The sequence below is a fragment of the Comamonas sp. SCN 65-56 genome (assembly GCF_001724135.1).
Classification (GTDB): domain Bacteria; phylum Pseudomonadota; class Gammaproteobacteria; order Burkholderiales; family Burkholderiaceae_C; genus Comamonas_C.
Window position 1 is genome coordinate 1 of the sequence record NZ_MEDS01000008.1, and the last position, 55501, is coordinate 55501.

The following is a 55501-nucleotide window of genomic DNA, read 5'->3' on the forward strand; positions in this document are numbered from 1 at the left end:
GTTCGCGCGCATCGGCAAGGAGTCGGTGACGGTGCAGATCAGCAGCGTGACCCGCGCCAGCGACACGTCGTTCAACGTGCGCTGGACGGAGACGCGCTTTGTCAACGGCGCGCTGGATCGCACCGAACGCTGGAACGCGGTGATTTCCACGGTGCTGCAAACCCCGCGCACCGAGCAGCGCCTGCGCAAGAACCCCCTGGGCATCTACGTCAATGGGCTGTCATGGAGCCGCGAACTGGAAGGAAACGAAGGAGCAAAACCATGAATGATCTTTTCCGTAAATCCGCCTTGCCGGTGATGCTTCTGGCTTCGACCGTGCTGTTCTCTGGTTGCGCCACGCAGGGCAAGCCGCCGCCGTCCATTTCGCTCGATGAGCCGGTGCAGGCCCAGCCACTGCCGGAGCCGCCTGCGCCTGTGGAGGTGGTGGCCGTGCCGCAGGTGCTGCCGATGCCGGCGCAGATGAAACCTGTGCCGGATGCCAAGCCCGCCGCAGAACCCGCCGATGAAACCTTGCGGGTGTCCCGCGCCAACGCCGAGGCGCGCATTGCGCCCACGCGCGAAGGCTACGTCAATGCGATTCAGGTGTGGCCCTTCACGGATGGCGCGCTGTACCAGGTCTATGCGGCCGTGGGCCGCGTGACCGTGATCGCGCTCCAGCCCGGTGAGGAACTGGTGACGGTGGCCGCAGGCGATACCGTGCGCTGGATCGTGGGCGACACATCGAGCGGCAGCGGTGATGCGCTGCGCGTCAATGTGATGGTCAAACCGATCCGCTCGGGCCTCAAGACCAATCTGGTCATCACGACCAGCCGTAGGACGTACCTGCTGGAGCTGACCTCGACCGAGAAGACGTGGATGGCGTCGGTGTCCTGGGAGTATCCGAAGGACAAGATGCTGGCCTTGCAGCGCCAGTCGCAGGTGGCCAATGCCGCCGCGCCAGTCGATGCCGGGCTGTCGCTGGAGAAGATCCGTTTCCGCTACGCCGTCAGCGGCAGCAATCCGCCCTGGAAGCCGCTGCGCGCTTTCGACGACGGCGAGAAGGTCTACATCCAGTTTCCGCCGGGCATTGCCCAAGGCGAGTTGCCGCCGCTGTTCGTGATCGGCGCGCAGGGCGACGGGCAACTGGTGAACTACCGCTTCCGCGCGCCGTACTACATCGTGGATCGGCTGTTTGGCGCGGCCGAGCTGCGCCTGGGCGGAGACAAGGGCGATGTGGTGCGGATCGAGCGCACGGACGGCACGCGGAGGAACTGACCATGAGCCAGGACGACACTCCAGACCTTGCCGCGCCACAGGCGGGCAAGGTCGCGCCCGAAGCGGTGGCGCTGCGCGCTCAGCCGCGCCCGGTCACACGTTTGAACCGGCGCACGCTGGCCATTCTCGTCGGCGGCCTGTCGGTCGCAGTGCTCGGGGCCACGATTTGGTCGTTGCAGCCGCATCGGCGCGGGGCGGGCGAGCAGACCGAGCTTTACAACGTCGATCGCGTCTCGAAGTCCGAAGGGCTGGACGGCCTGCCTTCGGACTATTCCAAGCTGCCGGCCAAGGTGCCGGAGTTGGGGCCACCACTGCCGGGTGATCTTGGCCCGGCCATCGTGCATTCTCAACAGCCGGTGACGCCAGCCTACGCACCGCCGGGACATGATCCGGCGGACGCCCGGCGCAAGGAGGCCGATGCAGCGGCGGGTTCGTCGGTGTTCTTCCGTTCGGGCAATCAGGGCAAGGCCGCCGCGCCGGGCACGGCGCAAGTCGCTGCGGCTGCGCCCGGCAGCGCCTTGGCCGGCTTCGACCCGCTGGCCGCTGGCCCGGCCTCTACGGCGGCCCAGTCATCCGACCCGACCGCCGTGCAGAACCGGCAAGACCAGAAAGAGGCTTTCCTGAAAGGCGGCTCTACGGAAACCCGCAATTCCGGCAATCTGCAAATGCCGTCCTCGCCGTATCAGGTAATGGCCGGGACGGTGATGGCTGGGGCGCTGGTCACGGGCATCAAGTCCGATTTGCCGGGCGACGTGATCGCCACGGTGACGGAGCCGGTCTATGACTCGGCTACGGGCAAGTTCCTGCTGATCCCACAGGGATCGCGCATCCTGGGCAAGTACAACAGCCAGGTGAGCTACGGGCAGAGCCGCGTGCAGGTGGTGTGGAACCGCGTCATCCTGCCGGACACGTCATCGCTGAAGCTCGACAACCTGGCGGGCACCGACCCTGCCGGCTACGCCGGCCTGGAGGATGGCGTCGATTGGCATTGGGATCGCGTCTTTGCCGGTGCGGCGCTGACCACGTTGCTGGGCGTGGGCGCCGAACTGGCCGCGCCGGAGAACCGGCAGAACGGCAATCGCATCGTGATCGCTGGGCGCGACAGCGCACAGGACAGCATCAATCAGGTCGGACAGGAGATGACCCGGCGCAACATGAACATCCAGTCGACGCTGACCGAGCGGCCGGGCCTGCCGGTGCGCATCATCGTCAACCGCGATCTGGTGTTGCGGCCGTACCAGCCGATGTTCTTCCAGCGGGGGGCCATGCAATGAGCACGACCAAGAAGCTGCGGCTCGGGCCGCTGCCCAAGACCGAGAGCACGAAGCTCACGTTCTCCTGCCCGGCCAGCCTCAAGGCCGACCTCGACCGCTACGCCGCGCTGCACGCGCAGGCGTATGGCGAGGCGGTCGATGCCACGACGTTGATTCCCCACATGCTGGAGGCATTCATGGCCGGCGACCGGGGATTCAGGAAGGGAAGCGGGAGCAAGGCCGCACCGCCGAAGTCGGGTTGACGATACGAGCGTATCCGCCATCCGCTCACCAAGAAAGCGCAGCCCACTGGCTGCGCTTTCGCTTTTGAGGAGCCTTCTGGAAGTGCAGGACTATGATGACCGATGCGACCTTGCCTGCTGCGGTGCCCTTGCGCTTACCACCGCGAAGCGCCTATGCGGCACCTAGCTCGAAAAGCAGCAAGAGCACACAACGGCTGAAATCTAGCCTAACCTATTACCCCATAAGACCTTTTGCCCCGTTGCATGTCTGCATGAAAGACTTGACAGCGGACATTTTTCATGCCCTGCTCTGCTACGCTCAGGGGCGCATGACACACGCCTTGCCGGATTCTTCACACGCACCGCCGACCGTCCTGGCCATCATCGGCCCCACGGCCAGCGGCAAGACGGCGGCGGCGCTGGCGCTGGCCAGGCAGCTGCCGGTCGAGATCATCAGCATGGACTCGGCCCTCGTCTATCGCGGCATGGACATAGGCACCGCCAAGCCCACGACCGAGGAACAGCGCGCCGCGGCGCACCATCTGATCGATATCCGCGACCCGCGCGACGCCTACTCGGCGGCGGAGTTCGCGCGCGATGCGCTGCACCTCATAGAGGCCATCCGGGCGCGCGGCGCATTGCCGCTGATCGTCGGCGGCACGCTGCTGTACTTCAAGGCGTTGACCGAGGGCATTGCCCAGCTGCCACCGGCCGATGCCACCGTGCGCGCGCAGCTTGAAGCGCAGGCCGCTGCCATCGGCTGGCCAGCCCTGCACGCGCAACTGGCACGGATCGATCCGGCCACGGCGGCGCGCCTGGCACCCAACGACAGCCAGCGCATCCAACGCGCGCTGGAGATCTGGCAACTCACAGGTCAGCCAATGTCTGTGCTGATTACTACGAATAAAAGAGCTGTCAGCGCTTTACCCATAAGGGCTGAAGCCGTATTTTCCTTGGAACCTGCCGACAGGCGCTGGCTGCACGAACGCATCGCCAGCCGCTTTGCGCAGATGCTGCAGCAGGGCTTGATCGACGAGGTGCGTGGCCTGCGTGCCCGCGGCGACCTGCGCGCGGACCTGCCCAGCATGCGCTGCGTCGGCTACCGCCAATGCTGGCAGGCGCTGAACGGCGAGTTCCCGCTGGCGGAAATCGCCGAGCGCGGCGTGGCCGCCACACGTCAGCTGGCGCGGCGCCAGCTCACCTGGCTGCGCTCCATCCCCGCGCGCCACGCCATCGCTGCCGACGCACCCGATGCCAGCGATAGCCTCGTGCGCGCCGCGCTGGAGCTACTGCGCCGATGAGCACTGAAACGCCGCTGCTCACCGTGCGGCAACTCGTGCGCCGCTACGGCTCGCAAACCGTCTTTGAAAACGTCAACCTGCAGGTCGCCCGCGGCGAGTTCGTCGCCATCGTCGGTGACTCGGGCGTTGGCAAATCCACACTGCTCAATTGCCTGGCCGGGCTCGATACCTGGGATGGCGGCCAAATCCTGGTCGGGGGCGAGGACTTGACGACGATGGACGACACCGCCCGCACGCTCTGGCGCCGCGCGCATGTGGGCTTCGTGTTTCAGGCCTTCCACGTCCTGCCGCACCTGAGCGTGGCACAGAACGTGGCACTGCCGCTGATGCTGCTCGGGCAAGCCGACGACCGCCGCGTCGGACAGATGCTGACTGCCGTTGGATTGCACGGTCTGGAAGCACGCCTGCCACAGCAACTCAGCGGCGGCCAATTGCAGCGCGTGGCAATCGCCCGCGCGCTGGTGCATCGCCCGCCCTTGCTGCTGGCCGATGAACCCACGGGCAACCTCGACCCCACCACCGCAGCGCGGATCATGGATTTGCTTGTGCAGCAGACGCGCGAGCATGGCGCGGCGCTGGTGCTGGTGACGCATGCCAGCGCCGCAGCCGCGCGCGCCGGCCGACTGCTGCGCCTCAGCGCTCAGGGCATCACGCGCCTTGAGCGCTGAGGCAGGCCGGCCTTACTCGACCGCCAGGCGCTGCACCTTGCCTTCGAGTTTCTTGGGCAAGGTGAGCATCAGCACGCCGTTGTCGTACCTGGCCTTGGCGCTCGCCGCATCGACCTCCATCGGCAGCTGAAAGCTGCGCGCCACCGAGCCAAAGTAGCGCTCGCTGCGCAGCAATTTTTCGCTATCGCGCTTTTCGTCGTGCTGCTGCACCTCGGCGCGCAAGGTGACGACGGCGCCGTCTATGGACACCTGGATGTCCTCCTTGGGCACGCCGGGCAGCTCGGCCTGCACCTTGTAGGCTGCGTCATCTTCCTTCACGTCGATGCGGATCTGCGACGGCTGCACCAACGCGTCGCCATGCAGCGGTCGCACGTAAAAGCCCGGCGCGACATCGCGGAAAAATTCATCGAACAGGCTGGGACGAGACATCAATGCGTTCATGGTTCAACTCCTGGTGTGGTTGCGCCGCTTGCTGCGGCATGCACCCTACATGCGTACGCCGCCGCCGGTTTCAAGAGCCCGGCGGCGCACCGGGCCAGCGAAGCACAATCACCACCATGCATGGCCTGTTTTCCGTGTTCTCCTGGCAAGACCTGCGCCAGCACCCGTGGCGCAGCCTGGCAGCCGTCACGGCGGTGATGCTGGGCGTGGCGCTTGCGCTCGCGGTGCATCTCATCAACGCCAGCGCGCTGGCGGAGTTCGCCCAGGCGGCACGCGCCGCCAGCGGGCAGAGCGATCTGCAGCTGCGCCCGCGCCAGGGCCTGCTGCCGCAGGCGCTGTACGCCGAGATCGCGCGCAGCCCGCAAGTGGCGCATGCCAACCCTATCCTCGAAGCCGATCTGAAAGCCTCCACCGCGAACGGCCACGAAACCACGCTGCACCTGGTGGCTGCCGATGCACTGCAACTGCCCATCACCGCGCCGGCGCTGATGCCGCGGCTGTGGCAGGCGCACGACCGCCTGGCGCTGTTCGGGCCGCGCACGGTGTTCCTCAACGCCAGCGCACGCCACGCGCTCGGCCTTCCCGACGGGCCGGCCAGCGTGGTTCTGCAAGTCGGCCTCGGCCAGGTGCCGGTGCAAGTCGCCGGCAGCATCGCCGCCGCGGGGCCGGCACTGATGGTGATGGATATCGGCGCCGCACAGGATTTGCTCGGGCAAGACGGCTGGCTCAACCGCATCGACCTGCAACTGCGCCCGGGCGCGGACCGGCAGGCGCTGCAGCAACAGTTGGCGGGCAGCAGCACGGTCGTCCCCTTCCTGCTCAGCGAGCCGACAGACAGCAGCACCCGGCTCGGCCAGCTCTCGCGCGCCTACCGCGTGAATCTGGCGGCACTGGCGCTAGTCGCACTCTTCACCAGTGCCTACCTGGTCTATTCGGTGCTGGCCCTCTCCGTAGCACGGCGCCAGCCGCAGCTGGCACTGCTGGCAGTACTGGGCGCAACGCCGCGCCAACGCCTGCGGCTGGTGCTCAAAGAAGCCGGCCTGCTCGGGTGCGCGGGCAGCCTGCTGGGCGTCCTGCTGGGCACGCTGCTGGCCAGCGTGGCGCTGCGCCTTGCCGGGGGTGATCTGGGCGGAGGCTACTTTGCCGGTGCCACGAAGCTGCATTGGAATCCGGCGGCCGCATGGGCTTATGCACTGCTGGGCCTGGCTTGCGCCCTGCTCGGTGGCTGGTGGCCGGCACGCGCCGCGCAGCGCCTGCCGCCAGCACAAACGCTCAAAGGCCTTGGGTTTGCCACTGCCACAGGCCATGCCGCACTGGCCGCTACAGGCGCCGTGCTGCTGGTCGCCGGTGCGCTGCTGGCCTTTGCGCCGCCCATCGCCGGCATGCCGCTGGCCGCCTACCTGTCCGTCGCGCTGCTGTTGATCGGCGGCATCACGCTGCTGCCCTGGCTGATCGCGTGGCTGCTGCGCGCAGGGCTGCCGCTCGCGCGCCATCGCGCGCTGCCGCTGCTGGCACTGGAGCGCGCCCGCCGCACGCGCGGCGCCGCGGCGGCCACCGTCGGCGGCGTGGTCGCGGCGCTGAGCCTGGCCGTCGCACTCACCATCATGGTCGCGAGCTTTCGCACCTCGGTGCAGCAATGGCTCGACGCCATGCTGCCCGCGCCGCTGTACCTGCGCGCCGGCGGCCAGCCACGCGGCGATGCCGCCGCCGTCTTCAGCGATGCCCTGGTGCAGCAAGTGCGGCAGGTGCCTGGCGTAGCGCGGCTGGTGGCCTTGCGCAGCAGCAGCGTCCAGTTGAATGCCGCCATGCCTGCCGTCGCGGTCCTCGCCCGCCCCATGGGGCCTGAGCCTGAACGCAGCCTGCCGCTGGTGGGCAACGCCTTGCCGGTGCCGACGGGGCGCATGCCGATCTACGTCAGCGAAGCCGTGGCCGACCTGTACGGCGTTCGTCCCGGCGATGATTGGCCGGCTTTATCCAAGGCATTCAGGCCCGCAGCGCAGACTGACAAATCGCCATTAGCACCTTTTTTCATAGCAGGCGTATGGCGCGACTACGTCCGCCAATCGGGCGCCGTGGCGATGGAGCGCACCGATTTCATCCGCCTGACGGGCGACACCCGCTCCAGCGACCTGGCGCTGTGGCCCGCCGCGGACGCCGACCCGGCGGCGCTGCGCCAGGCCATCATGGCCACGGTGGCCCGCCAGGGCGTCGCGCCCGACGCCCTGGAGTTCAGCAGCACGCAAGCCATCCGCCAGCGCTCGCTGGCGCTGTTTGACCGCAGCTTTGCCGTCACCTACTGGTTGCAGGCGGTGGTCATAGCCATCGGGTTGTTTGGCGTGGCCGCCAGCCTGTCCGCGCAAGTGCTGGCGCGGCGCAAGGAATTCGGTTTGCTGGCGCACCTGGGCCTCACGCGCCGCCAGATCCTTGGCGTGGTGGCCGGCGAAGGCGCGGCGTGGATGGCCGTGGGCGCGGCAGCCGGCACGCTGCTGGGCCTGGCCGTGTCGCTGGTGCTGGTGCGCGTGGTCAATCCGCAGAGCTTTCACTGGAGCATGGACCTGGAGCTGCCCTGGCTGCGGCTGGGCGCGCTCGCATTGGCCGTGGTGGCGGCCGGCACCCTCACCGCATTGCTGACAGGCCGGGCTGCGGCCGGGCGCGACGCGGTACTCGCCGTGAAGGAGGACTGGTGATGCACGCGCTCCCCACCCGCCGCCGCTGGCTGCTGGCTGCCGGTCTGGGCGCCTGCCTCCCCAGTGCCTACGCCCTGCCGCCGCGCGCCCTGAGCTTCCCGCGCGACCACGGCAGCCACCCGTTGCGGCGCACCGAATGGTGGTACATCACCGGCCAGTTGCGCGCCGCAGGCACGCTGTGGGGCTTTCAGATCACGTTTTTCCGCTCGCGTGTGGACGTGGCGCAAGGCCTGCATTCAGCCTTCGCCGCCAGGCAGTTGCTGTTCGCGCATGCCGCACTCACTGATGTCGCCGGAAAACGCCTTCGCCATGACCAGCGCATCGCGCGCGCAGGCTTTGGCATTGCAGAGGCCAGCGAAGCCGATACCGATGTCCGGCTGGCGGACTGGCTGCTGCGGCGCCAGCCCATTGCTGCGCCCGGAAGCAGCCGCTACACGATCCGCGCGCAGGCACAGGATTTCGCGCTGGCGCTCACCGCCACCAGCACCCAACCCCTCCTGCTGCAGGGCGAGCAAGGCCTGTCCCGCAAAGGGCCGCTGCCAGAGAACACCAGCTGCTACGTCAGCCAGCCGCAGCTCGCGCTCTCGGGCCACATCCAGGTGGCTGGCCAGCCACTTCCCGTGCAGGCGGGCACGGCGCACGACAACCGCGCCTGGATGGACCATGAATGGAGCGATGCCTTGATGCATCCCGACGCCGTCGGCTGGGACTGGATAGGCATCAACCTCACGGGCGGTGGCGCGCTGACGGCCTTCATCCTGCGCCGCGCCGATGGCGGCACGCTCTGGGCCGGCGGCTCACTGCGCGCCAGCGCCGATGCACCGGTTCAGGGGTTCGGTCACGACAGCGTGCGCTTCACGCCGCTGCGTCACTGGACCAGCCCCGCGACTGGTACCCGCTACCCCATCGAACAGCAGATCGACTGCCCCGCCGGGCGCTTCACCCTCCACGCCCTGGTCGACGACCAGGAGCTCGACAGCCGCGCCTCCACCGGCGCCATCTACTGGGAGGGACTGGGCAGCTTGCGCAACACCCTTGGGCGAGAGGTGGGGCGCGGTTACCTCGAACTCACGGGCTACGCCGGCGCTCTGCGGCTCGGCTGACGCTGCCAAGCCGGTGTCAGCGCACTTGCGAGAAGAAGGCAACCATCCGCGCGTTCGCGTCCTTGGTGATCGCCGAATCGTAGACATAGCCTGCAGCCGCCATGCCCTGCTTGTCCCAGCCATGCGTCGTTTCGGGATAGACATGCCATTGCACGGGTTTGCCCGCCGCCTTCATTTCGTCGAGCAACGGAAAGCATGGCGCCGACGGCGCCTCATCGTCTCGCCCGCCCATCAGCAGCAAGACCGGCCTGTCCGTGTCGTCGAGCAGCATCCGCTTGTCCTTGATTCCGCAACTGCCGTAATTCGCAACCGTCGCAGCAAAGCGCCGCTCGGAACCCGCCAGCCGCGCACTTTGCGGCGATGCGAGCAAGGCGGCAATGAAGGCACCCCAGCTGTACCCTGCCTGGTAAATGCGTGCGCCATCGACAAACGGCTTGCTGGCCAGCAAGGCCAGCGCCGCATACGCATCCGCAATGCCGCCGGTGCCACTGGGGGGATGGGCTCGGCAGTTGTCATAGCCGCGCGGCCCGTAGCTGTCGATCACCAATACTACGTGGCCCGTCTCCAGCAACTCGCGCGCATGCTCCTTCATGTGCGCGCCTGGCGCCCCATTGAGGCCGCCGCAGGTGTGCATCAAGACGACTGCCGGGAACGGCCCGTCACCGGCCGGTTTGAAGATCGTGTTCGCGATGCTGGTGAAAGCACCGATCGAGTCCTTGACCTCCTGGTTGAACGCGACCGGCTTGAACTCATGCGGCGGGCGCACCTGCGCCAGCAAATCCTGCGCACGACCGCTTGAAGCCATTGCCAGGCCCAGCACCAGAAAAAGCATGAGAGTACGCATCAGACCTCCTCTCCAACCCGTCAAGAGCTGCTGGTTTTCACGCAAGCGCTTGCTACGTCTTTTGGCCACTTCGGCGGCCCAGCCATGCAATCAGCTCGCCCATGATGCCGCGGCGGAACAACAGCACGCAAACGACGAAGATCAGACCAGTGACCATGGTGACCGAGTCGCCGATCGTGCTGAACCACTCGATGGACGTCAAATCCGCCAGCCAGGCGCCGAAATCGCCGATCTTGTTTTCCAGCAACTCGATGACGGTGGCCCCCATCAGCGGGCCGCTCATGGTGCCCATGCCTCCTACCAGTGCCATCAGCACCACGTTGCCAGACATCGTCCAGTGCACGTCGGAAAGCGAGGCAAAGCCCATCACCAGCGTCTTGAGCGAGCCGGCCAGGCCGGACAACGCCGCGGAAATGATGAAGGCGACCAGCTTGAAGCGGTCGGTGTCGTAGCCCAGCGAGATCGCGCGCGGCTCGTTCTCCTTGATGCCCTTGAGCACCTGCCCGAAGGGTGAATGGATGGTGCGCATGATGAGCCCAAAGCCCGCCACCGACACGATCAACACAAAGAAATACATCGTGAGATCGTTGCGCAGATTGATCAGACCGAACAGATGGCCGCGCGGCACGCCCTGCAACCCGTCTTCGCCACCGGTGAACTTGAGCTGCAGCGCCGCGAAATAGACCATTTGCGCCAGCGCCAGCGTGATCATGGTCGCGTAAATGCCCTGGCGGCGAATGGTGAGCGCGCCCATGACCCAGCCAAGGAACGCACCGGTCAGGGTGCCCGCGATCAGCGACAGCTCCGGGGTGAGGCCCCAGACCTTGGCCGCATGACCGCAGATATAGGCCGACCCGCCGAGGAAGGCGGCATGGCCGAACGAAAGCAGGCCGGTATAGCCCAGCAGCAGGTTGAATGCCGCGGCGAACAGCGCGAAGCACAGCAGCTTCATCACGAAGACCGGATAGGCACCGACGAACGGCGCGGCAATCAGGCCCAGCAGCAACAGGCCGTAGCCCCAGGGAGCAAATTTCTGGATATTCATTGGTAACAGCCCCAGGGTCTCACTTTTCCTTGCCGAACAGCCCGGCCGGGCGGATCAGCAGCACGATGGCCATGATGACGAACACCACGGTGGACGAGGCTTCCGGATAGAACACCTTGGTGAAACCCTCGATCACGCCCAGCCCCAGGCCGGTGACGATGGAACCCATGATGGACCCCATGCCGCCGATCACCACCACCGCGAACACCAGAATGATGAGGTGCTGCCCCATGAGCGGCGTGACCTGGTAGACCGGTGCGGCAAGCACCCCGGCAAAGGCCGCGAGCGCCGAACCAAAGGCGAAGGTGAGCGTGACCATCACCGGCACATTGATGCCGAAGGCTTCCACCAGGCGCGGGTTTTCCGTCCCCGCGCGCAGATAGGCGCCGAGCTTGGTTTTCTCAATCACGTACCAGGTGGCAAGGCACACCACGATGGAAGCCACCACCACCCAGGCGCGATAGTTGGGCAGCACCATGAAGCCCAGATCGGTCGCGCCCTGCAGCAATTCCGGCGCGTCGTAGCCCAGCCCGGAGACACCGTAGATGGAGCGGAACACGCCCTCGATCAGCAGCGTGATGCCGAGCGTGAGCAGCAGACCGTAAATATGGTCAAGCTTGTAGATCCAGCGCAGGAACAGGCGCTCGATCAACACGCCAAACGCGCCCACGATCAGTGGCGCACCCACCAGCATGACCCAGTAGTCCACGTCGAGATAGTTCATGGCCATCCAGGTGACCATCGCGCCCAGCATGAACAACGCGCCGTGGGCGAAATTGATCACATTGAGCAGGCCGAAGATCACGGCCAGACCAAGACTGAGGATGGCGTAAAACGAACCATTGACCAGCCCGACAAGGAGCTGACTCAACATGGCCGCCATCGAAATGCCGAAAATTTCCATGGGCAACAGTGCGGGTGGTGAATGAAACCGGGGGGCGCAGCCCGCCCCCCGTCAGAACATCAGCGATGCATCACTTCCAGAGCGGGCACTTGCCTTCGGCCTTGGTGGTGAAGACCTCAGCGCCCGGCAACTGCTTGATCACCTTGTAGTAATCCCACTTGCCTTTGGACTCCTTGGGAGTCTTCACCTGCACCAGATACATGTCATGCTGGTACAGCCCATCGGGGCGGATCTGGCCGGAAGCGAAGAAGTCGCTCATCTTCATGCCGCGCCAGGTTTCCATCACCTTGGCGGCGTCCGTCGTGCCCGCGGCCTGCACGGCCTTGAGGTAGTTCATCGTCGCCGAGTAGTCTGCCGCCTGGATCTCGGTCGGGCGCTTCTTGGTCTTCTTCATGAACTTGTCGGCGAACGCGCGGGTTTGCGGGTTCATGTCCCAGTACCAGGAGGTAACGAACTGCATGCCCTGCGTGGTCTTCAGGCCCAGGCTGTGGATGTCGCTGTAGAACACCAGCAACGGCACCACCTTCATCTTCTTGGAAATGCCGAATTCGTTGGCCGCCTTGATGGCATTGATGGTGTCGCCACCAGCGTTGGCCAGTGCCAATACCTGCGCCTTGGAATTCTGCGCCTGCAGCAGGAAGGAGGAGAAATCGGTTGCGTTGAGTGGGTGACGGACCGCACCCACCACGGTACCGCCCTTTTCCTTGACCACCGCGGCGGCGTCAGACTCCATCGCGTGACCGAAGGCGTAGTCGGCCGTCAGGAAGAACCAGCTCTTGCCGCCATTGGCCACCACCGCGCCGGCAGAGCCACGCGACAGTGCCACGGTGTCGTAGGCGTAGTGCACGGTGTAGGGAGCGCACTGTTCATTCGTCAGCGCCGCGCTGCCGGCGCCGTTGTTGATCATCACGCGCTGCTTCTCGGTAGCCACCTTGGAAAGCGCCAGCGCCGTACCGGAATTGGTACCGCTGAAGATCATCGTCAGCCCCGCGGTATCAATCCACTCCAAAGCCTTGGATGCGGCCAGGTCCGGCTTGTTCTGGTGATCAAAACTCATCAGCTCTATCGGCTTGTTCAGCACCTTGCCACCAAAGTCGTCGATCGCCATCTGAATGGCGGTAGCGCCATCCTTGCCTTCCAGGTCGGCATAAAGGCTGGAAAGGTCGGAGATGTAGCCGATCTTGACCTTGTCTTGTGCCTGCGCCTGCATGGCGCCCGCCATGAGGCCAACCGCGCCCAGCGCCACGGCCAATTTCGTGAGTTTGGATTTCATTGCATATCTCCTGTTACCTTCGGTTCACACGCTTGCACTTCAACGACCTTGGCGCGGGCGGCCGTTCTTGCACCGCCCGGCGCCAGGTTCACTTCCACAAGGGGCACTTGGTCTCGGACTTCTTGGTCCAGATTTCAGCCGCCGGCAGACGCGCGACCACCTTGTAGTAATCCCAGGGCACGGTCGACTCCTTGGGCGACTTGACCTGCATCAGGTACATGTCGTGGGCAAAGCGGCCGTCCGGACGGATCACGCCCTTGGCATAGAAATCGTCGATCGGCGTGGACTTGAGCTTGGCCATCACGGCATCCGCATCCATGGTCCCGGCAGCCTTCACGGCCTTGAGATAGGTCATCGTGGCCGAATAGTCCGCCGCCTGGATGTCGGTGGGCATGCGCTTGGTTTTCTCGAAGAAGCGCTTGCCGAAAGCGCGCGACTTGTCATTGAGGTTCCAGTCCCAGCTCGCCGTGAGCAGCAAGCCTTCGGTGTTCTTGAGACCCAAGCTGTGAATGTCGGTGACGAAGACCAGCAGACCGGCCAGCTTCATGGTCTTGGTGATGCCGAATTCCTTGGCGGCCTTGATCGCATTGATGGTGTCGCCACCCGCATTCGCCAGACCGAGAATCTGCGCCTTGGATTTCTGCGCCTGCAGCAGGAAGGAGGAGAAATCCGAGGCGCCCAACGGGTGCTTGACGCTGCCGACCACGGTGCCGCCTTTTTCTTTCACCACCTTGGTGGTATCGGCCTCCAGCGCCGTGCCGAAGGCGTAATCGGCCGTCAGGAAGAACCAGCTCTTGCCACCGTTGTCCACCACGGCGCCGCCCGTGCCGCGCGCAAGCGCGACGGTATCGTAGGCATAGTGCACCGTATAGGGCGTGCACTGCTCGTTCGTCAGCGCCGACGTCCCTGCGCCATTGACCATGAAGACGCGCTTCTTCTCGGCCGCCACCTTGGCCATCGCCAGGCCGGTACTCGATGTCGTACCGCCAAAGAGCATGGTCAGATCTTGCGTATCGATCCACTCCAGTGCCTTGGTGGCGGCGATGTCGGGTTTGTTCTGGTGGTCGGCCGTGACCAGCTCGATCGGCTTGTCGAGCACCTTGCCGCCAAAATCATCGATGGCCATCTGGATCGCCGTCGCGCCGCCCTTGCCCTCCACGTCTGCATACGGACCGGACATGTCGGTGATGAAACCGATCTTGAGCTTGTCCTGCGCCTGCGCCTGCAGCGTGCCGAGCGCCATGCAGGCCATGCCGAGGGCAGCCACGAGCGTTTTGAGTTTGTATTGCATGCTGGTTGTCTCCTTAATGAGTGATGTGATTGCCCCGCGGAACCGCCCGCCAAGGCAGCGGGGGATTCAGACGCCGAGCAATTGGTTGAGCACCGGCATTTTTTCCTGCAGCTCGGCAGCGCCGAACTGCTCGACGATCTTGCCGTGCTCCATGACGTAGAAGCGATCGGCCAGTGGCGCGGCAAAACGGAAGTTCTGCTCGACCATGACGACGGTAAAGCCCTTCTCGCGCAGCATCGTGATCATGCGCGCGAGCGCCTGCACGATCACGGGCGCCAGGCCTTCGGAAATTTCATCGAGCAGCAACAGCCTGGCACCGGTGCGCAGGATGCGCGCCACCGCCAGCATCTGCTGTTCGCCGCCCGAAAGCCGCGTACCCTGGCTGTGCTTGCGTTCGGCCAGATTGGGAAACATGGCGTAGATCTCCTCCACGCTCATGCCTTTGGTGCCAGTCTTGAGTTCAGGCGGCAGCAGCAGGTTCTCTTCGCACGAGAGGCTGGAGAAAATGCCGCGCTCCTCGGGGCAATAACCAACGCCGAAATGCGCAATCTTGTGCGACGGCAGGTCTATGGTCTCGTGGCCGTTGATCTTGATCGAGCCCTTGCGCGCGCCGGTCAGTCCAACGATGGCGCGCAGCGTCGAGGTGCGGCCCGCGCCATTGCGCCCGAGCAACGTCACCACCTCGCCAGGCTGCACCACCATGTCGACGCCATGCAGCACGTGCGATTCGCCATACCAGGCTTGCAGCCCCTTGATTTCAAGTGCAGGTGTGCCGGCCATCTCAGTGCGCTCCCTCAAGCTGGCCTTCGGTGGTGCCCATGTAGGCTTCCATCACCTGCGGATTGGCCGACACCTCCTCGTAAGGCCCCTCGGCCAGCACCTCACCGCGCTGCAGCACGGTGATCCGATCGGCGATCGTGGAGACGACCTTCATGTTGTGTTCGACCATCAGGATGGTGCGCCCGGCAGAGACCTTCTTGATGAGCTGGGTGACCCGGTCCACATCCTCATGGCCCATGCCCTGCGTCGGCTCATCCAGCAGCATCAGCTCGGGCTCCATCGCCAGCGTGGTGGCGATTTCAAGCGCACGCTTGCTGCCGTAGGGCAGGTTCACCGTCATCTCGTCGGCCATGTGCTCCAGGCCGACTTCGGCCAGCAGTCGTTTCGCACGCTCGTTGAGCTTGTACAGGCTACGCTCGCTGCGCCAGAACTGGTAGCTGGTGCCCAGCTTGCGCTGCAGGCCCAGGCGCACGTTCTCCAGCAAGGTCAGATTGGGGAACACCGCGGAAATCTGGAACGAGCGGATGATGCCGCGGCGTGCGATCTCTGCCGGCTTTTCCCCCGTAATGTCCTGTCCGTTGAAGCGGATCGTGCCCGATGTGGGTACCAGGAACTTGGTCAGCAGATTGAAGCAGGTCGTCTTGCCCGCGCCATTGGGCCCGATCAGCGCGTGGATGGAGCCACGACGCACCGAGAGATTGACGTCACTGACCGCGGTGAAGCCTTTGAATTCTTTGGTGAGATGGGAGGTTTCGAGTATGAAATCACTCATTGCATATCAGCGCGCCGCGCAAAAAATAACGGCAGCGCCGTGTGTAACTTGTTGTCGTGCGATGAATCGTAAACCCTGCCGGACCCCGTCCGCCTAGGGAATAACGCGTAGTCGCAGCGAAAAATGAATCGTCGCCACCGCATGCACAGCCACTGGCTCACATGGGTGATCGCCATCCATCGCACCCCGGGCCGGGACGCAAGCTCTGGTCTCCTTTTCGTTCGATCGACAACATGGAGCACAGGCCGTGCCAAGTCGCATCGCCGGGCAACGACCACGCATTCTCACAAAATTGTCCATAAATCATTCGCTTAATGTCTATTTTTTGAACATTTGATTGATTTCAATGCATTTGCCATTTCTGCACCGATGGCGTCGGGCGACATGCCCCGCTAGACTGCGCCCATGAAGCTGATCGAACCCATCCTGGCGCAAGCCGCAGCCTTGACCCAATTGCGGCGGGATATCCATGCCCACCCCGAGCTGTGCTTCAAGGAGGAGCGCACCGCGGACCTGGTCGCAGCCAAGCTGACCGAATGGGGCATACCGGTGCACCGCGGCATGGGCACGACGGGTGTGGTCGGCATCGTGCACGGCCGGGATGGTGGCCAGAGCGGTCGCGCAATAGGCATGCGCGCCGACATGGATGCGCTGCCGATGACGGAATTCAACACCTTCGCCCACGCCAGCACCCACCCCGGCAAGATGCACGCCTGCGGGCACGACGGCCATACCGCCATGCTGCTGGCGGCAGCGCAGCACCTGGCCCGGCACCACGACTACGACGGTACCGTCTATCTCATCTTCCAGCCGGCGGAGGAAGGCGGTGGCGGCGCACGCGAGATGATCAGGGACGGCCTGTTCGAGCGCTTTGCCATGGAAGCCGTTTTCGGCATGCACAACTGGCCGGGGATGCCCGTCGGCACGCTGGCGGTCAGCACCGGACCCGTCATGGCGTCAAGCAACGAATTCAAGATCACCATCACCGGCAAGGGCGGACACGCCGCGCTGCCCCACCTGGGCATCGATCCGGTGCCTATCGCCTGCCAGATGGTGCAGGCTTTCCAGACCATCATTTCACGCAACCGCAAACCCATAGACGCAGGCGTGATTTCCGTCACCATGATCCACGCGGGAGAAGCCACCAACGTGATCCCCGATGCCTGCGAGCTGCAGGGCACGGTGCGCACCTTCACCTTCGAGACGCTGGACCTGATCGAGGCGCGCATGCGGGAAACGGCCGAAGGTATCGCCGCTGCCATGGGCGCGCGCTGCAGTTTCGAATTCCAGCGCAACTACCCGCCCACCATCAACACCGCCTACGAAGCGGACTTCTGTCGCCAGGTCATGGCCGACATCGTCGGCGAAGCCAATGCCCTGGCGCAGGAGCCCACCATGGGAGCAGAAGATTTCGCCTACATGCTGCAGGCCAAGCCCGGCGCCTATTGCTTCATCGGCAACGGCGAGGGCTCGCACCGCGAGCGCTACGAAGGCGGCGGGCATGATGCCGGGCCATGCACGCTGCACAACCCGCATTACGATTTCAACGACGAGCTGATACCGCTGGGCGCGACCTATTGGGTGAACCTGGCACATGCCTGGCTGGCACACCAGCCACCTGCACGCCAGGCGGCAGGCCGTCAGTGATCCGGCACCAGGAGTGCCAACGCACTCGGCTCGGCCCATGCGCGCGCCGCTGCGCGCGCGCAGGCCTGATTGCGGCGGCGCAAACCCCACCAGTTGCAACCCGCCTTCGAGCTGCAGCACGACCTCATCGCCCAAGGCACCGCGCGCCACCCGCTGCACACGGCCAAGCCAGCAGTTGGGCTGCGCCGCATCCGGCGCCTGCGCCTGCGGCAGCACGCGTACCGCCGTGGCTTTGCACAACACCTGCACCTGCATGCCGGGGACGAGGCCGAGCAGCTGCGCGCTCTCTCGCGTGATGCGCGCCAAGGCGGGCAGCGTACCCTGGTTGCGCGCCGCCAACGACACCTCCACCAGCGGGCCATCGCGGCGCAGACCGGTCACCACGCTGGGCCATTGGTTGCGCATGCTGGTGCGTATTGCCAGTTGTGCGGCAGCCGCATGCGCCGCGCCACCGCTCGCCACATCCGCGGCCACCTGCGCTCGCACGCGCACCAGCGCATCAGCCGCCTGCAGCAGTTCGCGTCCCGCATCGGTCAGCCGCGTACCGCCGCCACCCACGCCACCGACGGCGCGCCCCACCAGCGCCACGCCGGCAAGGTTGGTCAGGGTATCCAGCGCCTGCCAGGCCGCCTTGTAGCTCACGCCGACGCTGCGCGCCGCCTGCGAGATCGAGCCGCCCTTGTCGATCTCGCGCAGGATGGCGATGCGTCGGTCGGCCTTGTCCTGCCCCAGGGCATCCATCACGGAAAGTCTTTTCTTGCGCATGACCGCCATCATGCCGCACTCGATGGGCGCCCGATGGTGCACCCCGGTATACTTTCGCCTTATTCATTTTCGGAATAGCGAAAAATGCCCAGACCATTTTCTCCCCTTGCGCTCGCCGGCGTGCTCGCCCTGTCTCTTGCGACTTTCACCCATGCGAACGCCGACAGCGTGAGCGTCGCGGTGGCGGCCAATTTCACCGCCCCCATGCAGAAGATCGCCGCGCAGTTCGAACAGGACACGGGGCACAAGGCGGAGCTCTCGTTCGGCGCCACCGGCAAGTTCTACGCCCAGATCAAGAACGGCGCACCGTTCGGCATCCTGCTCGCGGCCGACCACACCACCCCAGAGAAGATCGCCAAGGAGGGGCTGGGCAGCGACGCCTCGCGGTTCACCTATGCGATCGGTCAGTTGGTGCTGTGGAGCAAGCAGGCGGGCTACGTCAATGCCGAAGGCAAGGTGTTGCACAAGACCGACTGGCAGCACATCGCCATCGCCAACCCCAGGCTGGCGCCCTATGGCGCCGCGGCAATGCAGACACTGGAAAAGCTCGGCCTCGCCAGCCAGGTGCAAGCACGCATCGTGCAAGGCGAAAACATCGGCCAGACCTACCAGTTCGCCGCTTCGGGCAATGCCGAGCTGGGGTTCGTCGCGCTCTCGCAGGTGACCGAGAACGGCCAGCTGCGTGAGGGCTCGGGCTGGGTGGTACCGGCTACGTTGCACGACACCATCCGCCAGGACGCGATCGTGCTCAAACCCGGCGAGGGCAACGCAGCCGCCGCGGCACTGATGGGCTACCTCAAGGGCGACAAGGCACGGGCCATCATCACGTCTTACGGCTATTCTTTCTGAAGCTGTTTGCGCTCGTCACGACTCAGTTCCATGCATGTTTGATGGACAAGTCAATGTACGATAAGCGCTTGCAGCTTCACTCTCCATAGCAGTGCACTTTCTCTCGCCCGATGACTGGTCGGCCATACGGCTCACGCTGGAGCTGGCCGCTCTGACCACCATCGTGCTGCTGGTGCTGTGCACGCCCATCGCCTGGTGGCTGGCGCACACGCCATCGCGCTGGCGTGCACCGGTGGGCGCGGTGGTCGCGCTGCCACTGGTGCTGCCACCCACGGTGATCGGTTTTTACCTGCTGATGTTGATGGGCCCGAGCGGCCCGGTGGGTCAGTTCACCCAGGCCATGGGCTGGGGTCGTCTGCCCTTCACCTTCGGCGGGCTGCTGGTGGGCTCCATCGTGTATTCACTGCCGTTCGCGGTGCAGCCCTTGCAACGCGCATTCGAGTCCGTGGGCACAAGGCCTCTGGAGGTCGCCGCCTCGCTCGGCGCCGGGCCGCTCGACCGCTTCTTCAGCGTCGCGCTGCCACTGGCACGCCCCGGATTCATCACCGCCGCCGTGCTTTCGTTCGCCCATACCGTGGGCGAGTTCGGCGTGGTGCTGATGCTGGGCGGCAACATCCCGGGCAAGACGCGCGTGGTTTCGGTCCAGATTTACGACCACGTCGAAGCCATGGAGTACACCCAGGCTCACTGGCTGGCGGGCGGCATGGTGGTGTTTGCCTTCGTCGTGCTGGTGCTGCTGCACTGGCTTCAGCCCAAGGGACGGCTGGCATGAGCACGATGGCGGCGCGCCTGCGGCTGCAGCGTCCAGACTTCGTTCTGGACGTCGATCTGGCGCTTCCAGGCCACGGCGTCACCGCGCTGTTCGGTCCCTCGGGGTGCGGCAAGACCAGCCTTCTGCGCGCCATCGCGGGGCTGGATCGCGCGGCCGGGCGGGTCGAGGTCAATGGCCAGCTCTGGCAGGACGACGGCGCGCGCGCGTGGCTGCCCACGCACCGGCGCCAGCTTGGCTACGTGTTCCAGGAGGCCAGCCTGTTTGACCACCTCAATGTCCGGCGCAACATGGAATACGGCCTGCGTCGCCTGCCGCCCGCACGTCGGCGCGTACCGCTGGAGCGGGCGGTGGAGCTGCTGGGCCTGTCGGCGCTGACAGAGCGCATGCCGCACACCCTCTCCGGCGGCGAGCGCCAGCGGGTGGCGATCGCGCGCGCGCTTGCGACCAGCCCGCAACTGCTGCTGATGGATGAGCCACTCGCGGCGCTGGACAGCGCCCGCAAAGCGGAAGTGCTGCCCTATCTGGAGCGCCTGCAGCGCACGCTGGATATTCCCGTGCTCTATGTGAGCCACAGCCCCGAAGAAGTCGCACGACTGGCCTCCCACCTGGTGCTGCTGCAGCAAGGCCGCGTGCTGGCCCAAGGCGCCACCGCGCAGGTGCTGGCCCGCCTCGATCTGCCACCGGCGCACGGCGACGATGCCGCGGCGCTGGTGACCGCCACCGTGCTGCGCCACGACGCGCGCGACCAGTTGCTCAGCGTCGCCTTCGGCGGCGGCGAATTGCACCTCGTGAGCCCGCATTCGCATGCCCCGGGCAGCAGCGTGCGCTTGCGCGTTGCCGCGCGCGACGTGAGCCTGTCGCGCACCGCACCGGGCGACAGCACCATCCTCAACATCCTGCCGGCGCACATCACGGAGCTCGCGTCGCAAGGCCCGGGGCTGGTCGCCGTTGCCCTCGATTGCGCCGGCACGCCGCTGCTGGCGCGCATCACCCGACGCTCTTGCGACCATCTGGGCCTCGGGCCGGGGCAGAGCGTGTTCGCGCAGGTCAAGGGGGTGGCGCTGGTCGATTGACCGACGGCTTGGGCACCGTTGCCAGTTCGTCCAGCACGGCCAGAGCATCGCCGCGGACCACGCCCGCCAGCCCTGTGGCCAGCGCCAGACGGCGCAACAGCCAGGGGCTGGAATCCGCCACGCGCGGGTCAGGCAGAGCTTCCGGCACGCCGAAGAGCGTGGCGTCCGCGTCTTCGCTCGCGGGGCCTGGAGCCGCCGCGGCGCATGGGGTGTCAAGATCGAGCTGCGCCTGAATCTCGCGGGCGGCGTCGGCCAGCGGCGCGGCCAGCCTGTCCAGTTGCAGGCGCTCACGGCGCAACAACAGCGTGGACTGCACCGCGCTCAACTGGCCCAGCAACTGGTAGCCATGCGCCTGCAATTGTTCGAGCAGCGCAATCGGCGGCTGCACGGCGCGCGGCTCCACCAGCGCGCGGCGGGTGGCCTGCACCAAGGTCGAGAGCGCATCGTAGGCCTCGCGCCGCGCCAGCCGCCACGCCAGCTCCGGCTGCCCGGTGACCTCGGCCAAGGTGGCCAAGGCCAGCGACTGGCGTGCGTGCGCCGCCATCGCACGGCACACACGGCGCACCGTGGTGGCGATGCGCGTGCGCTCCCAGGAAGGCAGCACATAGGAGAACCCCCAGGCCAGCGCCGTTCCCAGCAGGGTATCGCCCACGCGCTCGGCGAAATCGAACGCCGAGCTGCTCCCGGCATAGAGAAGATGCGCCAGCACCAGGCCAAGCACCGAGCCCGCGACCGCGGTAATCACGTACTTGCGCACCACGAAAGCATGCGCCAACCCCTGCGCCAGCACCACCACCGCCAACAGCACCACTTCCGGCGGATGCAATGCCAGCAGCCCCACCGCCAGGGCGCTGCCGGCGAGCGTGCCGAGCACGCGCTCGGTACGCCGCTCCAGCGTCTGCGCGAGCGAGCCACGCAGCACGACGACGATGGTGATCAGAATCCAGTAATCGCGCGAACCCCAAGGCTGCAACAGCGCCAGCCCATAGCCGGCACCAACGGCCAGAGCGGCACGCAAGGCATGGCGAAACGCCGGCTGGCGCCAGCGCAACAGCCCTCGCAAGGGCTGGCTGGACCAGTAGGCCGGGCTGACAAACAATTGCCAGCCGCTGCGCACCGCAGACAGGTCGGGCGCCTGCTCGCCGCGTGCCAGCGCCGCCAGCTGGCGCACCGCTCCGTTCTGGTCCGCCAGGCGAACACTGGCGCTGTGCAGCAAGGCGGCCTGGTGCATCACCTCGCCGGCGTCCGCCTGATCCCCTGCCTCCTCCAGCGCCTGCTGGTGCAAGGCGCGCAAGATGGCACCGTGATCGCGCGCGGCAGGCGGGCGCCGGCCCAGCAGCAGCGCATCCGCCACCTGCTCGACATCGTCGGCCATGGCGCGCGACACCGCCGCCAGCTGCTGCAGGCCCGCCGCCTGGGACGCCTGGATGCGCTCGATATCCAGCTCGCTGGCGATCAGGCGGTCACGCATCTCCAGCACCACCACCAGCATGCCGGCAAGCTGCTGGCGCCGCGCGCTGCCGGGCGCTTCCAGAATCAGATCGCGCGCTGCCTGCAACTGCTCGGCCAATGCCGCCTGACGCAGCAGCACTTCACCCAACGCATCCGGCCGCTGGCGGGTGCCCGGCTCCTGCGGCAGGCGCGTGACACGCTTGGCATGCGTGCGCAGCAGCGCCGCCACTGTCAGCAGCAGCTCTGCCAAGGTCTGCGCGCGGTAGCGCCCGTTGAGCACGGCATTGGCGCCAGTGGCCCACAGCACGTACAGGCCGGCGCCCAGGCCGCACCAGCCGGTGCGCAACCACGCCTCATGCGCGTTGGCGGCAGGCTGGGGCGCCATCGCCAGCAGCATGGCAAACATGAGGCCGGCCGCCACCGGCATGCCCGGGCGCCCCCAGGCCGTGGACAAAAACGCCAGAAAGGTGGCGGGTACCAGCAGCAGCCCCAACTCCAGCGGATGGCCGCGCAGCAACTGCACCGCAAGGAACAGCGGCAGGCCGAGCAGCGGCGCCACGATCAGATGCAGCCACTTGCCGCGCCGCGCACGCGGCATGTCGGGAATCAGCGCCACGATGACGCCAACACTGGCGCTGGAGGCCGCGCTCATGCCCAGCACCGCATGCACCAGCAACACGATCAGCAGCATGCCGAGCGCCACCGAAGTCCCGTTCAGCACAGCGGCGCTCAACACCGTGCGGCGCAACTGCCGCAGCCGAAGATGCACGAAGTGAGGGTCTGCCGCGTCGTTCATGCCTGTCGTGCGTCCCGCACTCGTGTGGTGCGTGCGATTATGTCCGAGGGCCTGGCACGCACCAGCACCCACACCTGCCCCCGTGGCGGACCCTTAGAATCTTCGCGTTGTCGCAAGGCTGCGCCGTACCACGAGCCACGCGGCAACCGCCCAAACCCCGCCGCACGCGCCAGGGGCCAAGCGCCCATCCGGCCGTTTTCTGGAGACACCATGCAGGCCCTGCTCTCGCTATCGCGAGCCATAGACAAGCTCAACAGCTTCGTCGGCAAATACGCCATCTGGCTGATCTTTGGCGCCACGGTCATCAGCGCCATCAACGCCACCATCCGCAAGCTGTTTGACTACAGCTCCAACGCCTACCTTGAAGTGCAGTGGTACCTGTTTGCCTGGTCCTTCCTGATCGCCGCGGGCTACACGCTGCTCAAGCGTGATCACGTGCGCATCGACGTGCTCAACAGCCACTTCCCCAAGAAGCTGCAGCTGGCCGTTGAAATCCTGGGCCTGATCTTCTTTCTCACGCCGCTGTGCGTGATGGTGATCTATTTCACCGTGCCGCTCACGATCCAGATGTTCAACACCGGCGAAATGTCGAACAACCCCGGCGGCCTGATCCGCTGGCCGGTGTGGGCGGCGCTGCCCATAGGCTTCACGCTGCTGCTGCTGCAGGGCTGGTCCGAGCTCATCAAATGCATAGCGTTCCTGGCAGGCAAGGCGCCCGACCCGACGGAGAAAACCACGGACAAGACCGACGAAGAAAAGCTGATCGAGGCGCTGCGCAGCGAATCGGCCAAACCCGCCGCCCCCGCGCAGGCCCACTGACACGACGCGAAAGATTCGACACCATGGCATTCATCGCGTCCAACTTCGCCCCCATCATGTTCGTGGGGCTGATCTGTTTTCTGATTCTGGGTTTCCCCGTCGCCTTCAGCCTGGGCGCGGCCGGCATGTTCTTCGGCCTGCTCGGGGTGTATCTGGACATCTTCCCCTCGGCCATCCTCTCGGTGCTGCCGCTGCGCCTGATCGGCATCATGGCCAACGAGACACTGCTGGCGGTGCCCTTCTTCACCTTGATGGGGCTGATTCTCGAGCGCAGCGGCATGGCCGAGGACCTGCTGGAAACGGTGGGCCAGGTATTCGGCCCGCTGCGCGGGGGGCTGGCGCTCGCCGTGGTGCTGGTGGGCGCGATGCTGGCGGCCACCACCGGCGTCGTCGCCGCCTCGGTCATCTCCATGGGCCTCATCTCCATGCCCATCATGCTGCGCTACGGCTACAGCCGCAGCCTTGCCAGCGGCGTGATCGCTGCGTCGGGCACGCTGGCGCAGATCATTCCACCATCGCTCGTATTGATCGTGCTCGCCGACCAGATGGGCAAAAGCGTGGGCGACATGTACAAGGGTGCGTTCATCCCCGGCTTTGCGCTGATGGGGCTGTACATCCTGTGGGTGTTCTTCCTCGCGATGACCAAGCCCAAGATGGTGCCGGCGCTGCCGCCCGAGGCCCGCACCTTCCGCGAGCCCAATGGCCATACCGGTTATCTCTCGCTCTCCATGCTCGCGCTGCTCTCGACCGCCGTCGCGATCGCGCTCGGCATGAACATGGCGGCGGTGCACACCTGGTGGCAGGGCGAGCTGGTCGAGTTCGTGCCGACCGACGAGAAAATCGTCGTTGCGATGTGCGGCGGCAGCTTTTTCGCCTGGCTGATCGCCACCATCAACCGCATCACGCATCTGGGGCTGCTCTCCAAACTGGCCGAGCGCGTGACCTTCGTGCTGATCCCGCCGCTGCTGCTGATCTTCCTGGTGCTCGGCACCATCTTCCTCGGCGTCGCCACGCCGACCGAAGGCGGCGCCATGGGCGCCATGGGCGCGCTCATCATGGCCACGATGCGCAAACGTATCTCGTGGGCGCTGCTGCGCCAGGCGCTGGATACGACCACCAAGCTCGCGTCCTTCGTGATGTTCATCCTGATCGGCGCCACGGTGTTCAGCATGGTGTTCCAGGCCGCGGACGGCCCGGTCTGGGTCGAACACCTGCTCTCCAAGCTGCCGGGCGGGCACCTGGGCTTTTTGATTTTCGTGAACGTGCTGGTGTTCTTCCTCGCGTTCTTCCTGGACTTCTTCGAGCTCTCGTTCATCGTCGTGCCGGTGCTCGCACCCATTGCCGACAAGATGGGTATCGATCTGATCTGGTTTGGCGTGCTGCTGGCGGTGAACATGCAGACCTCGTTCCTGCACCCGCCGTTCGGCTTTGCGCTGTTTTACCTGCGCTCGGTCGCACCTGAAAAGCCCTATGTGGACAGCCACACCGGCAAGCTGATGGAGCCGGTGACGACGATGCAGATCTACAAGGGCGCGATTCCCTTCCTGCTGGTGCAGCTGTCGATGGTCGCGATCCTGATCGCCTTCCCGGGGCTGGTCACGGGCGGTCTGGACAAGAAAGTGCAGGTGGACATGAACGCTGTGCAGCAGCAAATGCTGCAAGACCTCAACGCCAACGACAACAGCTCCGATTTCAATACCGTGCCCGCCGCGCCGGATGCACCAGCCTCCCCAGGCGGTGCGGACACCGGGTCCGGTACGCCAGCGCCCTCCGATGGCACTGGGCTGCCCGGAGCGAGTGGCGACGATGGTGCTCAGGGAGGGGTTGGTGGCGAACCCGAGGACCCGATGAAGGCGATTCAGGAATCCATAGGCAAATAGCCGCAGGTACGCGCCCCGTGGGCGCGCATCCCCCAAACGAAAAACCGCAGTCGATGACTGCGGCTTTTGTGTCTGCCCCGCCCCGACAGGCGGGTGGGCAGTGTGTTGCCTCAGATCTTGAGCGAGGCCATGTCCTGCGTGAACACCAGCTCGGAGATGCGATTCCAGAGGATCTGGTCGCGCTGGAAGGAGCGCAGATCGTCGAGGATCTTCTTGAACTGCGGGTCCTTGGCGCTGTGCTCGGCATACACCTCTTGCGCCGCCTTGAAGCCGGCCTGCACGATCTCCTTGTTGAAACGCTTGAGCTGCGTGCCGCTGGCCACCAGTTGCTTGAGCGCAATCGGGTTCAGATACAGGTACTTGGACGTGCCGTCGTTGTAGGCCACGTCCATCGCGGCGTTGACCATCGCCTGGTAGTCGGGCGAGAGCTTGGCGTAGGCCTTCTTGTTGATGAAGAACTCCAGATCCGCGCCGCCTTCCCACCAGCCGCCGTAGTAGTAGTACTTGGCCACCTTGTTCCAGCCCATCTTGGCGTCGTCGTACGGGCCGACGAACTCGGCTGCGTCCAGCGTGCCCTTTTCCAGCGCCTGGTACACGTCACCGCCGGGCATGTTTTGCGAGACCACGCCCAGTTTGGCCATGGATTCGCCGAACACACCGCCGCCAAGGCGCATCTTCAGGCCCTTGAAATCCGAGGGTTTGTTCATTTCCTTGCGGTACCAGCCGCCCATCTGCGTGCCGGTATTGAGCGCGCTGCGGGCAAAGAAGTTGTAGGGCTCGAACAGCGCGTCCAGCAACTTGTGGCCGTTGCCGTGCAGCTTCCAGGCCTGGTTCTGCTGCGCGGTAAAGCCAAACGGAATGGCGCAACTGAAGGCAAACGACGGATCCTTGCCGGTGTAGTAGTAGGCCGCCGTTTCGCCCATCTCGATGGAATCGTCCTTGAGTGCATCAACGATGCCGAAGGCCGGGATCAGCTCGCCCGCCGCATGCACCGAGACCTCGAACTTGCCGCCCGACATCGCCTTCATCGTCTCGGAAAACTTGACGGCGCAGCCGTGCAGGGTTTCCAGCGCCTTGGGAAAGCTCGTGGCCAGACGCCAGCGTATGGTTTCTTGCGCATGCACCGCCGGGGCGATGCCGGTGGCCAGCACGCCGGCAATGCCGGCATTCTTGATAAGGGAACGACGATCCATGGCCTGAAACTCCTTGATGAAAAAATCGAAGCGCTCAGTGTAGTCGCGTCGCCGTCCCATTCACCTTAGGGGTATCCATGATCCTGCCACGGGGAGAACCGTCGCCTTACGCTCTTGCCGCCACGGCCCTCAGTGCCTTGCTGCCATCGAGCAGTGCATCAAAGCACCGCCGGACAGCATGTTCGATGCCCGCCGCATCCAGCCCTTGCAGCGCCAGCAGCTTGGCCGGGTCGCCGTGCTCGATGAACTGGTCGGGCAGACCGAGCTGCAGCAGTGGCAGCTGCACGCCTGCCTGGGCCAGCCACTCGCCGACTGCGCTGCCCGCGCCGCCCATCACCACGCCTTCTTCCACGGTCACCAGCGCCTCGTGGCTGCGGGCGACCTGCGCCAGCAGTTCGGTATCCAGCGGCTTGGCCCAGCGCATGTTGACCACCGTCGCGTTCAACCGCTCGGCGGCCTCCAGCGCCGGGTACAGCACGGTGCCAAACGCCAGGATGGCGATGCGCGCGCCTTCGCGCCGCACCTGCGCCTTGCCGAACGGCAGGCCGGTGAGTTCGGCCAGGGGCTGCGCACCCACGCCGCTGCCCCTCGGGTAACGCACCGCCACCGGATGGTCCTGCTCGAACGCGCTGGTGAGCAGCTGGCGGCATTCGCGCTCATCGGCCGGGCAGGCCATGGACAGGTTGGGAATGCAGCGCACGAAGGCAATGTCAAACGCGCCGCAGTGCGTTGCGCCATCGGCGCCGACGATGCCCGCGCGGTCCAGCGCGAACACCACCGGCAAGTTCTGCAGCGCGACATCGTGGATGAGCTGGTCGTAGCCGCGTTGCAAAAACGTGGAGTAGATCGCCACCACGGGTTTCAAGCCCTCGCACGCCATGCCGGCAGCGCAGGTCACCGCATGCTGCTCGGCAATGCCCACGTCGTGGTAGCGCCCGGGAAAGCGCCGGTGAAACTCCACCATGCCCGAGCCCTCGCGCATCGCGGGTGTGATGGCCACCAAGCGCGCGTCCTGCTCGGCCATGTCGCACAGCCACTGACCGAACACCTGGGTGAAGGTCTGCTTGGGCGGTGTCGCCGGCTTGACCAGGCCGATCTGCGGATCGAATTTGCCCGGGCCGTGGTAGGCCACCGGGTCGGCCTCGGCGAGTTTGTAACCCTGGCCCTTCTTGGTGACCACGTGCAGAAACTGAGGGCCCTTGAGCTCCCGGATGTTTTCCAGCGTCGGGATCAGCGAATCGAGATCGTGCCCGTCGATCGGACCGATGTAGTTGAAGCCGAAGTTCTCGAACAGATTGGCCGGCACCACCATGCCCTTGGCCTGCTGCTCGATGCGCTTGGCCAGCTCCAGCAGCGGCGGCACGTTCTTGAGCACGTTCTTGCCCACGTCGCGCGCCTTGGCGTAAAAGCGCCCGCTCATCAGTTGCGCCAGATAGCGATTGAGCGCGCCCACCGGCGGGCTGATGCTCATGTCGTTGTCATTCAGGATGACGAGCAGATTGCAATCGGCCACACCCGCGTTGTTCAGCGCCTCGAACGCCATGCCGGCCGTAAGCGCACCGTCGCCGATCACCGCGATGCAATGGCGGCTCTCGCCCTTTTGCCGCGCCGCCAGCGCCATGCCGAGCGCTGCCGAGATGCTGGTGCTGGAGTGCGCGGTGCCGAAGGTGTCGTAGGGGCTCTCCGAGCGCATCGGAAAGCCCGAGATGCCGCCCAGCTGGCGCAGGCTGTCCATGCGCCCACGCCGGCCGGTGAGGATTTTGTGCGGGTAGGACTGGTGGCCCACGTCCCAGACCAGGCGGTCCTCGGGCGTGTTGAACACCTTGTGCAGCGCAATCGTGAGCTCGACGGTGCCCAGATTGGACGAAAGATGGCCACCGGTGCGCGAGACGCTTTCGAGCACGAAGGCACGCAACTCATCAGCAAGCTGCTTGAGCTCGGCGCGCGAGAACTGGCGCAGGTCGGCCGGGTCGTTCACTCGTTCCAGCAGCGGAAAATTCGTCGTCGTCATATCCTGTTTCGATAGCTGTCAGCGCACTAATGGCGCGCGCCAGAGCCATTTTTCATTCAAATTTTTCTACAGATTCAATGCGTACGGTGTACCACCATTTGCGCCAGCGCCGCCAGCGCCCGGGTATCGGCCAGCCCGCTGGCAGCCAATGCGCGCCGGGCTTCCTCCAGCAATTGCCCGGCATGCTCGCGCGCGCCGTCCAGGCCCATCAGCGTGACATAGGTAGGCTTGTCGTTGGCCACATCCTTGCCGGCGGTCTTGCCCAGTGTGGCGGAATCCTGCGTCACGTCCAGAATGTCGTCGACCACCTGAAACGCCAGCCCAAGCGCAGCGCCGTAGCCCGCCAGGGCCTCACGGCCGTGCACGGTCACCGTGCCGCAGGCCGCGCCCATCAGCACGCTGGCCTGCAGCAAGGCACCGGTCTTGAGCCGGTGCATCTGGCGCAATTGCTCCTCGGTCAGCCGGCTGCCGACGCTGGCCAGATCGATCGCCTGCCCGCCGGCCATGCCGTGCGCCCCCGCGGCGCGCGCCAGCAGGCGGCACAGCTCGGCCTGCGTGGCGGCGGGCACGCCCTGCTCGGGCGTGAGCAGCTCAAACGCCAATGCCTGCAGCGCGTCGCCCGCCAGCAAGGCCCGCGCCTCGCCGTAGGCCACATGCGCCGTCGGCTTGCCGCGGCGCAGCACGTCGTCGTCCATGCACGGCAGATCGTCGTGCACCAGGGAATACGCGTGGATCAATTCCACCGCGCAGGCAGCGCGCAGGGCGGCGTTGGAATCGCCCTGCACCGCCTCGCAGGCCGCCAGCACCAGCAGCGGCCGCAAGCGCTTGCCGCCACCCGTCACCGCATAGCGCATCGGCTCGCCCAGGTCGGCAGGCGTGCGCTCGGGTACCCAGCACAGCAAGGCCTGCTCCACCCGCTCCTGCTGGCTGCTTGCCCAGTCGGCCATGTCCAGACTCTGCACGCCCGCCTCGCTCACTCGACGGTCCATGGCTTGAGTGCGCCCTCATCGAGCAATTGAATTTGACCCTGCACCGCTTCCAGCCGGGAGCGACAGAACTGCAGCAGCTGCGCCCCTCGCTGGTAGCCCGCGAGCATTTCCTCGAGCGGCAACTGCCCTGCTTCGATCCGGCCCACCAGGGCCTCGAGCTCCTGAAGCGCGGCTTCGTAGCTGGCGGGACCATCGGGAGAAAGGGGCGGAGACGGAGCAGCAGCCTTGGGCATGAAAAACAATACGACGGATCAATGGCGGCGGATGCGCGATCCGGTGATTTTAAAGGGCAGGCCGCGGCGGGTCCTCCGGAAGCGGCGCGGCACCTCTATAATTGCCCCTCTCGCGCCAACCGGCTCCGGCAGCCCATGCCCGGCCGGTTTCTTTTTTTCGCCCGTGCATGTCACGCGCAACCTCCCTGTGGGGGGCTTTAGGTCAGGACGTCAATGTCTGATTTAAGTCTTCAACTGCAGCAGGCCGCAAGCCAACTCCCGGTATCCAGCTATTTTGACGAGGCGCTGTTCCAGCAGGAGCGCACGCGCCTGTTCGCGCCCGGCCCGCGCTACGTCGGGCACCAGCTGCACGTGCCTGAACGCGGCGACTACCGCGTGCTGCCCCAGGAAAAGGACGGTCGCGCGCTGATCCGCGGTCCGCAAGGCGACGCGCGGCTCGTCTCCAACTGCTGCCGCCACCGCCAGGCGCTCATGCTCAGCGGCCAGGGCAATCTGCAGCGCGAAGGCAAGGGCCACGCGGGCGGCGCCATCGTCTGCCCCATCCACCGCTGGACCTACGCCAGCGACGGTCAGCTCCTTGGCGCACCGCATTTCCCCAGCAACCCGGGGCTGAACCTCGACACCTGGGCGCTGCGCGAATGGAACGGCCTGCTGTTCGAAGACAACGGGCGCGACATCGCGGCAGACCTTGCGGGCATGGGCGTGGCCGCTGATCTTTCGTTTGATGGCTATGTGTTTGACCGCGCCGAGCTGCACGAATGCAACTACAACTGGAAGACCTTCATCGAGGTCTATCTGGAGGACTACCACGTAGGTCCCTTTCACCCTGGCCTGGGCAATTTCGTCACCGTGGACGATCTGAGCTGGCAGTTCGGCAGTGAATATTCGGTGCAGACCGTGGGCGTGGCGCCAAGTTTTGGCAAGCCCGGCACCGATGCCTACAAGCTCTGGCACGAGGTGCTGCTGCGCTACCGCGAAGGCAAAATCCCCGAGCGCGGCGCGATCTGGCTCACCTACTACCCGCACATCATGGTGGAGTGGTACCCGCATGTGCTCACCGTCTCGACGCTGCATCCAGTGGGGCCGCACAAGACATTGAACCTGGTGGAGTTCTACTACCCCGAGGAAATCGCCGCCTTCGAGCGCGAATTCATCGAGGCGCAGCAAGCCGCCTACATGGAAACCGCCATCGAAGACGACGAGATCGGCGAGCGCCAGGATGCCGGCCGGCGCGCGCTGATGGAGCGCGGCGCGAACGAGATCGGCCCCTACCAAAGCCCGATGGAAGACGGCATGCAGCACTTTCACTGCTGGTACCGCGCCAGGATGGGCGAGGCGCTGCAGACCCCCTGAAACCATAGCTTCCAGCGCTTGCCACACAAGCGCTGCAGCCCGTTTTATCTACTGAACCCATGCAAGCGCTGTGGATGGTCCTGGCGGCCTTCTTCTTTGCCAGCATGGGCGTGTGCGTCAAGCTGGCCGCGCCGTATTTCAACGCCTTCGAGATGGTGTTCTGGCGCGGCATCATCAGCATGGCCGTGCTGTGGTGGCTGGCACGCCGTCAGGGCATCACGCTCAAGACGCGCTACCCCGGCATGCACGCCTGGCGCAGCTTCATCGGCGTGCTCTCGCTGGGCGCGTCGTTCTACGCCATCATCTACCTGCCGCTGCCGACGGCGATGACCTTCGGCTACATGAGCAGCGTCTGGATCGCCGCCTTCATCGTCGGCGGCGCGTTGCTGGCCTGGCGTCCCACGCCGGGGCAGGACCGGCCACCGGTGCCGATGGCGCTGGTGGTCTGCGTGCTGCTGGGCTTTGCCGGGGTGGTGCTGATGCTGCGCCCCACGGTGCAGGGCAACCAGGGCTTTGCCGCCGTCGTCGGGCTGCTGGGCGGCATGGGCGCGGCGCTGGCCTACATGCAGGTGGTCGCGCTCTCGCGCCTGGGCGAGCCGGAGACGCGCACGGTGTTTTTCTTCGCACTCGGCTGCACCATCGCCGGTGGTGCAGCCATGGGCGTGAGCGGCATGTCGGCCTTCCCCGGCTGGCCTGCGCTCTGGCTGCTGCCCTTGGGCTTGCTGGCCGCGGGCGGGCAGCTGTGCATGACCATGGCGTTCTCGCGCGCAGCTAGCAGCCGCGGCACGCTGCTGGTGGCCAATTTGCAATACTCGGGACTGATTTTTGCCAGCATCTACAGCATGCTGGTGTTTGGCGACTACCTGCCGCTCATGGCCTGGCTGGGCATGGCAATCATCGTGGTGAGCGCGATTGCCGCCGGCTGGCTGCGCTCGGGCGGCAGCAAGACGCCACTTGCCCAGGATTGACATGCCCCACACCCACCTGATTTCCGCCGCCGAACTGCAAGCCCTGGCCCACGGCGGCACGCCGTTGATGGTCTTCGATTGCAGCTTCGACCTCACCAACCCCGAGCGCGGCATCAGCGACTACCACGCAGCGCACATTCCCGGCGCCGTCTACGCGCATCTGGACCGCGACCTGAGCTCCGCCGGCGGCCCCAGCGCCAGCGGCGGGCGCCACCCGCTGCCCACGCGCGAGCGCTTCAGCGCCTGGCTGGCCAGCGTCGGCTTTGCCAACGGTATGCAGGCGGTGGCCTACGACCGCAACGGCTCCATGCCCTGCATGCGGCTGTGGTGGCTTTTCAAATGGCTGGGGCACGACGCCGCGGCCGTGCTCAACGGCGGCTTTGCCGCCTGGCAGGCCGCGGGCGGCGCCACCGCACAGGACGAGGAAATGCCGCGCGCACCGGGCCACTTCGCGCCGGGCGAGCCGCTGCGCACCCTGGTGGATGCAGCGCGGGTGCTGGCGCATCTAGAGCAGCCCGATCAAACGCTCATGGACGCACGCGCCGCCGAGCGCTTTCGCGGCGAGGTCGAGCCGCTGGACCCGGTGGCCGGCCACATCCCCGGTGCCCTCAACCGGCCCTGGATGGACAACCTCACCGCCGACGGCCACTTCAAGAGCGCTGCCCAGCTGCGCGCCGAATTTGCCGCCGTGCTGCAGGGGTGCGAGCCGGCCAGCGTTGTGCACCAGTGCGGCAGCGGGGTGAGCGCCATCCACAACCTGCTGGCGATGGAGCTTGCGGGCTACCCGCAAGGGGCGCTGTACGCAGGCAGCTGGAGCGAATGGTGCGACGATGCTTCGCGGCCGGTGGCAGTCGGCTGACGGTGTTCATTCGGCATCGCCACCATCCTGCGGCGGGCGATGGTGCCAGTAACGCAGTGACCGTTCGCGCTCGCACGTGACCGCTGGTTGCCACGAAGCCCAGGTGGCGGCGCCGCACGCGGGCGTGCTTACCAACGTGATGCCGCGCTCGCGGTAGCGCTGCACCACCACCGGCGCCGGATGCCCGAAGCGGTTGCGGTAGCCGGATTGCACCAGCGCCGTCGCCGGTTGCACCGCATCCAGGAAGGCATCGCTCGACGAAGACTTGCTGCCGTGGTGCGGCACCACCAGCAGGTCCGCCGCCAGATCCGCGCCCGAACGCACCAGCGCCAGCTCCTGCGGCCGCTCGATATCGCCCGCCAGCAGCGCACGGGCGCCGCCGCGGGCGGTGATCTGCAGCACGCAGCTGCGCGCATTGGTCGAAGGCGGCCTGCTGCCCTCGCCCGCCGGCTGCTCGGCCCCGGCCGCGGGATGCAGCACCGCAAAGCGCACGCCATCCCATTCCCACGCGGCCCCCGCCACACAGGGCGTGATTGCGCGCAGCTGCTGCAGCGGATGGTCTGCAGCCAGCGAGCCGACGACCTGCGCCTGCGCTTGCTGCTGCATCACCGCAGCAGCGCCGCCGGTGTGATCGCTGTCGTCATGGCTGAGCACCAGGCTGTCCAGGCGCTCGCCCAGGCTTTGCAGCAGCGGCACGATCACCTGTTGACCGGCGTCGCCCGCGTCGCCATAGCGCGGCCCGGCGTCGTACAGCAGGCTGTGGCGGCTGGTGCGCACCAGCAGCGCCTGGCCCTGCCCCACGTCCATCGCCATCACGTCAAACTGCCCCGGCAAAGGGCGCAACGGCTGCCACCCAAGCGCGGGCAGCATCAGCGGCAGCGCCAGGGCGCGCAGTCGCCAGGGCAGGTGCAGCACCAGCAGGATGCCGCCCAGCACCGCCGCCACTCCTGCCCACAACGGCGCCTGTGCCAGCGTCAGCTGCGCCATGGGCCATGAGGCCAGCCACTGCAGCCACCACGACAGCACCTGCACGCACCAGGCCGCCGCCTGCCACAACGGCGCCCAGAGCACTCCCAGCATCGCCAGGGGCGTGACCAGCACCGTCACCCAGGGAATCGCCACCAGATTGGCCAGCAGTCCCACCACCGAAATCTGCCCGAACAGCAGCAGCGTGAGCGGCGCCAGCGCCACGGTGATGCGCGCCTGCTCCTTCAGGATAGAGAAAAATCGGCCTTTTGCGCTTTGTTGGTCTGCGCTGACAGCTCTACTATCCGTAGCAAACAAAATCCCGACAGCGACAAAACTGAGCCAGAATCCGGCCTGCAGCAAGGCCCAGGGGTCGAACGCCAGCACCACGGTGCAGGCCAGCAGCCAGACCTGCGGCCAGGGCCAACGCCGCCCGGACAGGCGCAGCAGCGCCACCGTGGCCAGCATCAGCAGCGTGCGCTCTGCCGGCACGCCCCAGCCGCTGAACAAGGCGTAGGCGCCCGCCAGCAGCACGCCGCCGACCAATGCCGCCGAAGGCGCGGGCACTGCAAGGCACAAGGCGCTGGAGCGCCGCCAGAGCCAGCCCAGAAGCGCCGCCGCGAGCCAGGCAAACATGGTGATGTGCAGGCCCGAGATGCTCATCAGGTGCGCCACGCCGGTGGTGCGAAACAAGCTCCAGTCGCTGCGGTCTATGGCCCTCTGGTCACCCGTGACCAGGGCTGCCACCACACCCGCAGCACGCTCGCGCGACGTATCGGCGCCCTCGGTCGCAAGCGATCGAAGAATGGCATCGCGCACCCGCTGGCGCGCCTGCTCCACCGGGACCTGCCAGGTGGAGGCAAGGCGCTGCGGCGCACCGAAGCGGGCGTCCAGCCGCTCGCTGGTGCGCACATAGCCGCTGGCCTGCACGCCCTGCTCCCACAGCCACAGCTCATAGTCAAACCCATGCGGGTTGCGCGCGCCATGCGGCGCCTTCAGCCGCAGCGTCAGCTGCCAGCGCTCTCCTGCGCGCACGGGCGGCACGGGTCGCTCCTCACGGCCAAAATGGCCCGCATACCAGGTCAGATCCAGCAGACGCGGCAGCCGCACTGCAATGCCCTCCTGCTGCGCCGATTCCACCGCCAGGCGCAGCCGCAGATCGCCATTGCCGCGCTGTTGCGGCATGGCCGCCACCACGCCCGTCACGCGCAGATCGACGCCTTCCAACGCCGGGGCCAGGGCGTCGCCCGAGTACACAAGCGCACGCGCGCCGCAGCTGCCCCACGCCAGCAAGGCCCCGGCCAGCCAGAACACGACCGCGCGGCGCAGGCCCGCAGCGCCCCGGCGCCAGGCCAGCCAGGCCAGCAGCAGCCCCGTGCAGGCGGCCACGCCGTACACCCACGCCGCATCCAGGCGCTGCTGCTGCAATTGCGCCGCCGTGCCCAGCAGCCAGCCACACATCAGCGCCGGCAGCGGCCAGATTCGCCGCGGCAGTGCAAGGGAGTGGCCGTCACGCATGGGGCGCGATGCTACCTGTGCAACACTTTCGGTTTTCGATCGGGAAATTGCAATGAACGTCTACGACAAGCTCAAGCAACTCAACATCACCCTGCCGCCGGTGGCCGTCCCCGCCGCCGCCTATGTCCCCTGGGTGCAGACCGGCAACCTCGTCTTCCTGAGCGGCCACATCGCGCGCAAGGACGGCAAACCCTACGTCGGCCAGCTCGGCAAGAACCTGAGCACCGACGAAGGCAAGGCCGCCGCGCGCGGCGTGGCGATCGAGCTCATGGGCACCCTGCAGGCGGCCTGCGGCGGCGACCTGAACCGCGTGCAACGCATCGTGAAGGTGATGAGCCTGGTGAATTCCACCGGTGATTTCACCGAGCAGCACCTGGTGACCAATGGCGCCAGCGAGCTGCTGGGCGAAGTGTTCGGAGAAGCCGGCCAGCACGCACGCAGCGCCTTTGGCGTGGCGCAGATTCCGCTGGGTGCGTGTGTCGAAATCGAGCTGATTGCGGAAATCCGCTGAACCTCAGAAGGTGATGACCTTGTCGGCCGCGACGACCCAGTCACCCAGCTCAGACAACGTGGCGACGGTGACGCCTTCGATCAGCGGCAGATCGATCAGCCCGCGCGCCAGCGCGCAGTTGCGGCACATGTGCACGCTGGCGTTGTCGGCGCCGGCGAGTTCCTCCACCAGCGTCTGGATCAGGTTGCCGGCGTTGTCCTTTTGATGCGGCAGCGCCGCCACCGTGGCATCCGACATCAGCAGGATGTGCAGGCGCGCCACATCCGCGCGCGCCGCCAGGGCGCCGGCCACGCGCAAGCCGGAGGTGCAGCGCTCGCTGCCGTGCGGCGCCGCGTTGATGATGATGACGATGTTTTGCTGGGCCATGGGGCCATCCTTGCGCGGTCAACGAACAGGCTTGCGATGGTAAACATCCCTCGCACGGCCTGCTCGCACGCAGGCTAGAAACTCTCCCAGTCGCCTTCGCTTTCGGTGCTTTTCGGCGCCTTGGGTGCCGGCGCCGCCAGCTTGGCGGGCGCAGGCCTGCGGGCAATCCGTGGCGCAGCTGCAGCCACCGGCTTCCCGGCCACTGCCTTGGCAGCCTCCGGCCTGGCGGGCGCGGGCCTGGGCGCCGCAGCCCGGGGTGCTGGCGGCGCGGCGCCGTCGGTACGGAAGGCACCCACCACCTGCGTGAGGTGCTGCGCCTGCTCGTTCAGGCTCTGCGCTGCCGCCGCACTCTCTTCGACCAGCGCGGCGTTCTGCTGTGTCGCTTGGTCCAGCTGCCCCACGGCCTGATTGACCTCGGAGACGCCCGCGCTCTGCTGCGCCGAGGCGGCGGTGATCTCGCCGATCATGTCGGCCACGCGCTGCACCGATTGCACCACCTCCTGCATGGTCTCGCCCGCGCCCTGCACCTGGCGCGAGCCCTCTTCCACGCGCGCGACCGAGGAGCTGATGAGCTCCTTGATCTCCTTGGCGGCCTGCGCCGAGCGCCCGGCCAGCGCCCGCACCTCGCTGGCCACCACGGCAAAGCCCCGGCCCTGCTCACCGGCGCGCGCCGCCTCCACCGCCGCATTCAGCGCCAGGATGTTGGTCTGGAACGCAATGCCGTCGATCACGCCGATGATGTCGGCGATCTTGTTGCTGCTGGTCTGGATCTCGCCCATGGTGGAGATCACCTCGGTCACCGCCGTGCCGCCCTGCTTGGCGATGGCACTGGCACTGCTTGCCAACTGGCTGGCCTGGCGCGCGGTGCTCTCGCTTTGCTGGATGGTGCTGGTGAATTCTTCCATCGCCGCGGCCGTCTCCTGCAGGCTGCTGGAGGCCGACTCGGTGCGCGCCGACAGGTCCTGGTTGCCGCTGGCAATCTGGGCGCTGGCCACCGCAATGCTGTCGCTGCTCTGGCGCACCTGCTGCACCATGCCGGCCAGCGATTCGCGCATGGCCTCCAGCGAGCGCATCAAGTCACCGAGCTCGTCGCCGCGTGTCAGATCCTGCGCTCGCATGGCGAGATCGCCCTTGGCGATGCGCCCGGCCATGCCGTTGGCCTGCGCCAGCGGCTGACGGATGTTGCGAATGAGGTAGTAGGCACCCACGATGATGCCCAGCAGCAGGATGGCCACGGCCAGCGCCGCGAGCTTGACGGTATCCATGCTCGCCCGGGCGGCGGCCTGGCGCGACTGCTCCGCCGTGGCCTCCTGCAGTTGCACGAAATCGGCAAGCGCCTTGAGGTAGGCATCCGACGCGGGCTCGTAGGATGCGTGCACGGCCTGCGCCGCCTTCTCAAGGTCGCCGGCGGCCTTGAGCTTGTTGACCTCGCCGCGCTGCGCCATCATCTGCTTGCGCGCATCGGCCACACGCGCCATCGCCGCGCGGTCTGCGTCGGAGAGCTGCAAACCTTCGATGCGCTTTTGCATCTGCGTGATCTGCGCCGAGGTATCGGCCATGGCGTCCTTGAACGCCTTGGCCACTGTCGCCTCGTCGCTCAGCGCAATCGCCATCGTGCGCGCGGCGTTGGTCTCCGTCAGGCCCATCCAGCGCGTGGCCGTCTTCACGCGCATCATCATCTCGTCATTCAAGGCATTGGCCGCCTTGGATGACTGCGCCGAACGCCAGCCCGCGCCCGCGACGACCGCGGCAAAGGCGATGACGATGACGATGACCGCCACCCAGAGCTTCTGTGCAATGCTCAAACCTTTCATGAATGTCTCCTGCTCACTTTTTTGTCAAAGATTGATTAGAGCGTCGAAAAACGCGTCTTGTCCAGTCGGCAATCCCCGCAGGCCGTAGCGCAGGCGCCACCGGTCAACGGCGCTCCCGGCGTTCGCGCGCTCGCCGCGCCTGACGGCTTTCGTTGGCACGCAAGGCCTGCTGCTGGCGCTCATGGCGCCGCTCACGCCAACCCTTGCCCGCCCAGCGCCCCAGCAACGCGCTGGCCACCGCCAGCACGATGAGCAGCGCCAGCCCCAGCGGCGAGATGTCCAGCCCCGCCATCACTGCACCCTCACGATGTCTTGCGGCTTGAAGCCGAAATTGCCCGCCTTGCCTTTGCGCGCGCGCGCGCCCAAGGCGTTGTTCAGGCTGCGGATTTCAAGCTGCTCCTCGCGCGCCTTGCCGCCACGGCCCACGCCCGTGATGCGCACGCTGCGCACGTAGGCCGCCGCGCCCGCCAGGCTGTCGCCCGGTTCCAGCCCCATCAGCGTCAGGCCCCGGCCGCCCTTTTCCATCTGGCGCAATTCATCCAGCCCAAACGTCAGGATGCGCCCGCCCGTGGACACGCAGGCCACCTGCGTGGCCGCTATGCTGCCGATAGCTGCTGACGCTTGTCCATCAAGCGCCGGAGGCGCTTTTTGCTCAAAATCCAGCACCACCAGCGAAGGGCGGCAAACCGCCTCGCCCTCGGCCAGGCTGATGAAGGCCTTGCCGCCGCGATTGCGCGAAAGCATGTCACCCACGCGCGCCAGAAAACCGTAGCCGCCAGAGCCCGAGAGCAGCAGCAGCGCAGCTTCTTGCCCCGCAAAGTAATGCCGCACCTCGGAGCCCGATTCGAGCTCGATCAGCGTGGTAATCGGCTGGCCATCGCCGCGCCCGCCCGGCAAACTGGCTACCGGCACGCTGTACACACGCCCGTTGCTGCCAAACACCAGCAATTGATCGACGGTGCGGCATTCAAACGTGCCGTACAGCGCATCGCCCGACTTGAAGGCAAAGCCCGCCGCATCGTGCCCGTGGCCGGTGCGCGCGCGCACCCAGCCTTTTTCGCTGATGACCACCGTCACCGGCTCATCGACCACGCGGGCCTCGGCCACAGCCTTCTTCTCGGCCTGGATCAGCGTGCGGCGCGCATCGCCGAACTCCTTGGCATCCGCCTCGATCTCTTTGATCATCAGCCGGCGCAGCGTGGCGGGGCTGGCCAGCACGTCCTCCAGGCCGCCCTGCTCCTTGCGCAACTCGCTCAGTTCCTGCTCGATCTTGATCGCTTCGAGCCGCGCCAGTTGCCGCAGGCGAATGTCCAGGATGTCGTCGGCCTGGCGCTCGCTCAAATTGAAGCGCGCGATCAGCGCAGCCTTGGGGTCGTCTGCCGCGCGGATGATCGCGATCACCTCGTCGATGTTGAGCAGCACCAGCTGCCGCCCTTCGAGGATGTGGATGCGATCGAGCACCTTTTGCAGCCGATGTTCGCTGCGCCGCGTGATGGTCTGCTGGCGAAACGCGATCCACTCCTCCAGCATCTGCCGCAGGCTTTTTTGTACCGGCCGCCCATCGAGGCCTATGCCCGTCAGGTTGATGGGGCTCGATGTCTCCAGACTCGTGTGCACCAGCAGCGTGTTGGCCAGCTCGTCCTGCCCGACGGTGCGGCTCTTGGGCTCGAACACCAGGCGCACCGGCGCGTCCTTGCTCGACTCGTCGCGCACGCCGTCGAGCACCGCCAGGATCGTTGCCTTGAGCTGGTTCTGCTCCTGCGTCACCGCCTTCTTGCCGGTCTTGACCTTGGGGTTGGTCAGCTCCTCGATCTCTTCGAGCACTTTTTGCGACGAGGTGCCCGGCGGCAGCTCAGTCACGACAAGCTGCCACTGCCCGCGCGCCAGGTCCTCGATCTGCCAACGCGCGCGCACCTTCAGGCTGCCGCGGCCGCTCTCATACGCCGCGCGGATGTCGCTCTCGCTGCTGATGATCTGCCCGCCGCCCGGGTAGTCCGGCCCCGGCAGCAACGCGAACAGCTCATCGTCCGTCAGCTTGGCATTCTTCACCAGTGCCACGCAGGCATCGGCCACCTCGCGCAGGTTGTGGCTGGGGATTTCCGTCGCCAGCCCCACCGCAATGCCGCTGGCGCCGTTGAGCAGCGCAAACGGCAGGCGCGCGGGCAACTGCTTGGGTTCCTCCGTCGATCCGTCGTAGTTGGGCACGAAATCCACCGTGCCCTGGTCGATCTCGGACAACAGAAGGCGCGTGATCTTGGCCAACCGCGCCTCGGTATAGCGCATCGCCGCCGCGCCATCGCCGTCGCGACTGCCGAAATTGCCCTGCCCATCGATCAACGGATAGCGCTGCGAAAAATCCTGCGCCATGCGCACCAGCGCGTCGTACGCCGCCGAATCGCCATGCGGATGAAAACGCCCCAGCACATCGCCCACCACGCGCGCGCTTTTCACCGGCCGCGCCGGCACGTTGCCGCCCGCGCCGCCATAGCCCAGGCCCATACGCTCCATCGCATACAGGATGCGCCGCTGCACCGGCTTCTGCCCATCGGCCACGTCCGGCAGCGCGCGGCCCTTGACCACGCTGAGGGCGTATTCGAGGTAGGCACGCTGGGCATAGCTGGCCAGCGAATCGTCCGCGTCGGGGACTTCGAAATCGAGAATGGGTTGATCAGACATACTTCAAAAATAATAGCCTGCTGCGCTTGATGGTTGGGCGCTATAGGCCAATTTCACTTGATTTCCAATGGGTTCCGCACTCCTTCCCCCGCTGGGGGAAGGTTGGGATGAGGGCGAGCCCCTCTTGCCCTGGTCCTGTGCTGGTGCACAAGCCGTCACGGTTCAACGCCAGCGTGGCGCGCTGCTGGGCGCTGTGGATACGGGTTTTCAGCTCGAGCTGCCAGGTGGCATAGCCTTCCGGCACGGCGATGAGGGACCCAGGTGTGTCAATCATTTCCTTGCATCCTCCGCCCTGCCGCGCTGAGCCGGTATTTCTGCAAACGGCTGCGAGGTTTGCCGGGCAGAGTCATTTCGATGACACCCTGCTCCAGCGCGGGAGCCAGGTAAGCCTTGCGAAAGTGCTCCCGATCGGTCAGCCCCAGCGCGTCTTGAATGGCCTGCCGCGTCATTTCACCTTCGATTCGGGCCAAAAGTGCCTCGACTTGCGGGGTGACTTGCGGGGTGACTTGCGGGGTGACTTGCGGGGTGACTTCGGAGGCCTCTGCTTCCAGCGGAAAACGCGTCTCGAAGAAGTGCTCACTGATGTGAAACACGCTGGCGTCGTACACGCTCAGGATGCGGTGCACGCCAGAGCCCAGTTGCTCCACCAAGTCCAGATCACGAAACACGCGCATCAGCTCGCGATTGCGCGGCATGGATCGTCCGGCCAGAAACTCATCCCGGCTCAAGCCGCTCACCAAGCCGCCGTAAGACGTGATGCTGATGCGGTCGGCAAAAATTTCCACCACCGGCGGCACCTCGGCGCTGTAATCGTTGTGCACCATGGCGTTGATCACCGCTTCGCGCAACGCACGCTCATCCACCAGCCGGCGCTGCTCGCGCTCCGCCGCGCCCGTAAGCCGCAGCTGCCGGCGGCGGTGTCTATCAGGGTTTCGTGCTCCTGCGGGTTCATCATCTTCACGCACATGTCGATGACGTAGCGCGGCGTGAAGTACTGGCCTTTTTCGCCCTTGCTGGATTTGTTGATGAGGTATTCAAACGCCTCATCCACCACCTCCAGGTTGGAGTTGAAGAGCTTGACTTTCTCCAGCGAAGCCACGCACACGGCAAGGTGGCTGGGGGTGAGCGCGATCTTGTCGCCCTCGGCAAAGACGCCCTGCCAGCGGTCTTGCGCCTTTTCAAACAGGGCCTGGATTTTTTTGTACAGGTCGGTTTCGGTGTCGCCGTCGTTCTTGAAGACGAGGTGGCGTTTGGGGTCGCGCCCGCCTTCGAGTTCGTCATAAAGCTTGGCGAAGATGAGTTTGAAAAGCTCCTCGAACACGTCCACGCCGGCATTGGCCAGCACTTCGTCTTCCATCTCCAGGATCAGGTCCTTGAGCGACTTGCGCTCGTGCACCAGCTTGTCGCGGGCGACGAGGTCGGCAATCGTCCAGCGCTCGGACAGGATGTCGGACAGCTTCTCGTGCGCCGAGGGGATGCCGGGGATGTCCTCGAAGTAGTTCGGATCCTTGCGGTGGTAGTACGAAATTTGCTGCCCGTTGGTCCACACGCCAATGGGCGCGCCGGTGGCGTTGCAGTAGCTCTTGAGCTGCTCCTTGCCGTCCTTGAGCTTGGGTTTCTTCAACTCCACCAGGATGTAGGGGGCGCTGGTGTCGTCCTTGTCGAAGATGCAGATGTCGGCACGCTTTTTTTCGCGGCCAAAGGTGACTTCGTATTCAAGCGCGATGCGTGAAATCGGATAGGCGCTGTCTTTGAGCAGATCGGTGAGGATGGCGGGCATGATTATGGGTATTCTTTAATTTGATAGCTGCTTGCGCTTTACTGGAAAGCATTAGAGGCAAAAAATTCAGATATTCAATCCCGTTGGGCATCGTTCTCGCGGGTTTCCCCTCCGCTCCACGCGATATCCAGACGTTGCGCCAGCGCCTGCAGCGGCTTGTCGAGCGTCCACAGCCGCACACCCGGCATCAGACGCGCGCTGGCGAGGAGGTTGACGTCGACGGCACCGCAACCCCGATCGAAGAGCTGCTCCTGCTCGATGAACGCAAGTAACTCGGCATGACCGGCCTGCACCGCCGGGCGCAGACGCCCCAAGTCGGCCAGGGTGCGCGCCCTCGGCGCGGGCGGCGTACCGCAGGCAAGCTCCAGCAGCACCAGCGGATGCATGCGCACGGCGTCGCTGGCCAGCAGGTCGGCCAGGCGTGCATTGCCGCGTCGGAAGTGATCGACCCAGACGCTGGTGTCGACCAGCACATCGCCCATCGGCATCACGCGGACGCCCGGGCAGGCGCACGCCGGCGTGGCACGTCGGCCATGCGCGGCGCCTGCCCGCCAAGGCGAGCCAGACGCTTGCCCGCCTGGACGCGGATGAAGGTGCGAATGGCCTCGCGGAACAACTCGGCCTTGTCCATGTCGGGATCGGCCAGTTCAAGCGCTTCCTCGTAGAGCAGGTCTTCGATGGTGACGGTCGTTCGCATGGGAGCCCTCTTTTTTTATCATCCAATTTGATGATGATTGATGCGAATTGTCGCATCAAATCGATGACTCACCCCACTCACGCGCCTTGTCACACATCCACCTCCACCGCATCTCCATGCAACTCCATCAGCTCGCGCCGCGCGGCAGCTTCGCCCTTGCCCATCAGGCGGGTCATCAAGTCCTGCGTCGGCTGCAAGCCCATCGCGCCCAACTGGATGGGCAGCAGGCGCCGCGTATCGGGGTTGAGCGTGGTATCCCACAGTTGCTCGGCGTTCATCTCACCCAGGCCCTTGAAGCGGCTCACGCTCCACTTGCCCTCGGGCACGCCGTCCTTGCGCAGTTTCTCGGTGATCGCGGCGAGCTCCGCATCGTCCAGCGCGTAGAGTTTGGCGGCAGGCTTCTTGCCGCGCGCGGGGGCATCGATGCGATAAAGCGGCGGACGGGCGACATAGACGTGGCCGGCATCGATCAGCTTGGGGAAGTGGCGGAAAAACAGCGTGAGCAGCAGCACCTGGATGTGCGCGCCATCCACATCGGCATCTGACAGGATGCAGATCTTGCCGTAGCGCAGGCCGCTCAAATCGACCTCGTCATCCGGCCCGTGCGGGTCAACGCCGATGGCAACCGAAATATCGTGGATTTCGGTGTTGGCAAAGAGCCGATCGCGCTCCACCTCCCAGGTGTTGAGCACCTTGCCGCGCAGCGGCAGGATGGCCTGCGTTTCCTTGTCGCGGCCCATCTTGGCTGAACCACCCGCGCTGTCGCCTTCCACCAGAAACACCTCGTTCAGGCTGATGTCGCGGCTTTCGCAGTCTGTGAGCTTGCCGGGTAGCACGGCCACGCCGCTGCTCTTCCTCTTTTCCACCTTCTGCCCGGCGCGCTGGCGCGTTTGCGCCGCCTTGATGGCGAGCTCCGCCAGCTTCTTGCCCCATTCCACATTGGCGTTGAGCCAGAGCTCAAGCGCAGGCTTGACGAAGCTGCTCACCAGCCGCACGGCATCGCGCGAATTGAGCCGCTCCTTGATCTGGCCCTGGAACTGCGGATCGAGCACCTTGGCTGAGAGTACATAGCTCGCGCGCGCGAACACGTCCTCTGGCATGAGCTTGACGCCCTTCGGTAAAAGCGCATGCAGCTCGATGAAGCCCTTCACGGCCTGAAACAGGCCATCCCTCAGGCCGCTATCGTGCGTGCCGCCCGCCGTGGTCGAGATCAGGTTGACGTAGCTCTCGCGCACCGGATGGCCGTCTTCGGTGAAGGCCAGCACCCATTGCGCGCCCTCGCCCTCGGCGAAGTTGTCGTCCTCAGCCCCGGCGTAGCCTTCGCCCTCAAACAGCGGCACCACCGGGTCGGCTGGCAGGCTTTGCTCCAGATAGTCGCGCAGGCCGCCCTTGTAGAGCCAGCTTTGCGTGTCCTTCTTCTTCTCGTCAACCAACTCGACCTTCACACCCGGCAGCAGCACCGCCTTGCTGCGCAGCAAATGCGTGAGCTCGGCCATCGGAATCTGCGGCGATTCAAAGTATTTCGCGTCAGGCCAGACACGCACCGTCGTGCCGTGCTTGCGATCACCCTCGGCCTGCGCGCGAGTCTGGAGCTTTTGCACCACGTCACCGCCCTCAAACGCCATGCTGGCGACGACCCCATCGCGAAAACTCTCAACCTCCATGCGCCTGCCCAGCGCATTGGTGACGGACACACCCACGCCGTGCAACCCGCCCGAAAAACTGTAGGCACCGCCCGCGCCCTTGTCGAACTTGCCGCCCGCATGCAGGCGGGTGAAAACGAGTTCGAGCACCGGCGCCTTCTCCTCGGGGTGCAGGCCATGCGGAATGCCGCGGCCATCGTCCTCGACGCTGACTGAGCCATCTGCATGCAGCGTGACGCGGATTTTTTTGCCATAACCGGCCAGCGCCTCGTCGGCGGCGTTGTCGATCACTTCCTGGATGACGTGCAGCGGGTTGTCCGTGCGGGTGTACATGCCCGGGCGCTGCTTGACGGGCTCCAGGCCCTTCAGGACGCGGATGGTGCTTTCGGAATACTCGGGGATGGGTGATTTCGCCATGGCGGCGGATTGTAGGACTGTATGTTCATCCAGTTTCTTCACCCATCAAACAGGGGCCGTGCGCGTCGGCAGCACCAGGCTCCAATGCTGGGTGATCAGGGGCGCACCGTCGGCATTCAGGGTCGTGACGGTCATGTCCAGAAAACCGCGTTCCGGACGGCTGCGTGAGGCGCGCAGCCCCGTCACCTCGACCCGCGCGTGCAGGCTGTCGCCGGGGCGCACCGGGGCGTGAAAGCGCATTTCCTTGAATTCCGCACCCACGATGGGCGTGCTGCCCAGCAACCGCGCATCGACCAGCAGCCGCATGGTGAGCGCCAGCGTCTGCCAGCCGCTGCCCACCAGCTCGCCAAATACCGTCTGGCGCGCCGCTGATTCGTCCAGGTGCATGGGCTGAGGGTCGTATTCGCGGGCGAAAGCGACGATCATCTCGCGCGTCACGGTCACGCTGGCGGTCTCGATCACGTCGCCGATCCTGAAATCTTCCAGATGGCGCGGAGCGTTGGTTTGCGTGTCTTGCATGGGTCTCTCCATCCTCTCGGGAACAGCATGGTCATGCCATAATAACTTCATTTTTTGAAGGAACAAGCATGGGATGGCAAGACGTCGGCGCAAGCCTCTGCCCGGTGGCGCGCGCGCTGGCCGTGGTGGGTGACCGCTGGACGGTGCTGATCGTGCGCGAGCTGTTCCTGGGCACCCGGCGCTTCGAGGATTTCCAGGCGCAAACGGGCATGTCCTCGCACCTGCTCTCGACGCGGCTCAAGCGCCTGGAATCGGATGGCATCGTGCGGCGCACGCCCTACAGCGAGCGCCCGCCACGCTACGAATACCGGCTCACGCCCAAGGGGCTCGATCTGTACCCGCTGCTGCTCAGCCTCAAGGCCTGGGGCGAAAAGTGGAGCGGTCTGCCGCGCCGGGGCGAGCCCGCGCTCACCATCACGCACCGCCCCTGCGGCCACCCGGTGACGCTCGCGCCCGTTTGTCCCGAATGCCAAACGCCGGTCAACGCCAAGGATGCCGTCGCCACGTTGAGCGCGGGCTTTCAGGCCGAGCGACTGGCACGCCGCGCAGGCGCCGCCGCGCACGCAGAGGGCCCGCGCCCGACCGGGCACCAGCGCCGCAAGCCCGCCCCTCTGGCCCCCTGAAACCGTTTCCTTTACCCACAGACGCGCGTCGGCCCCTTCCGGCCAGCGCACACTCCCACGCTTCCCGCATGTCCACCACCACCCGAAACCTCCCGATGCTCCAGGTGCTCGCCTGCGGCGGCATCATCGTCACGCTGTCACTGGGCATACGCCACGGCTTCGGGCTGTGGATGCTGCCGATCACGCAGCAAATGGGCTGGACGCGCGAGACCTTTGCGCTGGCCATTGCGATCCAGAATCTTTCCTGGGGCGTGCTCGGCATCTTTGGCGGCATGCTGGCCGATCGCTACGGCGCGTTTCGCGTGCTGCTGGGTGGCACGGTGCTGTACGCGGCGGGCCTGCTGGGCATGGCGCTCTCGCCCACGCCGTTTTTGTTTGCGCTCACCACCGGCGTGCTGATCGGCGCGGCGCAGGCGGGCACCACCTACTCCATCATCTACGGCGTGATCGGCCGCCAGATCGCGCCCGAGCGCCGCTCCTGGGCGATGGGCGTGGCAGCGGCGGCGGGGTCGTTTGGCCAGTTCCTCTTGATGCCGATCGAGGGGCAGATAATTCTGCAACTGGGCTGGCAGACGGCACTGCTCATCATCGTCGTGCTGGCGCTGATGATGGCGCCGCTGGCCTTTGGCCTGCGCGAGCCCGGCTTTCACGCGCACCATGCTGCCAAACGCACACAGACGGTGCGCCACGCCCTCGCCGAGGCGCTGCGCCACCCGCCCTATCTGCTACTGACGGCGGGCTACTTCGTCTGCGGCTTCCAGGTCACCTTCATCGCGGTGCACCTGCCCGGTTACCTCTCGGACAAAGGCCTCACGCCGCAGGTGGCCGCGTTTGCCCTCGCAATCGTCGGGCTGCTGAACATCGTCGGCTCGTACAGCGCCGGGCTGCTCGGGCAGCGCTTTCAAAAGCGCTGGATCCTCGCGGGCATCTACGCCACGCGCGCCGTCGTCATCGCGCTGTTTCTGCTGGCGCCGATCTCGCCCGCTTCGGTCTACCTGTTCGCAGCCGTGATGGGATTGCTGTGGCTCTCGACCGTGCCGCCGACCAACGCGGTGGTGGCGCAGATTTTCGGCGTGCAGCATTTCTCGATGCTCAGCGGTTTTTCCTTCTTCAGCCACCAGCTCGGCAGCTTCATGGGCGTGTGGCTGGGCGGTTATCTGTACGATCGCACCGGCAGTTATGACGTGGTGTGGCTGATCGCCATTGGCCTGAGCGTGATGGCGACACTGCTCAATCTGCCCGTGAAGGAGACCCCCGTGAACCGCGCCGCCGCGCACGCCGCATGAGCACTCTGCGCATCCTGCTCTGGCTCGCGCTGCTGCTGGCACTGGCGGCAGCGGCCATGCTGTACTTGCAACCCGGCTTCATGGTGCTGCTGGCCGAGCAAGTCTGGGCCTGTTTCTGAGATGCACGAAAACCTCGCACCGTCAGACTGGATACGGCGCTGGACCCACCTCGTGCGCCCCGGCGGCACGGTGCTGGACGTGGCCTGCGGCATGGGCCGACACTTGCGCTGGTTTCATGATCGAAATCACGTTGTAACCGGTGTGGATCAAGCGCAAGAAGCTATTGATTCAATATCAAATCTGGGCGAAGCCATTTGCGCCGATATCGAAAACGGCCCCTGGCCGCTGGCCGGGCGCCAGTTCGACGCCGTGGTCGTCACCAATTACCTCTGGCGGCCGCTTCTGCCGACGATCGCCCAGAGCGTCGCACCCGACGGCGTGCTGCTGTACGAGACCTTCGCCATCGGCAACGAGACGGTGGGCAAGCCCTCCAACCCCGACTTTTTGCTGCGCCCCGGCGAGCTTTTGGGCGCCTGTGCCGGACTGCGCATCGTGGCCTACGAAGACGGTTTTCTCGGCGCACCCGAACGCTTCGTGCAACGCATCGCGGCGGTGCGAGTGGACGATGCAAGGTCAACCGCGCCGCGGCGCCTGCCGTTGGCAGTGCCATAGAATGCTCCTTTGCGGTTTTCACCCATGCCCATGACCTCCCGCGGCTACCTCTTCACCGGCAGCACCGTTGCCCTCGTCACCCCCATGCACGAGGACGGCAGCGTTGACTACCCCACTCTGCGCAAGCTGATCGACTGGCACATCCAGGAAGGCACCGACTGCCTGAGCGTCGTCGGCACCACGGGCGAATCTCCCACGGTCAACGTCGACGAGCATTGCGAGATCATCCGCGTGACGGTCGAGCAATCCAGGGGGCGCGTGCCGGTGCTCGCCGGTTGCGGCGCCAATTCCACGCACGAGGCGATCGAGCTCGCGCGCTTTGCCAAGAAGGTCGGCGCGCACAGCCAGTTGCAGGTGGTGCCCTACTACAACAAGCCGACGCAAGAAGGCCAGTACCAGCATTTCAAAGCCATCGCCGAAGCCACGGGCGACCTGCCCATGGTGCTCTACAACGTGCCCGGCCGCTCGGTCGCCGATCTGCAGCACGACACCGTGCTGCGCCTGGCACACATCCCCGGCATCGTCGGCATCAAGGAAGCCACTGGCGACATCGGCCGCGCGCAGTGGCTGATCCGCGACGTGCCCGAGGGCTTCGCGGTCTATTCGGGCGACGACCCCACGGCCGTGGCGCTGATGCTGTGCGGCGGCCAGGGCAACATCAGCGTGACGGCCAATCTCGCGCCGCGCCTGATGCACGAACTGTGCGTGGCCGCGATCGCGGGCAACGCGGCCGAGGCGATGAAAATCCAGCGCCAATTGATGCCGCTGCACAAGCACCTGTTCGTCGAAGCCAACCCTATCCCCGTCAAGTGGGCGATGGCACGCATGGGCCTGTGCGGCCGGGCGATGCGCCTGCCGATGACGCCGCTGGCCAACCAGCACGAGGCCACGGTCGAAGCGGCGCTGCGCGCCAGCGGTCTGCTCGGCTGATCGATTCCCTTTCCCGTCTACGAAAGATTCCCGCGTGAACCCGACCCTACGCCTGGGCCTGCTGGGCCTCGCTGTCACACTCTCCGCGTGTTCCGTTCTGGACAGCGACAAGATCGACTACAAGAGCGCCCAGCGCGGCTCTTCGCTCGAAGTCCCGCCAGACCTGACGCAGCTCTCGACCAACACGCGCTATGTCGTGCCGGGTGGCTCCACTTCCGCCGCCGCATATGAAGCAGGTCGCGCGCAACAAGCCAAGGCCGGAGACACTGCCGCGCCCAAGGCCGTCGGCGACGTGCACATCGAGCGCGACGGCAACCAGCGCTGGCTGGTCGTCGCGCGCTCGCCCGACGCGCTCTGGAGCCCGGTGCGCGATTTCTGGCTGGAGCACGGCTTCACGCTGGAAATCGACCAGCCCAAGCTCGGAATCATGGAAACGGACTGGGCCGAGAACCGCGCCAAGATTCCGCAGGACGTGGTCCGCCGCACGATAGGCAAGATATTCGATTCGCTCTACTCCACCGGGCTGCGCGACAAATTCCGCACTCGGCTGGAGCGCCGCGCCGACGGCGGCACCGACATCTACATCACCCACAAGGGCATGGAAGAGGTCTATACCAACGCCCAGAAGGACAACACCATCTGGCAGCCGCGCCCGGCAGACCCGGAGCTGGAGACCGAATTCATCCGCCGGTTGATGATCAAACTCGGCGTCTCCGAGGAGCAAGCCAAGGCCGCCGCAGCCGCAGCGCCACAGGCTGCGCCCGCAGCGGCAAAACTCGTCAACGCCGACGGCACGCAGGTGATTCAGATGGACGAGGACTTCGACCATGCCTGGCGCCGCGTCGGTCTGTCGCTGGACCGCACCGGCTTCACCGTCGAAGACCGCGACCGTGCCCAAGGCACCTACTTCGTGCGCTATGTCACGCCGACGGACAAGAAGGAACCCGGCTTCTTCGGCAAGCTCTTCGGCAGCTCCAGCAATGCCGCCGCACCCGAGAAATACCGCATCGTGGTGCGCAGCAACGCCAGGCAGAGCACGGTGTCCGTCCTGCGTTCGGACGGCAGTGCGGAGACTTCCGCCAATATCGAGCGCATCCTGCGCATTCTTGCTGACGATCTGAAATAAGCGCAGGCCCGAAAACGAAAAGCCCCGGCATTGCGCACGGGGCTTTTTTGCGGCCAATCGCGGAAAGCGCCATCGGCCGGTGATTGACCGAAAGATTACTTGCCGGTGGCGGCGGCAGCAGCCTTCTCGGCGGCTTCCTTGGCGGCAGCGGCAGCGTCCTTGGTCGCATCAGCGGCAGCGCTGCCTGCATCCTTGGCGGCATCAACGGCGTCTTTGGCTGCTTCCTTGGCAGCACCGGCGGCATCCTTGGCGGCGTCCGCCGTCGCTGCACCAGCATCCTTGGCAGCATCCACAGCGGCTGTACCCGCCGCCTTGGCGGCATCGACTGCATCCTTCGCAGCATCCTTGGCTGCATCGGCGGCAGAGGCCGGTGCCGGTGCTGCGGCAGGGGCGGGCGCCGGGGTCGGCTCCTGCTTGTTGCCGCAACCAACCAGCGCCGCAGCAGCCAGCAACGAAGCCAAAAGGACAGAATATTTCATGACAAATCCAATGAAAGCCGCAGGAATCCTGAAAAACCGCTCCATCGGCCCTGCTGGCCACCGATGGACGCGCCCCACAGCCCACTCTGCTGCAGAAAAACTAGTCTATTTTAGGCGGCGTCTGTCAATTCTGGTTTACCCGGAATGCAAACAGTTGTCACAGCCCCAGCACCGACGCTGGAAACCCCGGAGAGGACCTGGCGAGAACCCACTCGTCCAGCAGTTCGCGCTGCAACACCAGGCGCGCCGGCTCACCGCCGCTCACCCCGTTGCTGCGCACCGGATCCAGCCGCTGCACCACCCAGCGTTCGGACCATAGAACGCTGGGCAGGTCCGTTGCGTTGACGCCAGCGCACTTGCGCGCGGTGATCAGGTGGTCCCATTGCACGCGCCATTGCACAAAGCGCGGGTGCAGGCGCACGATGGCATCAAAGCTGGCGGCGAGCAGCGTCATACGCCGCCCGGCGCCAGACCACTGCTGCAGACTCTCGATGACCACGCGCTCGCCCAGCGGCCAATCGGCGAAATCGGCATCGCTGAGCACCAGCTCCCGCCAACCCGTACGCGCGGCGCAGGCCAAGGCATCGCGCACCAGCTGGCGAAACGCCTCCCGCCCCTCGAAGCGACCGGTGGGTAATGCGATTGCCGACTCGCCAGTATTCATGCCCCTACCCTCCTTGCGCGGCTACCTTGCGCCACAACTGCGACAATTCTCTCCCATGCACATCACTGAACATTGCGTCGTCGCCCTGACCTGGGTTCTGCAGGACACCCTGGGTGAAGAACTGGACGTGCTGGACGAGCCCGTCGATTTCCTGGTCGGCGGCGACGACCTGCTCGCCCGGCTGGAACAGGCGCTGCAGGGGCATGCGGCCGGCGACAGCCTGGCACTGCACCTGGAGCCGGAAGAAGCCTTTGGCGATTACGACGAAAGCCTGCTGTTCCTGGAGCCGCGCACCGCTTTCCCGGCGGAAATCGAGGAAGGCATGATCATCGAAGGTGCGCACCTGCCGGCCGATCTTGCCGACCGGCTGCCGCAGGAGCCGCTGTACACGGTCGCCCAGCTCTACCCCGATCATGTGGTGCTCGATGGCAACCATCCGCTGGCGGGCATTGCACTGCGGCTGCAACTCAAGGTGCATGCGGTGCGCGAAGCGACCGAAGAAGAAACCGAGCGGCGCAGCGCCGGCACGGGTTTTTTCCGCCTCGGTACCTCCTGAGAGCTTGAGAGACAAACGCGCTACATGCGCGTGATCTGCCCCTGGTAGACGCGCACGCGCTCGCCGTTGCGCAGCCCACCCAGGCTGGGCACTTCATAAACCTGCTGCGCACCGTCGTCGAAACGCACCGTCACGTAGTTCTGGCCGCTGCCGCCGCGGTTGCTCTGCTGCTCAATGGCATTGCCTGCCAATGCGCCGACGACCACACCGGCAATGGTGGCCAGCGCCCGTCCGGTGCCACCGCCCACCTGGTTGCCTATCACTCCGCCCGCCACACCGCCCGCGACCGCGCCGACTCCGCTGGTGCCGCCACCATCGCGCCGGCCTTCAACGGCCACCACGGTGCCATAGCGCGTGCCATAGGGGTCCGACTGGTTCTGATACATCTGCCCCTGCGGGTAGGCTTGGCGTTGCTGGGCATAGGGGCGCTCGCGATGGGTGGCACAGCCCGCCAGCGCCAGTGCCACTACCGCAGCAGCAGCCACGCCGGCCGCACGGTTGTTCTGAATCATCTTCACTCCTTCAAAAATGGGGCGCAGCCCTCGGCATCACTGCCGCCCCGTGGAACCATACCCACTCTGACCGCGCTCGCTCGGTGCAAATTCCCGCACCTCGCGCAGCTCGGCCTGCAGCACCGGCACGATCACCAGCTGTGCCAGCCGCTCCATGGGCTGCAAGGTGTACTCAACGCCGCTGCGGTTCCATGCGCTGACCATCAGCTCGCCCTGGTAGTCGCTGTCGATCAAACCCACCAGATTGCCCAGCACGATACCGTGCTTGTGCCCCAACCCCGAGCGCGGCAGGATGAGCGCCGCGCAGCCCGGGTCTTTCAGGTGGATCGCCATGCCGGTAGCCACCAGCTCCCATCGTCCCGGGGCCAGCGTCAGCGGCGCCTGCAGGCAGGCGCGCAAGTCCAATCCGGCACTTCCCGCCGTGGCGTAACCCGGCATGTGCACGCGCAGGCGCTCATCAAGAATCTTGAAATCCAGTTGCACGGTGTTCCTCAAGCTTTGCGGCCTTTTCCAGCCGCTGTCGCGCGCTGAATGGTCTGTTTCACGCGGTGTATCAAAGCCGCGGCAATGAACGCGAAAGCAATCAAGCCCTGCACCGGCTCCAGCTCCGGTATCCACCACACCGCCAGCCACGACAGCACGATCGGCACCACCAACACCGTCACCAGAAAGCCAAGCCCGGAAGCCTTCCACGCAGTGGTCGCAGCACCCTTCTTGCCGCCCGGGCGCTGGAGTGCGCCGGGCGCAGCCACCGCCGGGCTGGCTGGCCTGGAACCCTGCTGACCGGGAGCCGATGCGCCCGGCAATTGCGTATGGCTATCGTGTGACTGCGCACCAGGCGACGGCTGCCCCCTGCTGACGAGCTGCTCCACATAGCGCGCGAAATCGCCGTCTGGCGGCGTATGGCCCAATTGCGGCGGTTTTTCCGACATCGCTCCTCCCTTCAGTCGCCCCGTTACCGCCGGCTGCGCAGACGCTCGGCAATCTGCTGCACCAGGGTGCGCCCCAGTTCGCGTTTGCTCGCCCGCGGCAGCTCCTGCGCACCGGCTTCGTCCACCAGCAGCAGCGCATTGTCATCCTGGCCAAAAGTGGCGGGACCGATATTGCCCACCAGCAGCGGCACGCCTTTGCGCTTGCGCTTGGCACTGGCATTGGCCAGCAGATCCTCACTCTCCGCAGCAAAGCCCACGCAGTAGAGCTGTCCGTGGCGTGCGCGGGCACTGGCGGCCACCTGCGCGAGGATGTCGGGGTTCTCGACAAACGAGAGTTGCGGCACCGCGCCCGACCCGTCTTTCTTGAGCTTGTGCAGCGCCACCGCAGCCGGGCGCCAATCCGCTACGGCCGCTGTTGCTATGAACAAAGTAGCTGTAGCCACATGCTGCTCAACCGTTTCAAGCATGTTTTGTGCTGAATGCACATCGACACGCGCTACACCACGCGGCGTGGGCAGATGGACCGGTCCGGCCACCAGCGTGACCTGCGCGCCCGCCTCGCGCGCCGCGCGGGCAATCGCAAAGCCCATCTTGCCGCTGGAGTGGTTGGTGATGCCACGCACCGGGTCGATGGCCTCAAACGTCGGCCCGGCCGTGATGAGCACACGCTCACTGGCCAGCCACTTGGGCGTGAAAAACGCCTCCAGCTCCTCGAGGATTTCCGCGGGCTCCAGCATGCGGCCGTCGCCGGTCTCGCCGCAGGCCTGCTCGCCGCAGCCGACGCCGAGCGACACCGCCCCATCCGCCACCGCCTGCATCAGGTTGCGCTGCGTTGCCGGATGCGCCCACATCTCGCGGTTCATGGCCGGCGCCAGCAGCAGCGGCACGCGTTCGATCGGGCGCGCCACGCACAGCAAGCTGAGCAACTCATCCGAACGCCCCTGCGCCAGCCGGGCGATGAAATCCGCGCTGCAGGGGGCGATCAGAATCGCATCCGCCTCACGCGAGAGGTTGATGTGCGCCATCGCGTTGGGCTCGCGCATGTCCCATTGCGATGTGGCGACGGCGCGGCCGGTGAGCGCCTGCAGGGTCACCGCCGTGATGAAATGCTCGGCCGCTTCCGTCATCACCACCTGCACCGTTGCCCCGGCCTTTACCAGCAGGCGCGCCAGTTCGGCCGCCTTGTAGCAGGCGATGCCACCCGAGAGCCCCAGGACGATGTGTTTGCCAGTCAATGCATTCATGTCAGGCAATTTATCAGACCGGTCCACGCCAACGCCAAACGGTGATCAAACCA

General features: G+C 65.9%; 55 protein-coding genes and 1 pseudogene. 25 read left to right on the top strand and 31 right to left on the bottom strand.

The features are described 5' to 3' along the window. The 6 genes from ABS45_RS05310 to ABS45_RS05335 form a co-directional block, all read left to right on the top strand. A partial coding sequence (locus tag ABS45_RS05310; RefSeq protein ID WP_291553756.1) for a VirB8/TrbF family protein occupies window positions 1-265 on the top strand: 265 nt, incomplete at its 5' end. Next, window positions 262-1254, top strand: coding sequence for a P-type conjugative transfer protein TrbG (gene trbG / locus ABS45_RS05315; protein ID WP_015914703.1), 993 nt, complete (start codon window positions 262-264; stop codon window positions 1252-1254). The genes ABS45_RS05310 and trbG, both read left to right, overlap by 4 nt. A 2-nt stretch (window positions 1255-1256) precedes the next feature. Continuing rightward, window positions 1257-2528 carry a TrbI/VirB10 family protein gene (locus ABS45_RS05320; RefSeq protein WP_291553763.1) on the top strand — a complete coding sequence of 424 codons (1272 nt, stop codon included), beginning with the start codon at window positions 1257-1259 and terminating at the stop codon, window positions 2526-2528. Continuing rightward, the gene (locus ABS45_RS05325; protein ID WP_015914701.1) at window positions 2525-2770 is read left to right on the top strand and encodes a DUF2274 domain-containing protein; all 246 of its coding nucleotides are present in this window, start codon (window positions 2525-2527) and stop codon (window positions 2768-2770) included. The genes ABS45_RS05320 and ABS45_RS05325 overlap by 4 nt, the downstream gene beginning before the upstream one ends. Window positions 2771-3078: 308 nt before the next feature. After that, a complete protein-coding gene (gene miaA / locus ABS45_RS05330) occupies window positions 3079-4050 on the top strand; it encodes a tRNA (adenosine(37)-N6)-dimethylallyltransferase MiaA (RefSeq protein ID WP_291554310.1) in 972 nt (323 codons plus the stop codon). After that, window positions 4047-4718, top strand: coding sequence for an ABC transporter ATP-binding protein (locus ABS45_RS05335; RefSeq protein WP_291553765.1), 672 nt, complete (start codon window positions 4047-4049; stop codon window positions 4716-4718). Before miaA ends, ABS45_RS05335 begins: the two co-directional genes overlap by 4 nt. A gap of 12 nt (window positions 4719-4730) precedes the next feature. Here ABS45_RS05335 and ABS45_RS05340 read toward each other — a convergent pair whose 3' ends face one another. Further along, complete coding sequence (locus ABS45_RS05340) at window positions 4731-5159, bottom strand: Hsp20/alpha crystallin family protein (RefSeq protein WP_291553767.1); 429 nt, start codon at window positions 5157-5159, stop codon at window positions 4731-4733. A gap of 116 nt (window positions 5160-5275) precedes the next feature. On the opposite strand from ABS45_RS05340, the gene ABS45_RS05345 reads away from it, so the two are divergent. Together ABS45_RS05345 and ABS45_RS05350 are read left to right on the top strand one after the other, a co-directional pair. After that, the gene (locus ABS45_RS05345; RefSeq protein WP_291553769.1) at window positions 5276-7846 is read left to right on the top strand and encodes an ABC transporter permease; all 2571 of its coding nucleotides are present in this window, start codon (window positions 5276-5278) and stop codon (window positions 7844-7846) included. Further along, window positions 7846-8949: a carotenoid 1,2-hydratase gene (locus ABS45_RS05350; protein WP_291553771.1), complete on the top strand. Its 1104-nt coding sequence runs from the start codon at window positions 7846-7848 to the stop codon at window positions 8947-8949. The genes ABS45_RS05345 and ABS45_RS05350 overlap by 1 nt, the downstream gene beginning before the upstream one ends. Before the next feature lie 16 nt (window positions 8950-8965). Here ABS45_RS05350 and ABS45_RS05355 read toward each other — a convergent pair whose 3' ends face one another. The 7 genes from ABS45_RS05355 to ABS45_RS05385 all read right to left on the bottom strand — a co-directional run bounded on the left by ABS45_RS05355 (window position 8966) and on the right by ABS45_RS05385 (window position 15858). Further along, on the bottom strand, window positions 8966-9793 hold the full coding sequence (locus tag ABS45_RS05355; protein WP_291553774.1) for a dienelactone hydrolase family protein: 828 nt from the start codon (window positions 9791-9793) through the stop codon (window positions 8966-8968). A 52-nt stretch (window positions 9794-9845) separates the two neighbouring features. Next, entirely contained in the window at window positions 9846-10838 is a 993-nt protein-coding gene (locus tag ABS45_RS05360; RefSeq protein WP_291553776.1) for a branched-chain amino acid ABC transporter permease, read from the bottom strand. Between the two features lie 19 nt (window positions 10839-10857). Further along, a complete protein-coding gene (locus ABS45_RS05365; RefSeq protein WP_291553778.1) occupies window positions 10858-11742 on the bottom strand; it encodes a branched-chain amino acid ABC transporter permease in 885 nt (294 codons plus the stop codon). A 70-nt stretch (window positions 11743-11812) separates the two neighbouring features. Next, a complete protein-coding gene (locus ABS45_RS05370; protein ID WP_291553780.1) occupies window positions 11813-13015 on the bottom strand; it encodes an ABC transporter substrate-binding protein in 1203 nt (400 codons plus the stop codon). Window positions 13016-13103: 88 nt separating this feature from the next. Then, window positions 13104-14306 carry an ABC transporter substrate-binding protein gene (locus ABS45_RS05375; RefSeq protein WP_291553781.1) on the bottom strand — a complete coding sequence of 401 codons (1203 nt, stop codon included), beginning with the start codon at window positions 14304-14306 and terminating at the stop codon, window positions 13104-13106. Between the two features lie 66 nt (window positions 14307-14372). Further along, complete coding sequence (locus ABS45_RS05380) at window positions 14373-15086, bottom strand: ABC transporter ATP-binding protein (protein WP_291553784.1); 714 nt, start codon at window positions 15084-15086, stop codon at window positions 14373-14375. A gap of 1 nt (window position 15087) precedes the next feature. After that, complete coding sequence (locus tag ABS45_RS05385) at window positions 15088-15858, bottom strand: ABC transporter ATP-binding protein (RefSeq protein WP_291553786.1); 771 nt, start codon at window positions 15856-15858, stop codon at window positions 15088-15090. A 405-nt stretch (window positions 15859-16263) separates the two neighbouring features. Between ABS45_RS05385 and ABS45_RS05390 the strand changes: the two genes are divergently transcribed. After that, on the top strand, window positions 16264-17505 hold the full coding sequence (locus tag ABS45_RS05390) for a M20 aminoacylase family protein (RefSeq protein WP_291553788.1): 1242 nt from the start codon (window positions 16264-16266) through the stop codon (window positions 17503-17505). A gap of 276 nt (window positions 17506-17781) precedes the next feature. Here the strand turns inward: ABS45_RS05390 and ABS45_RS05395 are convergent. Continuing rightward, window positions 17782-18282, bottom strand: a pseudogene (locus ABS45_RS05395) (LysR family transcriptional regulator); the annotation flags it as partial. Between the two features lie 72 nt (window positions 18283-18354). Here ABS45_RS05395 and modA point away from each other — a divergent pair. From modA to modC, 3 genes are all read left to right on the top strand, one after another. Continuing rightward, window positions 18355-19119: a molybdate ABC transporter substrate-binding protein gene (modA, locus tag ABS45_RS05400; protein ID WP_291553790.1), complete on the top strand. Its 765-nt coding sequence runs from the start codon at window positions 18355-18357 to the stop codon at window positions 19117-19119. A gap of 85 nt (window positions 19120-19204) precedes the next feature. Continuing rightward, on the top strand, window positions 19205-19891 hold the full coding sequence (gene modB / locus ABS45_RS05405; RefSeq protein WP_291554312.1) for a molybdate ABC transporter permease subunit: 687 nt from the start codon (window positions 19205-19207) through the stop codon (window positions 19889-19891). Further along, window positions 19888-20964: a molybdenum ABC transporter ATP-binding protein gene (modC, locus tag ABS45_RS05410; protein WP_291553792.1), complete on the top strand. Its 1077-nt coding sequence runs from the start codon at window positions 19888-19890 to the stop codon at window positions 20962-20964. The genes modB and modC overlap by 4 nt, the downstream gene beginning before the upstream one ends. Here modC and ABS45_RS05415 read toward each other — a convergent pair. After that, window positions 20939-23212, bottom strand: coding sequence for an FUSC family membrane protein (locus ABS45_RS05415; RefSeq protein WP_291553794.1), 2274 nt, complete (start codon window positions 23210-23212; stop codon window positions 20939-20941). The two genes, modC and ABS45_RS05415, sit on opposite strands and share 26 nt — an antisense overlap. Before the next feature lie 210 nt (window positions 23213-23422). On the opposite strand from ABS45_RS05415, the gene ABS45_RS05420 reads away from it, so the two are divergent. Both ABS45_RS05420 and ABS45_RS05425 read left to right on the top strand, forming a co-directional pair. Beyond that, window positions 23423-24031, top strand: a complete 609-nt coding sequence (locus ABS45_RS05420; RefSeq protein WP_291553796.1) for a TRAP transporter small permease subunit — start codon at window positions 23423-23425, stop codon at window positions 24029-24031. 23 nt (window positions 24032-24054) lie between these two features. Continuing rightward, entirely contained in the window at window positions 24055-25911 is a 1857-nt protein-coding gene (locus ABS45_RS05425) for a TRAP transporter large permease subunit (protein WP_291553799.1), read from the top strand. 110 nt (window positions 25912-26021) lie between these two features. Here ABS45_RS05425 and dctP read toward each other — a convergent pair whose 3' ends face one another. From dctP to xseB, 4 genes are all read right to left on the bottom strand, one after another. Then, window positions 26022-27104 (bottom strand): TRAP transporter substrate-binding protein DctP, encoded by a 1083-nt coding sequence (dctP, locus tag ABS45_RS05430; RefSeq protein WP_291553801.1) that lies wholly within the window; start codon window positions 27102-27104, stop codon window positions 26022-26024. Window positions 27105-27210: 106 nt separating this feature from the next. Further along, window positions 27211-29115 carry a 1-deoxy-D-xylulose-5-phosphate synthase gene (gene dxs / locus ABS45_RS05435; protein WP_291553803.1) on the bottom strand — a complete coding sequence of 635 codons (1905 nt, stop codon included), beginning with the start codon at window positions 29113-29115 and terminating at the stop codon, window positions 27211-27213. A gap of 74 nt (window positions 29116-29189) precedes the next feature. Beyond that, window positions 29190-30104: a polyprenyl synthetase family protein gene (locus ABS45_RS05440; RefSeq protein WP_291553805.1), complete on the bottom strand. Its 915-nt coding sequence runs from the start codon at window positions 30102-30104 to the stop codon at window positions 29190-29192. Next, window positions 30089-30337: an exodeoxyribonuclease VII small subunit gene (gene xseB / locus ABS45_RS05445; RefSeq protein ID WP_291553807.1), complete on the bottom strand. Its 249-nt coding sequence runs from the start codon at window positions 30335-30337 to the stop codon at window positions 30089-30091. Before xseB ends, ABS45_RS05440 begins: the two co-directional genes overlap by 16 nt. Window positions 30338-30550: 213 nt before the next feature. Between xseB and ABS45_RS05450 the strand changes: the two genes are divergently transcribed. The 3 genes from ABS45_RS05450 to ABS45_RS05460 are packed head-to-tail and all read left to right on the top strand — an operon-like array spanning window position 30551 to window position 33517. Continuing rightward, complete coding sequence (locus tag ABS45_RS05450) at window positions 30551-31690, top strand: aromatic ring-hydroxylating dioxygenase subunit alpha (protein WP_291553810.1); 1140 nt, start codon at window positions 30551-30553, stop codon at window positions 31688-31690. A gap of 59 nt (window positions 31691-31749) precedes the next feature. Continuing rightward, on the top strand, window positions 31750-32658 hold the full coding sequence (locus tag ABS45_RS05455; RefSeq protein ID WP_291553813.1) for a DMT family transporter: 909 nt from the start codon (window positions 31750-31752) through the stop codon (window positions 32656-32658). A gap of 1 nt (window position 32659) precedes the next feature. Then, window positions 32660-33517, top strand: a complete 858-nt coding sequence (locus ABS45_RS05460; RefSeq protein ID WP_291553816.1) for a sulfurtransferase — start codon at window positions 32660-32662, stop codon at window positions 33515-33517. Window positions 33518-33523: 6 nt separating this feature from the next. Here the strand turns inward: ABS45_RS05460 and ABS45_RS05465 are convergent, their stop codons facing one another. Next, the gene (locus tag ABS45_RS05465) at window positions 33524-36001 is read right to left on the bottom strand and encodes a DNA internalization-related competence protein ComEC/Rec2 (RefSeq protein ID WP_291553819.1); all 2478 of its coding nucleotides are present in this window, start codon (window positions 35999-36001) and stop codon (window positions 33524-33526) included. 52 nt (window positions 36002-36053) lie between these two features. Here ABS45_RS05465 and ABS45_RS05470 point away from each other — a divergent pair, with 52 nt between their 5' ends. Next, complete coding sequence (locus ABS45_RS05470) at window positions 36054-36512, top strand: RidA family protein (RefSeq protein WP_291553822.1); 459 nt, start codon at window positions 36054-36056, stop codon at window positions 36510-36512. 3 nt (window positions 36513-36515) lie between these two features. Here the strand turns inward: ABS45_RS05470 and ABS45_RS05475 are convergent, their stop codons facing one another. The 10 genes from ABS45_RS05475 to ABS45_RS05525 all read right to left on the bottom strand — a co-directional run bounded on the left by ABS45_RS05475 (window position 36516) and on the right by ABS45_RS05525 (window position 46424). Next, a complete protein-coding gene (locus ABS45_RS05475) occupies window positions 36516-36878 on the bottom strand; it encodes a DsrE family protein (protein ID WP_291553824.1) in 363 nt (120 codons plus the stop codon). Between the two features lie 74 nt (window positions 36879-36952). Beyond that, complete coding sequence (locus ABS45_RS05480) at window positions 36953-38692, bottom strand: methyl-accepting chemotaxis protein (RefSeq protein WP_291553826.1); 1740 nt, start codon at window positions 38690-38692, stop codon at window positions 36953-36955. A 103-nt stretch (window positions 38693-38795) separates the two neighbouring features. Next, entirely contained in the window at window positions 38796-38984 is a 189-nt protein-coding gene (locus ABS45_RS05485) for a hypothetical protein (protein WP_291553828.1), read from the bottom strand. After that, on the bottom strand, window positions 38984-41368 hold the full coding sequence (gene parC, locus ABS45_RS05490) for a DNA topoisomerase IV subunit A (protein WP_291553830.1): 2385 nt from the start codon (window positions 41366-41368) through the stop codon (window positions 38984-38986). Before parC ends, ABS45_RS05485 begins: the two co-directional genes overlap by 1 nt. A gap of 266 nt (window positions 41369-41634) precedes the next feature. Then, window positions 41635-42231 (bottom strand): Fic family protein, encoded by a 597-nt coding sequence (locus tag ABS45_RS05500; protein ID WP_291553832.1) that lies wholly within the window; start codon window positions 42229-42231, stop codon window positions 41635-41637. Next, window positions 42201-43148, bottom strand: a complete 948-nt coding sequence (locus ABS45_RS05505; RefSeq protein ID WP_291553834.1) for a type I restriction enzyme HsdR N-terminal domain-containing protein — start codon at window positions 43146-43148, stop codon at window positions 42201-42203. The genes ABS45_RS05500 and ABS45_RS05505 overlap by 31 nt, the downstream gene beginning before the upstream one ends. A gap of 74 nt (window positions 43149-43222) precedes the next feature. Further along, on the bottom strand, window positions 43223-43630 hold the full coding sequence (locus tag ABS45_RS05510) for a PIN domain-containing protein (protein WP_291554314.1): 408 nt from the start codon (window positions 43628-43630) through the stop codon (window positions 43223-43225). Between the two features lie 5 nt (window positions 43631-43635). Continuing rightward, entirely contained in the window at window positions 43636-43845 is a 210-nt protein-coding gene (locus tag ABS45_RS05515) for a type II toxin-antitoxin system VapB family antitoxin (RefSeq protein WP_291553836.1), read from the bottom strand. A gap of 89 nt (window positions 43846-43934) precedes the next feature. Further along, window positions 43935-45905, bottom strand: a complete 1971-nt coding sequence (locus ABS45_RS05520) for a DNA topoisomerase IV subunit B (protein WP_291553838.1) — start codon at window positions 45903-45905, stop codon at window positions 43935-43937. 45 nt (window positions 45906-45950) lie between these two features. Then, window positions 45951-46424 carry a MaoC family dehydratase gene (locus ABS45_RS05525; protein WP_291553841.1) on the bottom strand — a complete coding sequence of 158 codons (474 nt, stop codon included), beginning with the start codon at window positions 46422-46424 and terminating at the stop codon, window positions 45951-45953. A gap of 68 nt (window positions 46425-46492) precedes the next feature. Between ABS45_RS05525 and ABS45_RS05530 the strand changes: the two genes are divergently transcribed. The 6 genes from ABS45_RS05530 to bamC all read left to right on the top strand — a co-directional run bounded on the left by ABS45_RS05530 (window position 46493) and on the right by bamC (window position 51061). Beyond that, the gene (locus tag ABS45_RS05530; protein WP_291553843.1) at window positions 46493-47047 is read left to right on the top strand and encodes a helix-turn-helix domain-containing protein; all 555 of its coding nucleotides are present in this window, start codon (window positions 46493-46495) and stop codon (window positions 47045-47047) included. A 68-nt stretch (window positions 47048-47115) separates the two neighbouring features. Further along, window positions 47116-48333, top strand: a complete 1218-nt coding sequence (locus ABS45_RS05535; protein WP_291553845.1) for an MFS transporter — start codon at window positions 47116-47118, stop codon at window positions 48331-48333. After that, on the top strand, window positions 48330-48452 hold the full coding sequence (locus tag ABS45_RS05540; protein WP_291553847.1) for a hypothetical protein: 123 nt from the start codon (window positions 48330-48332) through the stop codon (window positions 48450-48452). The genes ABS45_RS05535 and ABS45_RS05540 overlap by 4 nt, the downstream gene beginning before the upstream one ends. Window position 48453: 1 nt before the next feature. Then, on the top strand, window positions 48454-49005 hold the full coding sequence (locus tag ABS45_RS05545) for a class I SAM-dependent methyltransferase (protein WP_291553849.1): 552 nt from the start codon (window positions 48454-48456) through the stop codon (window positions 49003-49005). A gap of 30 nt (window positions 49006-49035) precedes the next feature. Then, the gene (gene dapA, locus ABS45_RS05550; protein WP_291554316.1) at window positions 49036-49935 is read left to right on the top strand and encodes a 4-hydroxy-tetrahydrodipicolinate synthase; all 900 of its coding nucleotides are present in this window, start codon (window positions 49036-49038) and stop codon (window positions 49933-49935) included. Between the two features lie 34 nt (window positions 49936-49969). Continuing rightward, window positions 49970-51061: an outer membrane protein assembly factor BamC gene (bamC, locus tag ABS45_RS05555; RefSeq protein WP_291553851.1), complete on the top strand. Its 1092-nt coding sequence runs from the start codon at window positions 49970-49972 to the stop codon at window positions 51059-51061. A 95-nt stretch (window positions 51062-51156) separates the two neighbouring features. Here bamC and ABS45_RS05560 read toward each other — a convergent pair whose 3' ends face one another. Together ABS45_RS05560 and ABS45_RS05565 are read right to left on the bottom strand one after the other, a co-directional pair. After that, window positions 51157-51540 carry a hypothetical protein gene (locus ABS45_RS05560; protein WP_366246625.1) on the bottom strand — a complete coding sequence of 128 codons (384 nt, stop codon included), beginning with the start codon at window positions 51538-51540 and terminating at the stop codon, window positions 51157-51159. A 157-nt stretch (window positions 51541-51697) separates the two neighbouring features. Beyond that, window positions 51698-52204, bottom strand: a complete 507-nt coding sequence (locus tag ABS45_RS05565) for a hypothetical protein (protein WP_291553853.1) — start codon at window positions 52202-52204, stop codon at window positions 51698-51700. Between the two features lie 55 nt (window positions 52205-52259). Between ABS45_RS05565 and ABS45_RS05570 the strand changes: the two genes are divergently transcribed. Then, entirely contained in the window at window positions 52260-52760 is a 501-nt protein-coding gene (locus ABS45_RS05570) for a peptidylprolyl isomerase (protein ID WP_291553855.1), read from the top strand. Between the two features lie 20 nt (window positions 52761-52780). Here the strand turns inward: ABS45_RS05570 and ABS45_RS05575 are convergent, their stop codons facing one another. Genes ABS45_RS05575 through coaBC form a run of 4 tightly spaced genes read right to left on the bottom strand, consistent with a single transcriptional unit; the run spans window position 52781 to window position 55448 of the window. Further along, window positions 52781-53272 (bottom strand): glycine zipper 2TM domain-containing protein, encoded by a 492-nt coding sequence (locus tag ABS45_RS05575; RefSeq protein ID WP_291553858.1) that lies wholly within the window; start codon window positions 53270-53272, stop codon window positions 52781-52783. 36 nt (window positions 53273-53308) lie between these two features. After that, window positions 53309-53755 (bottom strand): dUTP diphosphatase, encoded by a 447-nt coding sequence (gene dut / locus ABS45_RS05580; protein ID WP_291553861.1) that lies wholly within the window; start codon window positions 53753-53755, stop codon window positions 53309-53311. A gap of 8 nt (window positions 53756-53763) precedes the next feature. Next, a complete protein-coding gene (locus tag ABS45_RS05585) occupies window positions 53764-54204 on the bottom strand; it encodes a hypothetical protein (RefSeq protein ID WP_291553864.1) in 441 nt (146 codons plus the stop codon). A 23-nt stretch (window positions 54205-54227) separates the two neighbouring features. Continuing rightward, window positions 54228-55448 carry a bifunctional phosphopantothenoylcysteine decarboxylase/phosphopantothenate--cysteine ligase CoaBC gene (gene coaBC / locus ABS45_RS05590; protein WP_291553867.1) on the bottom strand — a complete coding sequence of 407 codons (1221 nt, stop codon included), beginning with the start codon at window positions 55446-55448 and terminating at the stop codon, window positions 54228-54230. Window positions 55449-55501 lie beyond the last annotated feature (53 nt).

Coding starts and splice junctions, on each gene's coding strand:
- trbG (WP_015914703.1), top strand. CDS start 262: ATGAATGATCTTTTCCGTAAATCCGCCTTGCCGGTGATGCTTCTGGCT.
- ABS45_RS05455 (WP_291553813.1), top strand. CDS start 31,750: ATGCAAGCGCTGTGGATGGTCCTGGCGGCCTTCTTCTTTGCCAGCATG.
- ABS45_RS05525 (WP_291553841.1), bottom strand. CDS start 46,424: ATGCAAGACACGCAAACCAACGCTCCGCGCCATCTGGAAGATTTCAGG.
- ABS45_RS05450 (WP_291553810.1), top strand. CDS start 30,551: ATGTCTGATTTAAGTCTTCAACTGCAGCAGGCCGCAAGCCAACTCCCG.
- ABS45_RS05585 (WP_291553864.1), bottom strand. CDS start 54,204: ATGTCGGAAAAACCGCCGCAATTGGGCCATACGCCGCCAGACGGCGAT.
- miaA (WP_291554310.1), top strand. CDS start 3,079: ATGACACACGCCTTGCCGGATTCTTCACACGCACCGCCGACCGTCCTG.
- ABS45_RS05510 (WP_291554314.1), bottom strand. CDS start 43,630: ATGGGCGATGTGCTGGTCGACACCAGCGTCTGGGTCGATCACTTCCGA.
- ABS45_RS05575 (WP_291553858.1), bottom strand. CDS start 53,272: ATGATTCAGAACAACCGTGCGGCCGGCGTGGCTGCTGCTGCGGTAGTG.
- ABS45_RS05545 (WP_291553849.1), top strand. CDS start 48,454: ATGCACGAAAACCTCGCACCGTCAGACTGGATACGGCGCTGGACCCAC.
- ABS45_RS05425 (WP_291553799.1), top strand. CDS start 24,055: ATGGCATTCATCGCGTCCAACTTCGCCCCCATCATGTTCGTGGGGCTG.
- ABS45_RS05340 (WP_291553767.1), bottom strand. CDS start 5,159: ATGAACGCATTGATGTCTCGTCCCAGCCTGTTCGATGAATTTTTCCGC.
- ABS45_RS05470 (WP_291553822.1), top strand. CDS start 36,054: ATGAACGTCTACGACAAGCTCAAGCAACTCAACATCACCCTGCCGCCG.
- ABS45_RS05390 (WP_291553788.1), top strand. CDS start 16,264: ATGAAGCTGATCGAACCCATCCTGGCGCAAGCCGCAGCCTTGACCCAA.
- ABS45_RS05530 (WP_291553843.1), top strand. CDS start 46,493: ATGGGATGGCAAGACGTCGGCGCAAGCCTCTGCCCGGTGGCGCGCGCG.
- dctP (WP_291553801.1), bottom strand. CDS start 27,104: ATGGATCGTCGTTCCCTTATCAAGAATGCCGGCATTGCCGGCGTGCTG.
- ABS45_RS05380 (WP_291553784.1), bottom strand. CDS start 15,086: ATGGCCGGCACACCTGCACTTGAAATCAAGGGGCTGCAAGCCTGGTAT.
- ABS45_RS05475 (WP_291553824.1), bottom strand. CDS start 36,878: ATGGCCCAGCAAAACATCGTCATCATCATCAACGCGGCGCCGCACGGC.
- ABS45_RS05565 (WP_291553853.1), bottom strand. CDS start 52,204: ATGAATACTGGCGAGTCGGCAATCGCATTACCCACCGGTCGCTTCGAG.
- ABS45_RS05345 (WP_291553769.1), top strand. CDS start 5,276: ATGCATGGCCTGTTTTCCGTGTTCTCCTGGCAAGACCTGCGCCAGCAC.
- dapA (WP_291554316.1), top strand. CDS start 49,036: ATGACCTCCCGCGGCTACCTCTTCACCGGCAGCACCGTTGCCCTCGTC.
- ABS45_RS05360 (WP_291553776.1), bottom strand. CDS start 10,838: ATGAATATCCAGAAATTTGCTCCCTGGGGCTACGGCCTGTTGCTGCTG.
- ABS45_RS05465 (WP_291553819.1), bottom strand. CDS start 36,001: ATGCGTGACGGCCACTCCCTTGCACTGCCGCGGCGAATCTGGCCGCTG.
- ABS45_RS05440 (WP_291553805.1), bottom strand. CDS start 30,104: ATGGACCGTCGAGTGAGCGAGGCGGGCGTGCAGAGTCTGGACATGGCC.
- ABS45_RS05570 (WP_291553855.1), top strand. CDS start 52,260: ATGCACATCACTGAACATTGCGTCGTCGCCCTGACCTGGGTTCTGCAG.
- xseB (WP_291553807.1), bottom strand. CDS start 30,337: ATGCCCAAGGCTGCTGCTCCGTCTCCGCCCCTTTCTCCCGATGGTCCC.
- ABS45_RS05385 (WP_291553786.1), bottom strand. CDS start 15,858: ATGAGTGATTTCATACTCGAAACCTCCCATCTCACCAAAGAATTCAAA.
- ABS45_RS05365 (WP_291553778.1), bottom strand. CDS start 11,742: ATGGAAATTTTCGGCATTTCGATGGCGGCCATGTTGAGTCAGCTCCTT.
- ABS45_RS05520 (WP_291553838.1), bottom strand. CDS start 45,905: ATGGCGAAATCACCCATCCCCGAGTATTCCGAAAGCACCATCCGCGTC.
- ABS45_RS05540 (WP_291553847.1), top strand. CDS start 48,330: ATGAGCACTCTGCGCATCCTGCTCTGGCTCGCGCTGCTGCTGGCACTG.
- ABS45_RS05560 (WP_366246625.1), bottom strand. CDS start 51,540: ATGAAATATTCTGTCCTTTTGGCTTCGTTGCTGGCTGCTGCGGCGCTG.
- ABS45_RS05335 (WP_291553765.1), top strand. CDS start 4,047: ATGAGCACTGAAACGCCGCTGCTCACCGTGCGGCAACTCGTGCGCCGC.
- ABS45_RS05515 (WP_291553836.1), bottom strand. CDS start 43,845: ATGCGAACGACCGTCACCATCGAAGACCTGCTCTACGAGGAAGCGCTT.
- ABS45_RS05375 (WP_291553781.1), bottom strand. CDS start 14,306: ATGCAATACAAACTCAAAACGCTCGTGGCTGCCCTCGGCATGGCCTGC.
- ABS45_RS05485 (WP_291553828.1), bottom strand. CDS start 38,984: ATGGCGGGGCTGGACATCTCGCCGCTGGGGCTGGCGCTGCTCATCGTG.
- modC (WP_291553792.1), top strand. CDS start 19,888: ATGAGCACGATGGCGGCGCGCCTGCGGCTGCAGCGTCCAGACTTCGTT.
- ABS45_RS05480 (WP_291553826.1), bottom strand. CDS start 38,692: ATGAAAGGTTTGAGCATTGCACAGAAGCTCTGGGTGGCGGTCATCGTC.
- ABS45_RS05535 (WP_291553845.1), top strand. CDS start 47,116: ATGTCCACCACCACCCGAAACCTCCCGATGCTCCAGGTGCTCGCCTGC.
- ABS45_RS05505 (WP_291553834.1), bottom strand. CDS start 43,148: ATGCCCGCCATCCTCACCGATCTGCTCAAAGACAGCGCCTATCCGATT.
- ABS45_RS05420 (WP_291553796.1), top strand. CDS start 23,423: ATGCAGGCCCTGCTCTCGCTATCGCGAGCCATAGACAAGCTCAACAGC.
- dxs (WP_291553803.1), bottom strand. CDS start 29,115: ATGACGACGACGAATTTTCCGCTGCTGGAACGAGTGAACGACCCGGCC.
- parC (WP_291553830.1), bottom strand. CDS start 41,368: ATGTCTGATCAACCCATTCTCGATTTCGAAGTCCCCGACGCGGACGAT.
- ABS45_RS05355 (WP_291553774.1), bottom strand. CDS start 9,793: ATGCGTACTCTCATGCTTTTTCTGGTGCTGGGCCTGGCAATGGCTTCA.
- ABS45_RS05350 (WP_291553771.1), top strand. CDS start 7,846: ATGCACGCGCTCCCCACCCGCCGCCGCTGGCTGCTGGCTGCCGGTCTG.
- ABS45_RS05370 (WP_291553780.1), bottom strand. CDS start 13,015: ATGAAATCCAAACTCACGAAATTGGCCGTGGCGCTGGGCGCGGTTGGC.
- ABS45_RS05415 (WP_291553794.1), bottom strand. CDS start 23,212: ATGAACGACGCGGCAGACCCTCACTTCGTGCATCTTCGGCTGCGGCAG.
- ABS45_RS05320 (WP_291553763.1), top strand. CDS start 1,257: ATGAGCCAGGACGACACTCCAGACCTTGCCGCGCCACAGGCGGGCAAG.
- coaBC (WP_291553867.1), bottom strand. CDS start 55,448: ATGAATGCATTGACTGGCAAACACATCGTCCTGGGGCTCTCGGGTGGC.
- ABS45_RS05460 (WP_291553816.1), top strand. CDS start 32,660: ATGCCCCACACCCACCTGATTTCCGCCGCCGAACTGCAAGCCCTGGCC.
- modA (WP_291553790.1), top strand. CDS start 18,355: ATGCCCAGACCATTTTCTCCCCTTGCGCTCGCCGGCGTGCTCGCCCTG.
- ABS45_RS05325 (WP_015914701.1), top strand. CDS start 2,525: ATGAGCACGACCAAGAAGCTGCGGCTCGGGCCGCTGCCCAAGACCGAG.